Source organism: Thioalkalivibrio sp. ALgr1 (genome assembly GCF_000378285.1).
Taxonomy (GTDB): domain Bacteria; phylum Pseudomonadota; class Gammaproteobacteria; order Ectothiorhodospirales; family Ectothiorhodospiraceae; genus Thioalkalivibrio.
Window position 1 is genome coordinate 1 of sequence record NZ_KB905139.1, and the last position, 42,692, is coordinate 42,692.

The 42,692-nt window shown below is 66.6% G+C and carries 36 protein-coding genes and 2 tRNA genes; 18 read left to right on the plus strand and 20 right to left on the minus strand.

The window, feature by feature from the left end; all coding sequences use genetic code 11:
* On the plus strand, positions 1-271 hold a 271-nt coding region (locus tag F466_RS0112835), incomplete at its 5' end, for an integrase core domain-containing protein (RefSeq protein WP_018994294.1).
* 50 nt (positions 272-321) lie between these two features.
* Here the strand turns inward: F466_RS0112835 and F466_RS0112840 are convergent.
* Together F466_RS0112840 and F466_RS0112845 are read right to left on the minus strand one after the other, a co-directional pair.
* The gene (locus F466_RS0112840; protein WP_018994295.1) at positions 322-1,986 is read right to left on the minus strand and encodes an ExeM/NucH family extracellular endonuclease; all 1,665 of its coding nucleotides are present in this window, start codon (positions 1,984-1,986) and stop codon (positions 322-324) included.
* A gap of 24 nt (positions 1,987-2,010) precedes the next feature.
* Entirely contained in the window at positions 2,011-2,442 is a 432-nt protein-coding gene (locus F466_RS0112845; RefSeq protein WP_018139680.1) for an Rrf2 family transcriptional regulator, read from the minus strand.
* 258 nt (positions 2,443-2,700) lie between these two features.
* Here F466_RS0112845 and F466_RS0112850 point away from each other — a divergent pair, with 258 nt between their 5' ends.
* On the plus strand, positions 2,701-3,582 hold the full coding sequence (locus F466_RS0112850) for an undecaprenyl-diphosphate phosphatase (RefSeq protein ID WP_018139681.1): 882 nt from the start codon (positions 2,701-2,703) through the stop codon (positions 3,580-3,582).
* Between the two features lie 15 nt (positions 3,583-3,597).
* On the opposite strand, the gene F466_RS0112855 is transcribed toward F466_RS0112850, so the two are convergent.
* Positions 3,598-6,120, minus strand: coding sequence for an ABC transporter permease (locus F466_RS0112855; RefSeq protein ID WP_018994296.1), 2,523 nt, complete (start codon positions 6,118-6,120; stop codon positions 3,598-3,600).
* Complete coding sequence (locus F466_RS0112860) at positions 6,117-6,827, minus strand: ABC transporter ATP-binding protein (protein ID WP_018994297.1); 711 nt, start codon at positions 6,825-6,827, stop codon at positions 6,117-6,119. Before F466_RS0112860 ends, F466_RS0112855 begins: the two co-directional genes overlap by 4 nt.
* Here F466_RS0112860 and F466_RS0112865 point away from each other — a divergent pair.
* Entirely contained in the window at positions 6,826-7,593 is a 768-nt protein-coding gene (locus tag F466_RS0112865) for an arylesterase (RefSeq protein WP_018994298.1), read from the plus strand. The two genes, F466_RS0112860 and F466_RS0112865, sit on opposite strands and share 2 nt — an antisense overlap.
* Here F466_RS0112865 and F466_RS0112870 read toward each other — a convergent pair.
* The 5 genes from F466_RS0112870 to F466_RS0112890 form a co-directional block, all read right to left on the minus strand.
* The gene (locus tag F466_RS0112870) at positions 7,501-7,827 is read right to left on the minus strand and encodes a hypothetical protein (RefSeq protein WP_018994299.1); all 327 of its coding nucleotides are present in this window, start codon (positions 7,825-7,827) and stop codon (positions 7,501-7,503) included. The genes F466_RS0112865 and F466_RS0112870 overlap by 93 nt on opposite strands.
* Before the next feature lie 62 nt (positions 7,828-7,889).
* Positions 7,890-7,966 (minus strand) — tRNA-Arg (locus tag F466_RS0112875).
* A gap of 75 nt (positions 7,967-8,041) precedes the next feature.
* Positions 8,042-8,947: an HPP family protein gene (locus tag F466_RS0112880; protein ID WP_018994300.1), complete on the minus strand. Its 906-nt coding sequence runs from the start codon at positions 8,945-8,947 to the stop codon at positions 8,042-8,044.
* Between the two features lie 119 nt (positions 8,948-9,066).
* Complete coding sequence (locus F466_RS0112885) at positions 9,067-9,885, minus strand: OmpA family protein (RefSeq protein ID WP_018994301.1); 819 nt, start codon at positions 9,883-9,885, stop codon at positions 9,067-9,069.
* Between the two features lie 2 nt (positions 9,886-9,887).
* A complete protein-coding gene (locus tag F466_RS0112890; protein WP_018139688.1) occupies positions 9,888-10,712 on the minus strand; it encodes a motility protein A in 825 nt (274 codons plus the stop codon).
* Between the two features lie 139 nt (positions 10,713-10,851).
* Between F466_RS0112890 and F466_RS0112895 the strand changes: the two genes are divergently transcribed.
* The 4 genes from F466_RS0112895 to F466_RS0112910 all read left to right on the plus strand — a co-directional run bounded on the left by F466_RS0112895 (position 10,852) and on the right by F466_RS0112910 (position 15,974).
* Positions 10,852-11,436, plus strand: a complete 585-nt coding sequence (locus F466_RS0112895) for a LemA family protein (protein ID WP_018139689.1) — start codon at positions 10,852-10,854, stop codon at positions 11,434-11,436.
* 9 nt (positions 11,437-11,445) lie between these two features.
* Positions 11,446-13,419 (plus strand): M48 family metallopeptidase, encoded by a 1,974-nt coding sequence (locus tag F466_RS0112900; protein WP_018994302.1) that lies wholly within the window; start codon positions 11,446-11,448, stop codon positions 13,417-13,419.
* A 43-nt stretch (positions 13,420-13,462) separates the two neighbouring features.
* Positions 13,463-13,549: transfer RNA gene (locus tag F466_RS0112905), tRNA-Leu, on the plus strand.
* Between the two features lie 148 nt (positions 13,550-13,697).
* Positions 13,698-15,974 carry a diguanylate cyclase gene (locus F466_RS0112910; RefSeq protein WP_018994303.1) on the plus strand — a complete coding sequence of 759 codons (2,277 nt, stop codon included), beginning with the start codon at positions 13,698-13,700 and terminating at the stop codon, positions 15,972-15,974.
* Positions 15,975-16,000: 26 nt separating this feature from the next.
* Here the strand turns inward: F466_RS0112910 and mnmD are convergent, their stop codons facing one another.
* From mnmD to F466_RS0112930, 4 genes are all read right to left on the minus strand, one after another.
* The gene (mnmD, locus tag F466_RS0112915) at positions 16,001-17,860 is read right to left on the minus strand and encodes a tRNA (5-methylaminomethyl-2-thiouridine)(34)-methyltransferase MnmD (protein ID WP_018994304.1); all 1,860 of its coding nucleotides are present in this window, start codon (positions 17,858-17,860) and stop codon (positions 16,001-16,003) included.
* A 60-nt stretch (positions 17,861-17,920) separates the two neighbouring features.
* The gene (locus tag F466_RS0112920) at positions 17,921-19,291 is read right to left on the minus strand and encodes a peptidoglycan DD-metalloendopeptidase family protein (RefSeq protein ID WP_018993152.1); all 1,371 of its coding nucleotides are present in this window, start codon (positions 19,289-19,291) and stop codon (positions 17,921-17,923) included.
* A 264-nt stretch (positions 19,292-19,555) separates the two neighbouring features.
* Complete coding sequence (locus F466_RS0112925; RefSeq protein WP_018139694.1) at positions 19,556-20,338, minus strand: ABC transporter permease; 783 nt, start codon at positions 20,336-20,338, stop codon at positions 19,556-19,558.
* Complete coding sequence (locus tag F466_RS0112930; RefSeq protein WP_018994305.1) at positions 20,335-21,312, minus strand: ABC transporter ATP-binding protein; 978 nt, start codon at positions 21,310-21,312, stop codon at positions 20,335-20,337. The genes F466_RS0112925 and F466_RS0112930 overlap by 4 nt, the downstream gene beginning before the upstream one ends.
* An 88-nt stretch (positions 21,313-21,400) precedes the next feature.
* Between F466_RS0112930 and F466_RS0112935 the strand changes: the two genes are divergently transcribed.
* Positions 21,401-22,792 carry a M17 family metallopeptidase gene (locus F466_RS0112935; RefSeq protein ID WP_018994306.1) on the plus strand — a complete coding sequence of 464 codons (1,392 nt, stop codon included), beginning with the start codon at positions 21,401-21,403 and terminating at the stop codon, positions 22,790-22,792.
* Between the two features lie 8 nt (positions 22,793-22,800).
* On the opposite strand, the gene F466_RS0112940 is transcribed toward F466_RS0112935, so the two are convergent.
* Entirely contained in the window at positions 22,801-23,604 is an 804-nt protein-coding gene (locus tag F466_RS0112940) for a creatininase family protein (protein WP_018139697.1), read from the minus strand.
* A gap of 32 nt (positions 23,605-23,636) precedes the next feature.
* Entirely contained in the window at positions 23,637-24,425 is a 789-nt protein-coding gene (locus tag F466_RS0112945; RefSeq protein ID WP_018994307.1) for an FkbM family methyltransferase, read from the minus strand.
* Positions 24,426-24,548: 123 nt separating this feature from the next.
* Here F466_RS0112945 and F466_RS0112950 point away from each other — a divergent pair, with 123 nt between their 5' ends.
* Genes F466_RS0112950 through F466_RS0112960 form a run of 3 tightly spaced genes read left to right on the plus strand, consistent with a single transcriptional unit; the run spans position 24,549 to position 28,085 of the window.
* On the plus strand, positions 24,549-25,679 hold the full coding sequence (locus F466_RS0112950) for a ChaN family lipoprotein (RefSeq protein ID WP_018994308.1): 1,131 nt from the start codon (positions 24,549-24,551) through the stop codon (positions 25,677-25,679).
* 13 nt (positions 25,680-25,692) lie between these two features.
* Complete coding sequence (locus tag F466_RS0112955) at positions 25,693-27,669, plus strand: M1 family metallopeptidase (RefSeq protein ID WP_018994309.1); 1,977 nt, start codon at positions 25,693-25,695, stop codon at positions 27,667-27,669.
* Positions 27,666-28,085, plus strand: a complete 420-nt coding sequence (locus F466_RS0112960; RefSeq protein ID WP_018139701.1) for an HIT domain-containing protein — start codon at positions 27,666-27,668, stop codon at positions 28,083-28,085. The genes F466_RS0112955 and F466_RS0112960 overlap by 4 nt, the downstream gene beginning before the upstream one ends.
* Before the next feature lie 6 nt (positions 28,086-28,091).
* Here the strand turns inward: F466_RS0112960 and F466_RS0112965 are convergent, their stop codons facing one another.
* Positions 28,092-28,742, minus strand: coding sequence for an OmpW family protein (locus tag F466_RS0112965; protein ID WP_018139702.1), 651 nt, complete (start codon positions 28,740-28,742; stop codon positions 28,092-28,094).
* Positions 28,743-28,834: 92 nt separating this feature from the next.
* A complete protein-coding gene (locus F466_RS0112970) occupies positions 28,835-29,539 on the minus strand; it encodes an SDR family NAD(P)-dependent oxidoreductase (protein ID WP_018994310.1) in 705 nt (234 codons plus the stop codon).
* A 60-nt stretch (positions 29,540-29,599) separates the two neighbouring features.
* On the opposite strand from F466_RS0112970, the gene F466_RS0112975 reads away from it, so the two are divergent.
* The 4 genes from F466_RS0112975 to F466_RS0112990 all read left to right on the plus strand — a co-directional run bounded on the left by F466_RS0112975 (position 29,600) and on the right by F466_RS0112990 (position 33,213).
* Entirely contained in the window at positions 29,600-31,120 is a 1,521-nt protein-coding gene (locus F466_RS0112975) for a DUF1538 domain-containing protein (RefSeq protein ID WP_018139704.1), read from the plus strand.
* Positions 31,117-31,464, plus strand: a complete 348-nt coding sequence (locus F466_RS0112980) for a hypothetical protein (RefSeq protein ID WP_018139705.1) — start codon at positions 31,117-31,119, stop codon at positions 31,462-31,464. Before F466_RS0112975 ends, F466_RS0112980 begins: the two co-directional genes overlap by 4 nt.
* A 13-nt stretch (positions 31,465-31,477) precedes the next feature.
* Positions 31,478-31,870, plus strand: coding sequence for a CBS domain-containing protein (locus F466_RS0112985; protein ID WP_018139706.1), 393 nt, complete (start codon positions 31,478-31,480; stop codon positions 31,868-31,870).
* A gap of 68 nt (positions 31,871-31,938) precedes the next feature.
* On the plus strand, positions 31,939-33,213 hold the full coding sequence (locus tag F466_RS0112990; RefSeq protein ID WP_018994311.1) for a sensor domain-containing diguanylate cyclase: 1,275 nt from the start codon (positions 31,939-31,941) through the stop codon (positions 33,211-33,213).
* A 78-nt stretch (positions 33,214-33,291) separates the two neighbouring features.
* Here F466_RS0112990 and F466_RS0112995 read toward each other — a convergent pair whose 3' ends face one another.
* Complete coding sequence (locus F466_RS0112995; protein WP_018994312.1) at positions 33,292-34,053, minus strand: class I SAM-dependent methyltransferase; 762 nt, start codon at positions 34,051-34,053, stop codon at positions 33,292-33,294.
* Positions 34,054-34,236: 183 nt separating this feature from the next.
* Here F466_RS0112995 and F466_RS0113000 point away from each other — a divergent pair, with 183 nt between their 5' ends.
* Positions 34,237-35,583 (plus strand): phosphomannomutase/phosphoglucomutase, encoded by a 1,347-nt coding sequence (locus F466_RS0113000; protein WP_018994313.1) that lies wholly within the window; start codon positions 34,237-34,239, stop codon positions 35,581-35,583.
* Between the two features lie 5 nt (positions 35,584-35,588).
* Positions 35,589-37,019, plus strand: a complete 1,431-nt coding sequence (locus F466_RS0113005; protein ID WP_018994314.1) for a mannose-1-phosphate guanylyltransferase/mannose-6-phosphate isomerase — start codon at positions 35,589-35,591, stop codon at positions 37,017-37,019.
* Between the two features lie 21 nt (positions 37,020-37,040).
* Here the strand turns inward: F466_RS0113005 and F466_RS0113010 are convergent, their stop codons facing one another.
* Entirely contained in the window at positions 37,041-40,175 is a 3,135-nt protein-coding gene (locus F466_RS0113010) for an error-prone DNA polymerase (protein ID WP_018994315.1), read from the minus strand.
* A gap of 113 nt (positions 40,176-40,288) precedes the next feature.
* Between F466_RS0113010 and F466_RS0113015 the strand changes: the two genes are divergently transcribed.
* Complete coding sequence (locus F466_RS0113015) at positions 40,289-40,900, plus strand: bifunctional 2-polyprenyl-6-hydroxyphenol methylase/3-demethylubiquinol 3-O-methyltransferase UbiG (RefSeq protein WP_018994316.1); 612 nt, start codon at positions 40,289-40,291, stop codon at positions 40,898-40,900.
* Positions 40,901-41,065: 165 nt separating this feature from the next.
* Here F466_RS0113015 and F466_RS0113020 read toward each other — a convergent pair whose 3' ends face one another.
* A complete protein-coding gene (locus tag F466_RS0113020; protein WP_018994317.1) occupies positions 41,066-42,244 on the minus strand; it encodes a trypsin-like peptidase domain-containing protein in 1,179 nt (392 codons plus the stop codon).
* Positions 42,245-42,692: the final 448 nt, after the last annotated feature.

Below are 42,692 nucleotides of genomic sequence, written 5' to 3' on the forward strand. Positions count from 1 at the left end.
GGTGCAGCACGGCGCCCGGGCCAGCATGAGCCGGCGGGGTAACTGCTGGGACAATGCGGTGGCCGAACGCTTCTTCCTAAACCTGAAGATGGAGCGCGTCTGGCGACGGGACTATGCCAATCACGGCGAGGCCACCCGGGACATCACCGACTACATCGTCGGCTTCTACAACGAGCGCCGAAGGCACTCGACCCTGGGCTACCTGTCGCCCAACGCCTACGAGCGAAAATGGACAGCCGAAACACCGATCGAGGTGTCCGAAATCACTTGACCACTACAGGAGGCCGACGCAGGAGCGTCAGAACAACTCCCGACCCGTGACTAGTCGACCCGCAGGTCCAGCCAGACGGGGTCGTGGTCGGAGGCGCGCCATGGCCCGTCGGCGGGCTGGCTCCCGTCAAATCCCAGAAAGGCCGGTTCATCGGCGTTGATCGCCCAGGAGCCGGCGTCCCCGACGTGTTTAGCGATTCCCCCGGGGCCGAGCAAGTAGTCCAGTTGCCCGGACTGCCCGCGAAAGACATAGCTGTAGGCCCGATCAGGTTCGGCATGGACCAGGTCCCGTTTCCCCGCCTCGCGTAGCACACGGAGCGGGTCTTCCGCGGCGTAGGCGTTCAGGTCGCCGGCAATGATCACGGGCAGCCCGTCGCGACGCTCCTGTTCGATCCACTGTGCCAGGCGTTCGGCCTGGGCGGTGCGCCGCTCGTTCCAGCATCCCTGCCCGCGATCGACATCGCCGCTGGACGGACATCCGGATTTGGCCTTGAAGTGCACCGCCACGACCCCGAACAGGGGTTCACCTTCCGGTGTGCCGAACCATGTAAGCAGCGGTGGACGGTGATGCACACGGTCTTCGTCGGCGACGACTTCCAGTAATTTCAGCCGATCGGGGCGGTAGGTTATGCCCACCTTGATCGCGTCCGTCCCCGGCGCGGGATGCCGTACCGCCTCGTAGGCGAGGTCGCCGTGCTGATTCAGGCGCTCGATCAGGCGTTCGCGGGCGACGGGGCGGTTTTCCAGTTCGATGGCCGCAATCAGGTCGGCGTTCAGAGGGAGCAGGGCGGCATTCAGCTTGGCCTCCTGCCGCTGGCGTTCGGCGCGATTGGCCGCGCCACGCTCGCCCAGCGTGACAAAGTCATTCTCCATGTTGGCAGTAACGATGCGCAGTGCACCGCCTGTCGCCGGGTTCGGCGCCTCGGGTCGGGTGCCCCCCTCCCACTCAGGCGTTTCGGTCGGATGCAGGCGGTGGGCATCGAAGGCGTGGGTCAGGATGCCGGTCAGGCCCGTGACCTGGCTGCCGACGCGCCGCGTCCCCTGGTCGTCGAGATAGGGGATGGGGTCCGGGCGGGCGCGGTAGCTGCCATCGTCCAGCACGATGCGGCGTTCGGCATGGTCGTGGTCGTCGAACGCGCCCGTTTGCCCCGGGTGCCACAGGCGTCCGCCGGCGGCGAGTTTCAGGTTGCCGTAGCGCTCGAGTTCATGGTGGCCCGATACGGTCAGCGTCTGATCAAAGCGCACGCGCACGTCCTCGAAGTCAGACAGTCGTTCGGCGTCGCGCGGGAGCTCGAGTGTCACCGGCTCGGGCAGCCGACCGCTTCCGCAGGTCTCGATGCCGTCGATGCGGGCGAGCTGGGGACGGCCGTGGTGGTGGCCAAAGCGGCCCTGTACGCGCAACCGATCACCCGGCGTAACCGGCTCTTGGCGCGGGGCATAGACGAACAGCCCGGTTGGCCTGTCGGACTCGTCGTTCTGCAGGTAGAAGCCGCCCAGTTGATCGTCACCCATGAAGACGCCGGTCACGATGCCCTCCAGAACGACGGAGGCGTCGTCCGCCGGAGGTTCGGCCAGCAGTTCGTCGGTCGTGAGGCTGGCTCTGTCGGACGGGCAGGCGGGTGCCAGCGCAAGCGCAGGCGGTGCGGCAAGCGCAAGGGCCACAAGCAGCGGGGTTGCGGCCGATAGCGGTCGGCGGGAGGTCACGTGCCGATCCATGGCGGCGTCCTCGGGGCAGTGGGGTCAGGCGCTATAGCGTAGCAGGGACCGCAGGTGTTCGGGTGACTGGGTGACATCGCGCACCGTGTATTGATCGAGCACCGCGAGGAAGGCATCGCGGGCGTCGTCCAGTACCCCGCGCAGCTGGCAGCCGGGCAGGATCGGGCACATCGGGCTCTCGCAATCGACGACCTTGAGGTTGGGCTCCATGTCGCGTACGACGGCCCCGATATTGATCGACTCGGGTGCGCGAGCGAGCGAGATGCCGCCGCCCTTGCCGCGGCGGGTGATCAGATACCCCTTCTGGCCCAGCTGGTGAACGATCTTGACCAAGTGGTTGCGCGGAATGCCGAAGCGTTCAGAGATCTCGGTGACGGTGACGCGCTGGTCGTCGGGCTGGACCGTGAGGTACATCAGGACGCGCAGGGAGAAATCAGTGAAGCGAGTTAGTTGCATGGGGTGACTCGTTGGCGGTTTGCAGGCCAGATCGGCGCTCGCCAGGTCCCGTACGTTCTCGCGGGTCGCACGGGTTCGGTTGGTCGGCTGCCAAATATACGGCTATGTGAATGTATAACGGCAAGATAAGGGTGTACTGGCGCAAAAACAAGTACGTTGGGTATATGAAAGCGAGTGCCGGGGCGCGAACCCGGTAACACCGTTTCCCGGGCCGTTTCCGTATACTGCGCCCGCCTTTGGGACAAAACCGGAATCGGAATGACAGTTTGGGTTGCCACCCTGCTCGGCGTCGTGCAGGGCATCTTCATGTTCTTGCCGGTCAGTTCGACCGCGCACCTGGTGCTCACCCAGCACTGGCTGATTCTCAGTGGCGAGCCGCTGCCGCCGCCGGAAAGCCCGGAGATGATCCTGTTCGATCTGGTTGTGCATGTCGGCACGCTGGTATCGATTATCTACGTATTCCGCCAGAGTCTTTGGCGCCTGAGCGGCGGGATCGCCCGCGAGAGCTGGCAATGGGCGTCGGCCGGTGGCAGCGCGGGCCGAGAGATGCTGTTCCTGCGCCTCGCGCTGCTCTGCGGCTTGTCGGTTTTCGCCACCGCCGCAATCGGCTTTACGCTGAAGGCGAGCTTTGAGCACGTGTTCGCCAATCCGACGCTGATCGCCGGCACCCTCACGCTGACGGGCATCCTGCTGTGGTGGACGGATCGCCTGAGCCGACGTCCGCTGGGGCTGCGCAAGCTGGGGCCGAAGATCGCCACGGTGATTGGCGTGGCCCAGGGCTTTGCGCTGGTCCCCGGGCTGAGCCGCAGCGGGATGACCATCACCTTCGCGCTGTTCTCGGGCCTCAAGCGGCGCTGGGCAGCCGAATACAGCTTCTTCCTCGCAATCCCGACGATCCTGGCGGCCACCGCCGTTCAGTCGCTGGATGTCTGGACGAATGGCAATGGGCTGGGGGATCTGACCTGGACGCCGCTGATCGTCGGGTTCGTGGTCTCCGCGGTGGTCGGGGTGGTCTCCCTCAAGATGGTGCTGTTCTTCCTCTATCGCGCGCGCCTGAAGGTCTTTTCCTTCTATGTCTGGGCGCTGGCGGCCCTGGTGCTGTTCGGCTTCCTCGACGTGGACATCATGTACGGCCACTGATGGTCGTCGGGCGCATCACTCGGGGCCGCGCAGGACCCCGAGTGGCGCCTGGCGCAGTACGCTGCGCGTCCCCAGCCATCCGGCCAGCGCGATCCCCAGGGTCCCGCCGACGATCCCGAAGACGAAGGTCATCGGATTGATCCGGTAGTCGAACTCGAACACCTGCCAGGCCAGCAGGGCCCCCACCGCGGTGGCGATGATGGCTGCCAGCAGACCCGCCAGAAAACCCAGGCTGCCGAACTCGGCCAGCAGTGCCCGTCGGATGTGGTGCCGCCGCGCCCCCAGCGTGCGCAGCAGTGCGGTCTCGCGGCGGCGGACGTCGCGCGTGGCCTGTACCGCCGCAAACAGCACGGTCAGGCCCGCGACCAGGGTAAACAGAAAGACGTACTCGACCGCGCGGGTGGCCTGGTCCATCACGTCGCGGACCTGCTCGATGATCGCGCCGACGTCGATCGCGGAGACGGCCGGGAATTCGCGCAGCCAGCGGTTCTGCTCCGCTCCCATACCTTCCGGCACATGCAGCGCGGTGATATAGGTGCGCGGCTGCTCGCCCAGCAGGGCGGGCGGGCCGATCACAAAGAAATTGACCCGGAAGCTGTCCCAGTCGACCTCGCGTACGTTGGCGATGACCCCGCGCACGGGTTGCCCGCCCACCCGGAAGGTCAGGCTGTCGCCGATCTCCAGTCCAAAGCGTTCCATCAGCCCGGCCTCGACGGACCAGGCACCGTCGGCCGCCTCGCCGGTCGGCCCGTGGTGGAACCAGTGGCCCTCCGTCACGCGGTTGTGCTCCGGCGGTTCCTCCGCGTAGGAGAGGTTGAACTCGCGATCCACCAGGCGCCGGGTCTGGTCGTCGTCAAAGTCATCGGGCTGGACCGGCTGGTCGTTGATCGCGATCAGGCGTCCGCGAATCATCGGGTCCATCTGCGGGCGTTCGAGCCCGGAGGCCTCGATCCGGTCGGCGAACGCCTCTTCCTGTCCGGGCTGGATATTGACGAAGAACTGGTTTGGTGCATCGGCGGGGATGCTGGCATCCCAGGCCGAGAGCAGGTCCACACGCACAATCGCCAGCAGCAATAGCGCAAGGATGCCGATGCTGAAGGCAACCAGTTGCACGGCGCTCAGCCCGCCGCGGCGGGAGAGGTTGGCCAGACCAAAGCGCATGGCCATGCCCCCGTGATTGCGCAGCGGGCGCAGGGTCAGCACCAGCAGCAGGCCCAGTGCGCCGAGTACGACCAGGGCGCCCGCGGTCCCCAGCAGGACCCAGGCGGCCAGGCGCGGGTCGGCCGCCTGCCAGTACAACAGCGCACCGAAGGCCAGAAGGGCCAGCAGCCCCGACAGCCAGACGGAGGCGGGCGGGAGCCCCAGATCACGGCGCAGTACGCGCAGGGGGGACACCTGGCCGATGCGCAGCAACGCGGGCAGGGCGAAGCCGATCGCGGTAATCAGGCCCACACCGAGGCCCGCCGCTACTGGGCGTAACCCCGGGGGCGGCAGGTCGCCCGCCAGCCACTCACCGAGCAGCGCGGAGAGCACGAACTGCGCCGCGAACCCAATGGCCAGGCCCAGTGCACTGGCCAGCAGCGCAATGATCAGGACGTGGCCAAAATAAAGCCTGAGTACATGGCGTCCGCTGGCCCCCAGCGCGCGCATGACCGCGGCGGCGTCCGCACGGCGCTGGGCAAAATGATGGGCGGCCACCGCGATCGCCGCGCCGGCCAGCAGGACCGCCATCAGAGAGGCCAGCCCGAGGAAGCGCTCGGCTCGCTCGATCGCGACCTGCAACTGCGGATTGGCGTCGTCCAGCCCGCGCAGTCGCTGGCCCGGCTCCAGGCGCTCCTCGATCCAGTCGCGGTAGCTTTCGATCGGGGCCGCCGGGCCGGTCACGAAGAGCTCGTAGCGCACGCGGCTGCCGGGTCCGATCAGGCCGCTGACCTCGAGATCCTCATAGGCGAGCATCAGCCGGGGTGCGATATCCAGCAGGGCGCTGCCGCGGTCCGGCTCCCGCGTGATCTCGCCGGCCACTTGCAGTTCCAGTTCGCCGACCTCGACGGTATCGCCGACCTCCCGTTCCAGCGCCTGCAGCAGGGCGCCCTCCAGCCAGGCCGTACCGGGTTCCGGTCCCTGGGTGCGTACCTCGGGGTCCGCGTCCGGGTCGGTTCGTACGAGGGCCTCGCCCAGCAGGGGCCAGTCACGATCCACCGCGCGCAGCGCGGACAGGCGGGAGTCGTCCTCGGGGGTGAACAGCACGCTGGGCAGGGCCGCGGTGCGGGCGGTCTGCAGGCCTCGACGTTCGGCCTCCGCGAGCCAGTCCTCCGGGATCGGCTGGTCGCCGACCACGGCCATGTCACCGCCCAGCAGCAGGGTCGCCTGCTGCGCCATGCCGCGATCCACCCGATCAGTGAAGAACCCGACCGCCGCGACCGCCGCCACCGCGACGACCAGGGCTGCGGCGAGCACACGCAGTTCGGCACCGCGCCATTCGCGCCAGGTGCCACGAATCCATTCGCGCGGACCGCCGCGCCTAGAAAGCCAGGTCATGCCAGCACGCCGTCCTCGATATGAAGGATGCGATCGCATTGCTGCGCGAGATCGGCGTCGTGTGTCACCAGGATCAGCGCCGTGCGCTGGCCCTGGTCATCCGGTTCTCGGGCCAGGCTGAACAGCAGTTCTATGATGCGGCTACCGGTCTGACCGTCGAGATTGCCGGTGGGCTCGTCCGCGAACAACACGGCCGGGCGATCCACAATCGCGCGGGCGATGGCGACGCGCTGCTGTTCGCCTCCCGAGAGCTGGTGCGGGTAGTGGGCTTCGCGCTCGCTGAGCCCGACGCGCTTCAGCGCGTCGCGGGCCCAGGCGGAGATCTCGGTTTGCGAGCGCGCCTCGTGCTCGGGGTTAAGCTCCAGCGGCAGGAGCACGTTTTCGAAGGCCGTCAGTGCCGGGAGGAGTTGGAAAGACTGGAACACGAAGCCGACGCGCCCGGCGCGCAGGACTGCCCGGCCATCTTCGTCCAGCTCACTGATCGTTTGGCCGAGCAAGCGAACTTCTCCGGCACTTGGGGCGTCCAGACCTGCAAGAAGTCCGAGCAATGTGGACTTGCCGGAGCCGGAGGCGCCGAGGATGGCGACCGTCTCGCCGGCGTGCACCGCGAGCGAGACTCCGCGCAGAATATCCAGTACACCGCTGGGGCCGGCGATCCGCTGTTGCAGGTCGCGGGCTTCCAGAACCGAAGATGAGGATGCATCCATGTGGCGTTATTCCCTGGTCATGTTTGCGTGGCTCGCGTTGCTATGGAGTCCGCTTGGCCTTGCGAATTCCATCAGCTCGGAAAATTCAGGGGAAGAACCCGCGAAGGTGCTGGTGTTCGGTGATTCCCTGAGCGCGGCATTCGGGATGAACGATTCCGAAAGCTGGGTGGGGCTCCTGGAGGCGCGTCTGAGCGAGCGCAATCATCCCTGGCGTGTGGCCAATGCCTCGATCAGTGGCGAGACGACGGCCGGGGGGCGCGAACGACTGCCTGAGGTCCTCGAACGCGAGAACCCCGACCTCGTGATCCTGGCCCTGGGAGGCAATGACGGCCTGCGCGGGCTCTCGCCACGGGCCATGCGCGAGAACCTGGAGGCGATGCTGGAGGCGATCGACTCGGCGGGCGCCCAGACGCTGTTGCTCGGGATTCGCATTCCGCCCAACTACGGCCCCCAGTACAGTCAGCGCTTCGAGGCCGTCTTCGCCGATCTGGCCCGGGAGCGTGGGCTGGTGTTCGAGCCCTTCTTCCTGCACGAGGTTGCACTTCGCGACGGGATGATCATGGATGACGGGATCCACCCGACGCCCGAGGCGCAGCCCTACATGCTGGATGCCGTGTGGCCTCATTTGGAGCCCATGATGCACGGGATAGAGGCTTGTCTGGACGACGGGGTTTCAGTTTCCGAGCGCGCAGCGCAGATCGGTCAGGACGTCCTCGGGGAGGAGCTGGCGCAGCACTGGATGGATATCGCGTTCGACCTCGGATAGCAGCGGCAGGGTGCGAACCAGCGAGTGCCGCGAAAGTGGGTCGCCGTACTGATTCGTCTGAATCGGGCGGTCCAGGCCGGTCTCCATCAACGCGATACCCGGCTCGCCGCGGGGGCCCTCGTCGAGGACCTCGACCAGTTCCACCATGCGGCCATCCACTTCCCCCTGCACCCCGATCAGCGGTGCCAGGAGATCGACCAGTCGTTCGGCCTGTTCCGTGGTGAGCGTCTCCATTGGGGTACCTTACGGTGGATTTTCCGCCGACACCAGTTCGTTAAGGAAACACTAATGGAAGGTGGTGTCCCCGGCAGGATTCGAACCTGCGACCTGCCCCTTAGGAGGGGGCTGCTCTATCCAGCTGAGCTACGGAGACAGCCGCGCCGCGAGTATAAGCATGTGTCGGGATTCGCGCCAAAGCGATGTGGCGGTTCCCAGGCTGTGGCGACGGTCACCCTTGAACGTCCAGGCGATGGTGGGCCCAGGCGACAAAGTCCATCACAGGGCAGCGACCTTCCTCGGGGACGCCTGCGCCGCTAATGACGCGATACGTGATCAGGTCGCCATCTCGCGCCAGGACCTTGCGCACGCTCCAGGCGTGGTCCGCGGCGCCGTTGCTGTAGCACTGTCCGGGACGAACATCCGCAGGATCGATCGCGTCCGGGTGCGCATGGTGGCGTCGTGCCAGGAGGTACAGGCGGGCCAGGTCGTCCTCCGTCATGTCGAGATACAGATTGAGATCGCGCATCGCGTGCTCCAGGTCGGCCTGGCTGAGGCCGGCACGCTCCAATGCACCGGACGGGCCGGCGGGCGAGGGCTCGCCCAGGCGCGCCAGGGCGGCCGGGTAGCGGCGCCATGGAAACGGGTAGTTGATCACGATGGCGACCATCAACATGACGGCCACGCTGGAGAGAACGGGGTGCAGGATGAACAGCAACCCCAGCTCCTCGACCGAGGCGCCGCCCAGCACGGCATACAGCGCCGTGGCGCCCCCGGGAGGGTGCAGGCAGCGCAGGTAGTACATCGCATAGACGGTGAGGCCGACCGCGAGCGCGGCCGCGACCAGCGGGTGATCGACCAGGTGACGGACGGCGACCCCGACCATAGCCGCAATGGCATGCCCGCCGAGGACATTCCAGGGCTGCGACAGCGCGGCCCGGGGTGCGGCGAAGAGCAGGACGGCGGTAGCGCCCAGGGAGGCGAGGATGAGCCCGTTGATCCCGCTTTCGGTGACCGAGGCCGCGACCTCCAGTGACAGATACAGGCCGATCACGGCCCCGATCAGCGCGATCAGCTTGTCCTTGTGATTGGTGGTGTCGAGGAAGTCGCCGAGTAGGAGGCCGCGTCCTGTGCGCATGTCTGCCCGTTGCTCATAAGTTGAATAAAGTGCACAGCTTTAGGGGCGCAGGGCCCGTGGTCAAGTGGTGGGTTGCGTGCTGCGGGATTCCCGGGGAAGGTATGGGAATCCCTCGGGCGTCATGGATCCGCGGCGGTTGGAGACTCGAGGATCAGCGCGACGCGCCGATTCTCGGAACGGCCGCGTGCGGTGTCGTTGCTGGCCACAGGCTGGGTGTCGGCGCGGCCCACGGCGCGCAGTCGCTCGGCGTCGAGTCCCTGGTCCAGCAGGTAGCGGACCACGCCGCTGGCGCGGGCGGAGGAGAGCTCCCAGTTGGAGGGAAAGCGCTCCGTCCCAATCGGGATGTTGTCGGTGTGCCCCTCGACGGTAATCAGGCCGTCGTGCTCGTCCAGTAGGGTCTCCAGCTGCGCCAGTAGCGCCCGGCCTTCCGGTTGCAGGTCGGCCTGTCCGCTGGCGAACAGGATCTCGTCCTGGATGCGCAGCTCGGTGCGGCCGGGGTGCTCGACGACCTCGACGCCCTGAGGTGCCTGCTCGCGCATCCTGGATGCGGTCGTGGCCGCGCCCTCGGGATCGGGGTCGTCCACTTCCGGCAGCGGTTCATGGAGCCGGCCTTCGAGATCGCCCAGGTCTCCTGTTAGCGGCGCGACCAACGGGTCGAGGAGGGCCTGGTGATCGGGGTGGGCGAGCTGGATCGGTTGGGCCGCGCTGGCCAGTGGGCGGTCGTCGCGCGGGTCCATGAAGGTCAGCATGATCACGAATATGACGATGACCAGGGTGAGGACGTCGAGATAGGTGAGGATCCAGGCGTGCTCGTCGTCGCGCTGGCGCTCGCCCGGATAGGAGCCGAGAAAGGCCTGTTCCGGTCGCGTGGCCGCCTGGGCATCCATCTCGGCCTGCATGGCCGCGCGGTTGGAGGTGGAGTATCCGGGGCTGGGCATGCTCAGGTGCGTTCCTGGCGTTCGGCTTCATCCGGATCGGGTTCGCCGTTGGGCTCGGTCTGGCGGATCTCGTCGCGGTGGTTCTCCATGAACGAACGCAGGGTCTCGCGGATGTACCCCGGGGTGCGGCCCTTGCGCATCAGCATGATGCCTTCGAGCACCATGGTCATCAGCACCACGCGGCCCTCGGTGCGCCGTTCCAGCTTGATCGCGATCGGGCGGAACACGAGGTTTGCCAGCAGGATGCCGTAGAACGTGGTGATCAGGGCGATCCCGAGGTTGACCGCGATGATGGTGAAGTCATCGGTCTCGGTGGTCAGCAACAGGTTAATCAGTCCGATCAGCGTCCCCAGCATGCCGAAGGCCGGGGCATAGGTGGCCATGGTGCGAAACATCTGCGCATCGGCCTGTTCGCGGGCGCGCAGGCGGGCCATGCGCCAGTTGAGCAGGTCCTGGATGTCGTCCATCGGGGTGTCATCGATCACCAGCTGGATGCCGGTGCGCAGGAACGGATTCTGGACCTGCTCCAGGCGCTGCTGGACGCCGCGCAGGTTCTGCGAGTACCAGTAGCGCGAGACCTGAACGATCTCTTCCAGGTCGCTGGCGATGTCGTAGCGCTCCTCGCGGATGGCATGCGCCCCCGCACGGAAGACTCGCACCACCTCGTGAAAGGGATAGCTCATCAGGGTCGCGGCGATCGTGCCGCCGAGCACGATACCCAGCCCCGGCAGGTTCAGGAAGGCATGCAGGTCCTGCGAGGAAAAGGCGATCACGCTGCCGAAAACCAGCAGGCTGCCGATGATGCCGAGAAGGGTCGAGAGATTCATTCAGGAATCCGTAAGGCTCCGGGATTGATGGGGGTCAGGGTATAGCACGGCCGCGCCGGGTTCACGCAGTCCCGGGCGTTCGCCGGCGGCGTCGTTCCTGCGTACACTCGGGGCTTTGTTTGCTGAGGGAGAGGCCGGCATGGAATGGGTGCTGATCGCGATTGTGGTGCTGCTCGTGGTCTGGGCGGTCTGGACATACAACCGGCTGGTGACGGCGCGCAACCGCTACAAGAACGCGTTTGCCCAGATCGACGTCCAGCTGACCCGCCGCTACGACCTGATCCCGAACCTGGTGAAGGTCGCGGAACGCTACATGAGCCATGAGCGCGACACGCTGGAAGCAGTGATCCAGGCGCGCAATCAGGCGATGGACCGGCTGAAGCAGGTGGGCGGGGACCCCACGAACACCGAGGCCGTGCGCCAGCTGTCCGGGGCCGAGCAGGGGCTGTCCGGCGCCCTGGGACGCTTGTTCGCGCTGTCCGAGAACTATCCGGACCTGAAGGCGAACGAGAACATGATGCAGCTCTCCGAAGAGCTGACCAGCACCGAGAACCGGGTGGCCTTCGCGCGTCAGGGCTATAACGATGCGGTGATGCAGTACAACATCCTGCGCGAGATGTTCCCGAACACCCTGATCGCGAACAACTTCGCCTTCCGCCCGGCGCAATTGCTGGAGATCGAGGACCCGCAGAAGCGCGAGCCGGTCGAGGTCAACTTTTCCTAGGGACAGGGCATGAATTTCTTTGAACATCAGGACCGTGCCCAGCGGCGCACGCGGGTGCTGCTGGGCCTGTTCATGCTGGCTGTGCTGGCGATTGTGGTGGTGATGAACCTGATCGCGCTGGTGCTGTTCGGCCAGGCGCAGGCGACCGCACCGGGCGAACCCTGGCTGACCCGGGCGTTTCTCCGCGACAACCTGGACGTGGTTGGCTGGACCAGTGCGTTCACCGTGGGGCTGATCGGTCTGGGCAGTCTCTATCGCATGCTGAGCCTGCGCGATGGCGGTGGCGCGGTTGCGCGCGAGCTTGGGGGCACGCGGATTGAAGGGGACACCCGTGATCCGTTGCGCCGCCGCCTGATGAACGTGGTGGAAGAGGTCGCGATCGCCTCGGGGGTTCCGGTGCCCGAGGTCTACGTGCTGGAGCAGGAGCCGGGCATCAATGCCTTCGCGGCCGGGTATTCGCCGTCCGATGCCGCGGTCGCGGTGACGCGCGGCGCGCTGGAACACCTGAACCGGGACGAGCTGCAGGGCGTGGTCGCCCACGAGTTCGGGCACATCCTCAATGGCGATATGCGCATGAACATTCGCCTGGTGGGGATGCTGTTCGGGATTCTGGTGATGGCACTGATCGGGCAGCGTGTGCTGTTGGCGATGCGCTTTTCCCGCAACAACCGGAACGCCGGTGGGATCGTGGTCGCGGGCCTGGTGCTGATGATCGTGGGTTACATCGGTCTGTTCTTCGGGCGTTGGATCCGGGCATCGGTTTCGCGTCAGCGCGAATACCTGGCGGATGCCTCAGCCGTGCAGTTCACGCGCCAGCCGGAGGGTATTGCGGGGGCGCTGAAGAAGATCGGGGCCAGCTACTCCGGGCTCAACGCGGACAGCGAAGAGGTCGGACACATGCTGTTCGTCAATGGGGGGCTGGGCCGGATGTTTGCGACCCATCCGCCGCTGGAAGATCGTATCCGCAAGATCGAGCCGAGTTTTGATCCCTCGGAGCTGGAGGCTGTACAAAAGCGCATGCAGGACGATGCGCGGCGCCGGCGCGAGGAGCAGGAGGCCGAGGCCGCGCGCGAACAGGCCGAGCCGAAGGCCGGGGGTGGGCTGGCGTTGCACCCCGAGGCCCTGCTCGAAGCGATTGGCGACCCCGGCCTTGCGCATATCCTCGGCGCCGGCTTCCTGGTCGCCGCAGTGCCCAGCGCCCTGGAACGCTCGGTGCATTCCGATCGCTGGGCCGCCGAGGCCGTGCTGTATCTGTTGATCTCCAATGACGCGGAGGTGCGAGATGCCCAGCTGATGCGCATCCTCGAGACGCGCGGCGAGGACAGCGAGAAGCGCGTGCGCGACCTGCTGCAGGCAGTACCGGAGCTCAGTCCCGATCTGCGCATCCCGGTGCTGGAGATGGCCTTCCCCGTGCTCCGCCGTCACCCCCCACAGGAACGCGAGGTCTTGTCAGGGCTTGTAGATGAGCTGATTCAGGCCGATGGACGGGTGTCGGCCTTCGAGTACGCGCTCGGGCGCCTTGTACGGCGTCAGCTGCAGGATATCGAACGGCCGTCGCAGGCCCGTTCAGGTGGCCGCCGCCGGCTGGCCGACAACAGTGGACAGGCACGCTACGTGCTGGCGGTCCTGGCCCACCACGGGCACCCCGACGATCCCGATGCGGCCATCACGGCGTTCAATGTCGGCGTGGCGGCGCTGACCGGCATCATGCCGCTGGAGTCGGAGGCCCCGCCCGAACTCGAGCAGGCCACCACCGGCAATGCCTGGGCAGCCGTGCTGGACAAGGCCCTGGAGCGGCTCGACGACCTGCGGGTCAAGGACAAGCGGACGCTGGTAGAGGCGATGCTGGCGACGGTTCAGCGCGGCGGTGGCGTCCAGGTAGCCGAGATCGAGTTGCTGCGCGCGATGGCCGCTGCGCTGCACATCCCGTTGCCCATCGCCGAGATGGCGGATGGCTCGCAGGGGAGCGGGTCAGCGGGATAAGGCTCCACACCCGGCTGGTGTAGCCGGTATGATGCGAGTCCCCGGGGGCGTGGCGGAACGGGTAGACGCAAGGCACTTAAAATGCCTCGGCCGCAAGGCTGTGCCGGTTCGAGTCCGGCCGCCCCCACCATTATCTTTCCTTGCACTTGAAGTGCCACGGCTAATCGTCACTTCCAAAAGCATATTTCTGCGCCTCGGGTGAGCAGCGATCTCACCGTTCACAGGGGGGTGTTTTAGGCGCATAGTGGGTACTACCGCTGGTAGTGACAGGTCTGGGCATGGATGACAGCACCCACACGCGCACGGAAGCCCCGCACGACGCGCCTCGGCACAGGGGCCGGGATTCGGGGTCCACGGCGGGCCCCTTTGCCCTGGGCCTGGTGGCCGCCCTGATATTCCTTGGGCTGTTTCTGCTGATTGATCGCGCCTGGAAGATCGAGCTGGAAGATCGCCAGAGTGCCGCGGTGGCGAGCGAGCTCGCCAGTCTGCGCACGCAGGTGGAAAGCGTGATCAATGGGCTGGTGCATTCGACCATCGGGCTGGCGGCCTACGCCTATGTTCATCCGGACCTGGGGACCGACGAGTTCGAGCGCGTAGCCGAGCGCATTTACCGCGGGCATGAAGACCTCGTGATTTCCCTGACGCTGGCACGGGGGCCGATCGTCGAATTTGTCTATCCCCTTGAGGGGAACGAAGGCGTGGTCGGGCTCAACCTCGCCACTCACCCGGAACAGGCGGATTCCTTTCGCCGAGTCCTGAACGAACGAGAGGTGGTCGTAGCGGGCCCCTGGCCGCTGGTTCAGGGCGGTTATGGGCTCCTGGTGCGCGCCCCGGTCGACACGGAGCCCGTTCCAGACAGTCCTGCTCACCGTGCCGCTGACGAGCCTATGGACCAGCTGAGTATCAGCAGCATAGCGCTGGATTTTGAGGCCTTGCTCGAGCGTGCGGGCATCGGCGAACAACTGGGTACGCTGTTGCTTGCCCTGCGCGGCCGGGATGGTGTGGGTGACGCTGGCCCGTTTTTCTACAATCCTCATGACCTCGCCGAGGAGGCGCCACACCGGCATCGGATTCGTTTCCCGGGGGGCGAATGGCAACTCCTGGCCGATGTAGATCCGGCGCACAGGGATACGGATCGTCCCATGGCCTGGTGGGCATTGGGGTTCGTGGGCGCACTGGCAGTGGGCGGCTACACCTATCGTGTCGGGACGGGCATGCAGGCACGTCGACGTGACCTTGATCGCTACCGGGGCCTGGTGAATCGCTTGGAAGACCCGACGCTCGTGGTGTCCGGGCGACGTATCCTCTGGGCAAACCCGGCGTTTGTTCGAATGCTGGGACAACAACCGCCTGTGAATACGGAGCTGGCACAGTTGGACCTTGTGCACCCGGATGATCTCGACCGGCTTCCACCCAACCTCGATTTCACCGGTTCACCTCCCGAGACGCATGGACGCGAGGTACGGATATGCGTGTTTCACGGGGGATGCCGCTTTTTCCTGTTGCGCTGGGTGCCTGTGGACTGGGAGCGAGGCCGTGCGTGGCTGCTGACCTTCGTCGACGTCAACGAAAACCGATTGCTGTTCGATGCCCTGACCGCCGCGCGGGATCTGCAGGATGCGATGTTCGAGGCCATTCCGGGGTATGCCTTTGTGGTCGATTCGGAGGGCACGGTTCGACACGTGTTCGGGGAGGCTTGCCATCGACAGGAGATGGCCCCGGCCCTCCTTGGCGACACCCTGGATCAGTTGTTTCCCTCGGACGTGGCGGCGAACTTCCTTGAGATGGTGAACCGGGCGATCGATGAGGGGACGCTGCAGATGCACGAATACCGCCTGGATGTGGATCTGTTGAAGCGCCTGGGGATTCCCGAGCATGAAACCGGCGCGCGCTGGTTCGAGGCACGGATCCGGCCTCTGGCGCGCGCAATCAACGGCCTCCCCGCAGTCGTCTGGCACGCGCTTGATGTCACGGATCGGCGGGAGCTGGAGGTCAAGCTGAAGACCATGGCCTGGGAAGACCCCCTGACCGGGATGGCCAATCGGGCGGCACTGGATCGTGCGTTCCCGCGGCTGGTGGCGCGTGCCGAGCGTCAGGGGGGACGCCTCGCGCTGCTGTTCATCGATCTGGACCACTTCAAGCCGGTGAATGATCGCTATGGCCATGTCGTGGGCGATCAGCTCTTGCGCCGGGTCGCGGAAAGGCTGAAATCGCATCTGCGCCCGGACGACGTCCTCGTCCGTCTGGGCGGGGACGAGTTCATCGTCCTGACCGCGCCGCTGGAGGAGCGTGAAGAGGGCCTTCATCTGGCCCAGCGGGTGCAGCAGGATCTCGATAACGCGTTCGAGGTCCACACCGGTCCTGGCGAATTCGTGGAGCTAAAGGTCACATCCAGTATTGGTGTGGCCTTCTATCCGGATGTGGGCCGGCATCTGTCGGACCTGATGGTCGCAGCCGACCGGGCCATGTATCAGGTGAAGGCGCAGGGGCGCAATGATGTCGGCCTGGCCGGTGATGCACCCCCTAACCATGGGCGCCCCACGCCGAGGGTGTAGTCCACAACAACCGGCGAATGGGACGACTAGGCGAGCGGGCGTTGCGGGTCGAGGCGGCCAGCGGTGCTGTCCAGCAAGGGCTCTGGCAGACCCAACAGGCGGTCGGCCACCAATTCCGCGGCCAGGGGCGCGTACAACAGCCCGCGCGAGCCGTGGGCCACATTGAGCCAGACGCGGCGGCCGGGGTCGCGAAGACTCGCACCGGCCAGAGGCAAGCGATCACGTACCACAGCACGGTTACCCGCCCAGCGTTCCAGCGTCTCGACCTGGGCGGGGTCACCCAGACCGGGAACCCAGCTCAGGTGCTCGAGGTTGAGCTGGTCGTCCTCGCGGCGAGGCGTGGTGTCGGGTGCGGCTTCCACTGTATCCGGCATCTGTGTCCGCCGATACGTAGCGCCAATCCAGGCCTCGCCCGGGCCTAGCGGGATGCAGTACCCCTGGCCCGTCGTGACCTGTCCACCCCAGTCCGGGAGCGGGGCACGGATCCGGGTCATTTGCCCCGACACGGTCGATACCTGTTCCAGTTCGGGGCACAGGGCGTGTAATCCGGGAGCCGCTGTCGCGACCACTACGTGATCCCATGGGAGAGAATCGGCGCTGGACCCGGCCGGTTGGCCTTCCAGTATCAGGCCCTCTTCGGTGAGGCGCAGGCCGGCGATCCGGCGGGTCTCCACAGGCGGGAGCGACTGCGCGAGGGCCGTACAAAGCCGGGCGAGATTGAGGCCGCAGCCCCCGGGATAGTACAGACGTGGCTCCGGACCCGAATCCGGTCCGCCCTCGAGGTCGAACAAAGCCCCGGTGTGCTCCCGCCCAGCGCGCAGCAGGCGCTGCACCCGTTTCCGGCCGTGGGCGCTGACACCATGAAAGGAGACCCCTTCCGCCAGCACGGGGTCAATGCCGGTTTGCGCAGTAATCTCGCCGAGCAGGCCCCGGGTCGAGCGCATGCCGGCCAGGGCCAGATGATTCAACTCCGTGTCCCTGGGGTGGGGGTTCGGCAACAGGACCGCGGCCGGGTTTCCGGATGCGCCGCCCCCGGCGCCGGCAGGGTCGAACAGTCGAACCTCGCAGCCTCTGTTATGCAATGCGAATGCAGAGGCCAGCCCGGCAACGCCGGCACCGATGATCGCAACCCGGGGCCGCTTGAGCGCGTCGGGTACAGGTCCGCGATAGCTGCCTTCCAGGCGTTCACGCTTCTGGCCATGTCCCGGGGCACGTTGGACTTCAAAACCCACTGCCTCCAGATCCCGGCGTACCTGTCCGGCGGCGGTATAGGTGCCAAAGGTGGCACCGGGGCGCGAAAGGCGCGCGATCTGGCGAAAGACCGCCGTGTTCCACAGGCCCGGGTTCGAGCGTGGCGCGAAACCGTCCAGGAACCAGGCATCGATACCGCCGCGGATCTGCGCCAGCAGGGGAGCGGCATCGCCCAGGCCGAGCGTCAGGATTGCGCGGGCTCCGGGAAACACAATCCGGTGCAGGCCACTGATCGGTGGGGGGTACTGCGCACGGAGGGCCCGGCTATCGGCGTCGTCCAGGTCCAGGTGCCGATGGACCTCCCGCAGATCGTCGAGTGACAATGGATGGGCTTCCAGACTCAGTATCGACAGGAAGGCCCCGGGCGGCGCGTGTTGCCGCCACTGTTGCAGCGTCAGCAGGACGTTGAGGCCTGTACCAAAACCAGTTTCCCCGATGGCGACCGTTCCGCCGGCGGCAAATCGACGCGGGAGGTCGTTGGCCTCGATGAAGACCTCGAAGGCCTCGGCCCCGGGGTCGTCCGAGCCGAAATAGGCGTCCTGGTATTCGGGTGCGTACGGCCGCCCGTCGCGCCAGACGAGGCGCGCCTGCGCCAGTGGTTCACATGGAATAGCGGGAGAATGTGCGGGGGTCACAATCGAAGCGCGCCCCACCTGTAAAGGGGTGGGGCGCCGACCTTTGGCAAAAGCAATGCGTTACTGGCTCAGCAACTCGTCGTAGGGTGTGAACGCGACCTGCGTGTTGCGCACGCCGTTGTCGAGTTGCGCCAGGAGGGTCTGGCTCAAACTCTTGAACTTCTCCAGTTCCTCGCCCGCGAGCGACTCGCTTTCGGGGAGCTCCACACGCATCGGGTCGCGCGGCTGGTTGTTCACGTGGACCTCGTAGTGCAGGTGTGGCCCGGTCGAGCGGCCGGTGTTGCCGGACAGCGCGATACGGTCCCCGCGTTCCACGGTGTCTCCGACGCTGACCAGTTGCCGGTGCAGGTGGAGGTACCGGGTAGAGTAGCCCTGCCCGTGCTCGATCACGATAAAGCGGCCTGCGTAGGGATGGTTCTCCACACGGGTGACGCGGCCGTCAGCTGGCGCGTTCACCGGGGTGCCGATCGGCATGGCGAAATCCGTCCCGGAATGCGGTGCCACACGGCCCGTGACCGGATGCCGCCGACGCGGATCAAAACCGGAACTGATGCGGTAATTGCCCGAGAACGGACGACGATCAAATGGTGGCAAAAGGCTTTCGCCGTCCGGCGTGTAGAAGCGGCCATTGGAGTTGCGGGCCGCGCGTACCGTGATGCGCTGTCCCTCGTAGTCGAAGGCAAGCAGGCGGAGATTGTGCGGGGTGTCGTCACCGACCAGGGTTTCCATCTCCAGCAGCAGAGTGAACTCGTCGCCGGTACGGGCGTGTGTGCGGACCGGGAGGTAGCGGTCCAGCAGCACGGCGATGGCGCCGGCCGCGCGGGGCGAGAGGTCGGTGCGTTGTGCTAGCGCGGCGGACACATTGCCCTCAATCTCGGCACTGATCACCATGTGGCTGACTTCGCGCCCGTTCTCGACCTCACCGCGCTGGAAATCCCAGCCATCTTCCTCGCGGACCCATTCGTAGCCGCTTGCGCGGTCGGTCCAGAGACGCAGGTGGGTCAGGTAGCCGTCTTCGTCCACCTGCCACTCGATCTCCTGCCCCGGCCGTATGCGGTTGAGGATCGATGCGTTCTCGTCATCGTCCAGGAGTCGGTAGAGGGTTGCCAGCGGCAGGTCCCAGTCGCGTTGCCACAGGCTGGTCAGGCGCTCGCCGCTCTCGAGTTTGTGGTTGTTCCAGTCCGAGCGGTCCTCTTCGGCCACGCGGTCTTCGCCTTCGTCGAGGTCGAAGGTTTCGTATGAAGTGGGGTAGTCGGTCTCGTCGTCGAACCCGGAATCATTAATCAGGTCGGTTGCGTAGGCGACCTTGGTGGCTTCGGCGTCGAAGTGCGAACCGGCAGATCCGGCCGCTCCCGGTCCATGCGGCTGGGAGAGTTGCTCGGCCTGGCCGTTCTGGCTATCGGGGGAAACGGTGGGGACCATCGGCGACATCTTGCCGTTGGCCCCGGCTTGCAACGCCGCGATATCGAGCGGTTGCGAGGTTTCTGCGGGCTGAGAAGCGAGAAGAAGACTGGCGCTGATTGCAACAGCGACCCCGGCTGCGCCGAGAAGAAAGACGGGTGGGATCTTTCGTTTGACGCCCATATGGCCTCTGCCCGGAAAAGTTTCCGCTTTATACCACGTTTTTTCCGGTAATAAACCCCCTCTTGCCCACGTTGCGCGGTGTCGCAGGCAGGGTGGCGTTCTCGTGATGCATCAGGACCGGATCCCGATGCCCTTGTTCAACAGTATCAGGGCCGCCGTGTACAGGGCCGCGATGAAGGCCACAATTACGGCAAACGAGACCATGATCGGGAAGTCGCTGGACCCGAGGCTGCCGTAGCGGAAGCCGTCCACCATGTAGAGGATCGGGTTGAGCATCGATACGCCCTGCCAGAACTCCGGGAGCAGGCTGACGGAATAGAACACCCCGCCGAGATAGGTCAGGGGCGTGAGCACGAAGGTGGGCACGATCGCGATGTCGTCAAAGGTACGCGCGAACACGCCGTTGATCAGCCCGGCCAGTGCGAACAGGATCGAGGTGAGCAGGACCACGATCAGCATCACGCCTGCGTTGTGGATACTCAGAGGGCTGAAGAACAACGAGACCAGCAGCACTGCCACGCCGACGCTGAGCCCGCGGGCGACACCCCCGAATACAAAGCCCAGGATGATCACGCTGTTGGGGATCGGCGAGACCAGCATCTCCTCGATGTGGCGCTGGAACTTGGAGCCAAAAAAGGACGAGACGACGTTCGAGTAGCTGTTGGTGATTACCGCGAGCATGATCAGCCCGGGGACGATGAAGTCCATGTAGCGAAAGCCGTCCATGTCTCCGATGCGTTCGCCGATCAGCCCCCCGAAGATGATGAAGTACAGGGCGGTGGTAATCACCGGCGGCAGGATGGTCTGCACCCAGATACGCGCGAAGCGCAGCACCTCCTTGGTCACAATGGTGCGAAAGGCGACCCAGTAGTCATGCAGGTGGCGCTCGCTCATTGCGGGTTCTCCGGCTGTTCGGCGGCGCCCGTGGCCCCCTGCGTCAGGTGGCTGGGGGCGGCGTCGCTGCGGGTCATGCGCAGAAACAGCTCTTCCAGCCGGTTCGACTTGTTGCGCATGCTCTGAACCCGCAGCCCGGCATGGTCCAGGACACGGAAGAGGTCGTTCAGGTGCTGCCCGCGCTTGATGTCGGCCTCCAGGGTCAGTTCGTCGATTTGCCGCAACGGGATCTCGGAGTCGTGGGGCAGCTGCCGGACCGGCTCGCTCAGGTCCAGAACCATGGTCTCGGTCTCGAGCTTCGCGAGGAGCTGCTTCATCGTGGTGTTTTCGACGATCTGGCCGTCATCGATGATCGCGATGTTGCGGCAGAGGGACTCCGCCTCTTCCAGATAGTGCGTGGTCAGGATGATGCTGCGGCCATCGGTATTGATGCGACGGAGAAAATCCCACATCGAGCGACGCAGCTCGATGTCCACTCCGGCCGTGGGTTCGTCCAGGATCAGCAGTTTCGGTTCGTGCACCAGGGCGCGGGCGATCATCAGGCGCCGTTTCATCCCGCCGGACAGGGTGCGTGCCATGTCCTTGCGCTTCTCCCACAGCCCCAGCTCGCGCAGGTAGTGCTCGGTGCGGCGCCAGGCCTCGTGGCGCGGGATGCCGTAGTAGCCCGCCTGGTTCACCACGATCTCGCCGATCGGCTCGAAGTTGTTGAAGTTGAACTCCTGCGGGACCAGGCCGATCGAGCGCTTCACGGACTGTTGATCGCGGTCGAGGTCGTGTCCGAACACGCGCACCTCACCGGCCGTCTTGTTGATCAGCGAGGTGATGATGCCGATGGTGGTCGACTTGCCCGCCCCATTGGGCCCGAGCAGGGCGAAGAAACTCCCGGGCGCCACCTCCAGGTCGATGCCCTTGAGGGCCTCGAATCCGTTCTTGTAGGTCTTGCGCAGGCCGCGAATTTCCAGCGCTGGTGTCATGCTCACATCCTGTGACGGTGGGTGTACCGGCCGGGGCGGCCGACGGGCGTTATTATGGCCATTTTGACCGAACCGGGAGGAAAGCCGCGTGGATTCTGCCTTTGTTGAAGCCGCCGACGATGCCATCGATCTGGTACCCGTCACCACCGACACCCTGGAGTCCCGTCTCGAGGCGGCCCCGCCAACGTGGCGTGCCTGGGCCGAGGCGGGGCGCTTCGAGGGCAAGGACGGGCAGGTCCTGCGTGTTCCCGGGGATCAGGGACAGCTTGCCGCGGTCCTGGTGGGATTCGATGCCGAGACACCCCTGTGGATGCTAGCCGCGGCGGCCGAGACCCTGGCGACGGGCCACTATCGCCTGGTCACGGAGGGTCTCGACCCGACCACTCAGGAGCAGGCCGCGATCGGCTGGGGTCTGGGGTGCTACCGCTTCGACCGCTATCGGGCGGCCGAGGATCGGCCGGCGCCCAGGCTGGTCTGGCCCGAGGCGGTCGATCGCAAGCGAGTGATGGCCTATATCGATTCCATCGCCATGACCCGGGACCTGATCAACACCCCGGCCGCCGACATGATGCCAGCGAACCTCGCCCTGACGGCGCGCGAGCTGGCCGAGGCCTTTGGCTGCAGCCTGCACGTGGTCAGCGACAGCGACGCGCTGGAGAAGTCGTTCCCCTGCGTGTACGCGGTGGGCGAGGCGAGTGCGCACGGCCCGCGGGTGATCGAACTCACCTGGGGCCCCGCGGGTGCCCCGTCCGTCGTGCTGGTGGGCAAGGGCGTCTGTTTCGATTCCGGAGGCCTGAACCTGAAACCGGGCAACTCCATGCGCCAGATGAAAAAGGACATGGGCGGGGCTGCGATCGTGCTGGGGCTCGCGCGCCTGATCATGGCGACGGAACTGCCGGTTCGGCTGACAGTACTGATCGGCGCGGTCGAGAACGCGGTGGGTTCGCGTGCGTTCCGCCCCGGGGACGTGCTGACCGCGCGCAATGGCAAGACGATCGAGGTGGACAACACCGACGCGGAAGGAAGGCTGGTGCTCGCGGACCTGCTGGACCGGGCGGGCAGCTTCCACCCGGACCTGCTGGTCGACTTTGCCACCCTGACCGGCGCGGCCCGCGTCGCGGTGGGGACGGAGATCAGCGCTGTCTTTGCCAGCGATGAGAACTGGGCGAACGCGCTGGAAGCCCCGGCCAGAGCCTGGGACGACCCGGTCTGCGCGCTACCGCTGCATGCCCCGTATCGCTACATGCTGGACAGCGACGTCGCCGACATCGTCAACAGCTCGACCGGTGGCTACGCCGGCGCGATCACCGCAGGGCTGTTCCTGAAGGAGTTCGTGCCAGAAGACGTGCCGTGGCTGCACTTCGACATTATGGCGTTCAACGTGCGCGCCCGGCCGGGCCGCCCCAAGGGGGGCGAGGCGATGGGGCTGCGCGCGCTGCACGGGGCACTCGAAGAGCGCTACGCCAGCCAGAAAGCGTAAGCGGGGATTCAGCGGGCGAGGCGTTCGATCGGGAAGGCGGCGGTATCAGTGATCGCCTGGGCCAGCCCCTCGGCGTAGTGGTCGATCAGGGCCTGACCCAACTCGGGCGTGGCGCGGTCCGCGGCGCCTACGACGCCCTCTGGATTGAGGTCATCCGCCATCCAGGCGAACGCAGTCTCGCCGGTGGGACCCAGGCGTCCGGTCGTGCCCTCGAGATCCTCGCCCAGCGAACGGGCGTCCGGCGCGCGGTCCATCTGGACGAGTGTCGGTGCCAGCACACGCATCATTGCGGTCTCGCTCAGACCACCGTGCAGGCCATGTCGGCACTCGCGTTCGGGGATGTCGATGGTGTCCGGCAGGGGCTGCAGGAAGTAATGGTGCTTGGTGACCAGCAGTCCATGGTCCCGGCGCAGATCCAGTGCGGCGAGCTCCATGATCGCGGTGTTGCCCCCGTGGCTGTTGGCCAGCACCAGGCGGCGAAAGCCGGCGTGGGCGACGCCCGCGCCGATCTCGCGCAACACCGCGAGCGCCGTCTCCGGTGTGAGGCTCAGCGTCCCTGCGAAATGGGTGTGTTCGGCGCTGGTGGCGATCGCCAGCGGCGGCAGCACCAGCGGCTCGAGATCGCTCGGGAGTATCGTCGCCGCCGCGTCCAGCAGGCCCAGGCCGATGCGCAGGTCCGTTTCCAGCGGCAGGTGGGGGCCATGCTGCTCGATCGCGGCCATGGGCAGCACCACGACCGCGTCGCGACGGGCATGGTCGGCAATGGCCTCGGTGGTCAGGTCCTGCCAGCGGATCAGGGTGCGGGTGTCCATTCAGGCAGCGTTGTCCGCGAGCGCGGTCCGGGTCAAGCCCCGCGCAGCCGGGCGTAGATGTCGCCGGAACCTACACGCTCCACATGCTGTTCCAGCCAGGCGCGGATGGCATCCGCGCTCTGCCAGGTGTCGAACCGGAAGCGGCGCTGTTCACCCACGATCAGGTTGTACTCGTAGTCACCCAGGGCGGTCAGTTGCGCCAGGCACTCCTCGGTGACCTCGTCGGCGCCGGCGACGAACTCGAAGGACAACGCCGGGACGGGTTGGCTGAGTCCGCGCAGGACCTCGGCCTCCAGACCCTCGACATCGATCTTGCAGAAGGCCGGCAGGCCGTGATCGGCGATGAGCTGGTCCAGGGTGACCATCGGGACCGCGATCTGGTCGTCCCAGGTCACCTTGCGGAAGCTGCGATTGCGTTTCGCGATCTCGCTTGTGAAACGTCGCGAGACCGAGGAGACGGTCGGGGTGCTGCGACTGACCTCGAGCTGCGCGGTACCATTCTCGGGCCCCACGGCCTCGCGGCGAACGCGCACGCCGGGGAGCCTGGAGGTCGCCTTGCGCAGCAGCCGCAGGATATGGGGCTGCGGCTCGAGCGCGATCACGTGCGCCCCGAGTGCGGCGAAGGCGCGGGTGCGATCTCCGATATGGGCGCCGATGTCGAACACGAGGTCACCGGGCCGCACGAACTCGGCGTAGAGGCGGCGCAGGCCGGCCTGGCGCCCGGGTCGCCAGTAGATCGCCATCGAGCGCAGGGTGCCCAGCCATGCCTGCAGGTGCTGGGGGAGCCGGTTGCGCGCGGCGGTGTCCTCGGGCGTGTCCATGTCGGCAGGCTACCGGACGCGGAACGTGCCGGCCATCGGGGGGTCCGAGAGTAGGTCTATCACCGGGGATGGTGCCTCAGACAGGAGAATTGCATGCAAGGCAGAGTAATCCGACGGCATGGCATGGGCGTGATGCTTGCCGCGATGCTGGCCGCGCCACTGGTGCCCGGTGTGGCCAGCGCGGCGTGTCCGGCCCCGGGGCAATGGGCCACGCCGGCCGGCGAGGAGCTGGATCGCGCGGAGCTGTTCGCCGAGTTGGCGCAGGCGGATGCGGTGCTCCTGGGCGAGCGCCACGATCGCATGGATCACCATCGCTGGCAGCTGGGAACACTGGCTGCCCTGCACGGACAGCGCCCGGACATGGTCATCGGCCTCGAGATGCTGCCGCGCTCCGTGCAACCGGTGCTGGATCAGTGGGTGGCCGGCGAACTGGACGCGGATGCATTTCTGCGTGACAGCGACTGGTATACCCACTGGGGCTTCGATCCGGAGCTGTACTGGCCGATTCTGCATTTTGCCCGTGTACATGATGTCCCGCTGGTGGCGCTGAACGCCGAACGTGCACTGGTTCAGCGGCTCGGACAGGAAGGCTGGGACGCGGTCCCGGAGGACGAGCGCTACGGCGTCAGCCAGCCGGCCGATCCGCCCGAGGCCTACCGCGAGTATCTGGTGGAGGTGATGGAACGCCATCCGGCGGGCATGGAGCGCGACTCCGACCGGTTCATCGGGGCGCAGCTGGCGTGGGACCGCATGATGGCCGCCGGCATCGCCGAGGTCCTGGAGGCTTCGGACGAGCCGCCGCTGGTGGTCGGGATCATCGGTTCCGGTCACCTGCAATATGGCCATGGCGTGCCGCATCAGCTGGCCGATCTGGGCTATGAACAGGCCCCGGTCCTGCTGCCCCGCGAGTACCGGGAGGACTGTTCCGCGGCCGATCCGGGCCTGGCCCGGGCGGTATTCGGCATCACGGATGGAGATCGCTTTGACCGCGCTTCGCCGATGCTCGGCGTGCAGCTGCGCGGCGACGAGGACGGCGGCGTGACCATCCAGGGTGTGCAGTCGGGCTCCGTGGGTGAGGCCGCGGGCCTGGAGGGGGGCGACCGAGTCCTTCGTGCCGGCGACCAGCCAGTGGAGCGCCCGTCGGATCTGCAACGGATCGTCCAGCGCGTGACACCGGGCACCTGGCTGCCGCTGGAGATCGAGCGCAACGGCGAGGCCGAAGAGCGCGTAGCCCGATTCCCGTACGCCGATTAAACGAGGGGGCAATATGCGCGCGGCATGGTGGATCTCGATGGGCCTTATGGCGTTGCTGGGCTTCCCGGTCGCTTCGGCGGCCGGTAACGATTACGCCGAACCCGATTCCGACTTCCCGCTCGGCCTGAGCGTGCACCTGCACCCGGGCGAATCGACCTTCGACGGGCGTCTGGCGCTGGATCTGGAGCTCCTGGACCGGGACCCGCCGAGCCGATTGCGCCTCGATCCCGCCATGGGAGTGGATGCCGTGACCCTGGATGGTGACTCCATCGAATACGAGCTGACCGAGTCGGGCTGGCTGGAACTGGGGAGCGCGCTGTCCGATCGCGATGCCGGGCTCCTGGTGATCGCGTATGGCGCTCGGTTGTCGCGGCCTGATCAGGCGCGTCCCGGCTCGGGATTCCTGGGCGAGGAAGCCGGGTTTCTGCCAGCGGGGGCGGGCTGGTATCCCGCGCTGGAGGACGAGCCCGTGCCTATGCGGATTCAACTGACGGTGGACGGTGGCCAGAAGGCCGTGGTCTCCGGCTCGCTGATCGATGACACGCGCGAGGGCGAGCGCTATCAGGCCCGTTACGAACACCCCGCTGCGCGCCACCTGGCGCTCGCCTCCGGCATTTGGGAGTTGGGCGTGATCGAGGGCGACGGGTGGCAGGTGCGTACCCTGTTTCCGCAGTCGCTACATGAGGCCTTTGGCGAGACCTACCGCGAGAAGACCGTCGAGTACATCGAGCGTTTCGAATCCGAGATCGGGCCGTATCCGTACAGCAGCCTGACCGTGGCGGCCTCGCCGCAGCCGGTGGGGCTGGCGTTCTCCGGTTTTACGCTCTTGGGCGAACAAGTCATCCCGCTCCCGTTCATCCCGCATACCTCGCTGGGGCACGAGGTCCTGCACATGTGGTGGGGCACGGGGGTCTATGTCGATCGCTCGGGCGGCAACTGGTCGGAGGGGCTGACCACCTACATGGCGGACTACCAGTTCAAGCGCGAGGCGGGTGAGGGGCGCGAGGAGCGAGCCCAGTGGCTGCGCGACTACGCGGCACTCCCGGCGGACGAGGATCGCGCCCATGGGGAGTACCAGGGCGGCAACCAGGGCGCGTTGCGCATCGCCGGCTATCACCGGGGCGCGATGATCTGGCGGATGCTGGAGGACTGGATCGGGCGCGAGGCGTTTCTGGAAGGTGCTCGCACGCTCTACAACGACTGGAAGGGGCGTGAGGCGGACTGGGATGCGCTGATCGCGGCCTTCGATTCCGCCACCGACGAGGATCTGGAACCGTTCTTCCGCCAGTGGGTTGATCGGCGCGGTGCGCCGGCACTCGAACTGGCCGATCTTGCCGTCGAACAGGAGACGAATGGGCGGACGCTGTCGGGTACGTTGCGTCAGTCCCGTGATGACGACCCCTGGGATCTGCGTGTACCCCTCGTGGTCGAGACCGAACAGGGGGCGGAGACGTTCTGGATTGCGCTGGCCGACCGTGAAAAGGCGTTCGAGGTGGATCTGGATGCCAAGCCGCTGCGCGTCGCCGCCGATCCCGATTGGCGGCTATTTCGCCATCTGGCCGAAGGCGAATCCCCGGCGATCCTGCGCCGCGCCGCACTAGACCCGGACACACAGGTGATCGCACTGGGCTCGGCGCGGCCGGTCGAGGTGGCGCCCTGGCTGGGTCGCGCACCCGAGCAGAGCCAAAACATGGAAGGGACCCGCATCGTGCTCGGCGAGCCGGACTCGGTTCGCGACTGGCTGCGCGCCCGCGACTGGCCGGAATCGCCGGCGGCGATCGACAGCGACCTGCCAGAGTCCCCGGACGCCGCAGCCTGGGCCGTGCCCGGCGAGGATGTGATCGTGATTGCGGGCTCGGATGCGCAGCAACGCCGTGCGCTGGCGGGTGAGCTGCGCCACCGCGCGCATTACAGCTATGTCCTGCTGGAAGGCGAAGAGCGCCGCACGGGGCACTGGGCCACGCCGGGGATCTGGAAGGAACTGCAATGACGGAGGCGTTCGAGCTGGATAGGCGCCTGCACGCGGATACCTGGTTCGTCGCGGACTGGCCCCTGTCGACGCTGCTGATGATGGATCATGCGGCAATCCCGTGGTTCATCCTGGTCCCGCGCCGCGCAGGTTTACGCGAGTTGCATGACCTTGGGTCCGACGATGCGGCAATGCTGGCACGGGAGTCTTTGGTCCTGGCGCGGGCGATGCAGGCGGCCTTCGAGCCGCAGACGCTGAATGTGGCCAAGCTGGGCAATATCGTCGGGCAGCTGCACCTGCACCATATCGCCCGTCAGCCGGGCGATCCGGCCTGGCCGGGCCCGGTCTGGGGCGTCCCCGCCGAGCGGGGCCTGGAAAAGAACGAGGCCGAGGACCGCATGCAGCGGGTCCTCGGCCTCGTGGAACGACTGGGCTAGGCCGGCTTAGAAGCGGTAGCCGACGTTCATCCCGAAGGTCCACGGGTCGATCTCGACCGTCCCGATACGCTGGCCGTCGAGACGCGCGGTGCTCTCGATGTCGATCCAGCGCACCTCGGTGTTCAGGAACCAGTTGTCATCCAGCGCGATGTCGATCCCGGCTTGCAGAGCGACACCCCAGGAGTCGTCGAGCCGCAGGCGGCTGTCGGACAGTGCACCGCGGGTGGTCGTGTCAAAGAAGTGGGTGTAGTTCACGCCCGCCCCCAGGTACGGGCGGAACGCCGAGCCGGTGTTGAAGTGGTACTGCAGGCTCAGGGTCGGCGGCAGGTGTCGGGTGTAGCCGACGTTGCCCAGACCTTCCAACGCGATGTCGTGCTTGAACGGGATCCCGACCAGCAGCTCCAGACCCAGGTTGTCAGTGAGCATGTAGGTCGCAGTGCCGGTCGGGCGCGTGCTGGAACCGACGTCCACGCTCAGGTCATCTCCCGTCAGTTCGCCGTTGTCGGACTTCGGCGAGATGTAGGTCAGGCCGCCGCGCAGCAGCCAGTCGCCGGCGGAGACATCCGCGCTGGCGGCGGCCGCTTGGGCCGGGATGAGGGCCGCCGGGGCCAGCAGGCCGGCCAGGGCTAGGGCACGAAAGGTCAGGGTACGGCGCATGTTCGGTTCCTCCGACAATGTGATGGTTCAGAGGTACTATTGCCCGCCTGGTATTAGCACTTGTTGATGCAGATCACGAGCGACAATAGTTTTCAGAACGGCAGCCGCTGGCCCTCGAAGTCGTAGAAGTTCCCGGAGTCCGATGCCTCCAGACGATCCAGCACCTTCAGGAGTTCGCCGGTGGCGTATTCCGGCGCGAGCACTTCCGGGGCGCGGGCCCGATAGGGCTCCGACAGGCGGGTCGCACAGGTCCCCGGCTGCAGGGCGATCACCGCGGCCTGGCGATGGCTGAAGCGCAGCTCCAGCGCCGTCGTGCGGACAATCTGGTTGAGCGCGGCCTTGGAAGCGCGGTAGCTCACCCATCCACCCAGCTGATTGTCCTCGATGGAGCCGACTCGGGCCGATAGGGTCGCCAGGATGCCCTTGCGCTGACGCGGCAACAAAGGTGCCAGGTGTTTGAACAGCAGGGCCGGGCCGATGGCATTGATGGCAAACGAGCGCGCCATGATCGCCGGATCGAGATCGCGCAGACGCTTCTCCGGGCCGTGGCCGTCGATGGTCAGGATGCCGGTGGCGTCCAGGATTAGATCCCATTCGGGCGCTTGTTTGCGTAGCCAGCCAGCGGCGCGTTCGATGCTGGTTTCGTCGAGGAGATCGACGGGCGGTTCGCTGTGGCGGCCAAGTGCCACTACGCACCCGCAGTTCGGGTCGTTTTCAAGATGCTCAACAAACGCGGCGCCGAGCCCGCCCGTGGCACCGACGACCACGGCGCGATAGGGTATCTGCAGGGATTCCATACTGCCTGCGACCACGGCGCGGGGAATTGATTCCGGGGCCATGCCTCGGCAAGGGAGCGCATGAACTTTCTCCACACGCTGGGCCATGCGGCGCGCAATCTTGCGCCCATCGTGATCGTGGTTGCGGTGTTCCAGGCGCTGGTGCTGCGTACGGTGCCGGATGGCCTGCTGTCCATGGTGATCGGGCTGGCCATCGTGGTCTTTGGCGTGGCGCTGTTCCTGCAGGGCCTGGAGATGGGGATCTTCCCCATCGGCAAGAACCTGTCCAACGCGCTGGCCCGGCGCGGTTCGCTGCTCCTGCTGATGGCGTTCGGCTTTACCCTCGGCTTCGCTACCGTGATCGCGGAACCGGCCCTGATCGCTGTGGCGGAGCAGGCGGAGCTGATCAGCGAGGGACGGATCGAGGGCTTGGTCCTGCGCCTGATTGTCGCGTTGTCCGTGGGTGCCGTGGTGGCGCTGGGCATCCTGCGCACGGTCATGGGCCATCCGCTGCACTGGTACATTCTGAGCGGCTACGTGCTGGTGGTGCTGGTCACCTTCTTCGCCCCCGAGGAGATCGTCGGCCTGGCCTACGACTCGGGCGGGGTGACCACGAACATCGTGACCGTCCCGCTGGTCGCGGCGCTGGGCCTCGGCCTGGCGGCCTCGATCAGCGGGCGCAATCCACTGCGCGACGGCTTTGGCCTGGTGGCGCTTGCCGTGATGGTGCCAATGATCACGGTGCAGCTCTACGGAATCATTGTGTTCGCCGGCGCGGAGGTCGACGCCCCGGGCAATGGCGAGACCGCGGCCATGGATGCGGACACGGACCTTCCGGGTGCGGGCGAGGAACACTGGCTCTCCGCGATGGGGATGGACCTGCTACTGATGCTGCGCGATGTCGCACCGATCATCGCGGTGATTGTGGTATTCCAGTACTTCGTGCTGCGCAAGCGCATCCCGTATCTGCCGCGGGTGATCTTCGGCTTCGTGCTGGTCGTGCTGGGCCTGTACGCCTTCGTGGTCGGGCTCAAGCTGGGCCTGTTCCCGATCGGCGAGAGCATGGCCGAGCAGTTGATCACCAACGAACTGTTCCTGTGGGTCTACCTGTTCGCGTTTTCCATCGGATTTGCGACCACGATGGCGGAGCCCGCGCTCATCGCGATTGGCCAGAAGGCCGAGGAGGCGGCGCGCGGTTCATTACGCGGCAATGTAATCCGCATCCTGGTGGCGCTGGGGGTCGCAATCGGTATCACCATTGGCGTGCACCGCATCCTGGTGGGCGACTCCATCCATCAATACATCATGGCTGGCTACCTGCTGGTGATCGTGCTGACGATCCTCGCCCCCAAGCAGATCGTGGCGCTCGCCTTCGACTTGGGCGGGGTGACGACCTCCGAGGTGACCGTACCCCTGGTCACAGCCCTCGGGATCGGTCTGGCCACGCATCTGGAAGACCGTAATGTCCTGATCGACGGCTTCGGCCTGATCGCCTTCGCGTCGATCTTCCCCATCGTCACCGTGATGGTCTACGCCATCCTGGTGGATATCTACGAGCGCTGGACCGGCAGGGGCCGCGCACAACAGGAGGATTCGCCATGAGATTTTCGGCATTGATCGCCGTGCTTCCGGATGACCTCGAGCAGCGGGCCATCGAGACGGCCAAGGCCGCGGGCGCCGGCGGCGTCACGATCATGGATGCCCGCGGTATCGGCGCGGAGGCCCGCAAGACGTTTCTGGGCATGACCTACGAGGGCAGCCAGTCGGTGCTGATGTGGGTGCTGGAAAAGAAGGTCGCGCTGAACGTGCTCAAGGTCATCAGTCAGGAGCTGGAACTCGAAGGAGACCCGCGCGGCGTTGCATTCACCGTGGATATTGCCCACCTGGCCGGGATCGGGCGCAAGCAGATCGAGCAGTTCCAGGAACACGTTAAGGAAGAGATCTGAGGAGGACTCGAGCATGCTGGTAAGCGACATCCTGAAGCCCAATGTGATTACCGTGTCGCCGCTCGCGCCCTTGCGCGAGGCGATGCAGCTGATGCGGCGGCACAACGTGAAGTCCCTGGTGGTGGACAAGCAGCACGAGCACGACGCCTACGGGATCATCACCTACACAACAATCCTGAAGACCATCGTGGCCGAGGAGGGCGATATCGACCTCTCCAACGTCTACGATGTCTGTGCGAAGCCGGTGATCACCGTGCCGGCCGAGATGGACGTGAAGTACGTGGCGCGGCTGATGGTCAATCAGGGCATCCGGCGCCTGGTCGTGCTGCGGGGCAATACCCTGGAAGGAATCGTTACCACCAGCGATATCGTGGGCTCGATTCTCGAAATGGCGGATATGGAATGAACCTCCCCGCCGCGGGACACTCGGACCGGTAGTGCCGGTCCCAGGCTAATCCATTTCTAAGGAGTCCCGTGGCCACTGTCGCGTACATCGAGGGGTTCGAGAAACTCCGGCTGCTGGATGCAGCCATCGACCAGTCGAGCCACTCTGTTCTGATCACGGACGCGGACCTGGACGACGGGCCACGCATCGTCTACGTGAATGCCGGCTTCGAACAGATGACCGGGTACGCGGCCGACGAGGTGCTGGGCAAGACCCCGCGCCTGCTGCAGGGGCCGCGGACATCACGGGTAATCCTCGACCGCCTGCGCGCCGCGCTGGATGCGGGCGAGATGTTTGACGGCGAGGCGATCAACTATCGCAAGGATGGCAGTACCTACGTGGTGCGCTGGCATATCTCGCCCGTGTATGCCGACGATGCGCCGGAACGGATTACGCATTACGTATCACTGCAGCAGGACGTGACCGCCGAACGGGAACGCGACGAGCAGTTAAGACTGCTGTCGACCGCGCTGGAAGTGTCGGGTGATCCGGTCCTGATCACCGATCCTGAAGGTACGATTACCTACGTTAATGCCGCCTTCGAGGAGCTCATGGGCTATTCGCGCCGCGATGTCCTGGGCGCGAATCCGCGACGCTTCAGATCGGGCAGTCACGACGATGCCTTTTATCGCGGGATGTGGGAGTCGCTGGAGCGCGGCGAGACCTTCCGGGGCGAGTTCGTGAATCGGCGTCGCGATGGATCCCTGATCCATCTGGAGCAGACGATCACCCCGGTACTCGATGACCTCGGCGAGATTTCGCATTACGTCGCCCTGGGCAAGGACGTGACCGACCGGGTGCGCATGGAGGACGAGATCCGGCGTGTGGCGAATACCGACTGGCTGACCGGCGTCGCGAATCGCCTGAGCCTCGGGAACACGCTGGAGGCGGAGATCGAGCGCAGCCAGCGCTATGGTCGTCCGCTGAGCCTGATCATGTTCGATCTGGATCACTTCAAGGCGGTGAATGACCGTTACGGCCACGATGCCGGCGACGAAGTCCTTAAAGCGCTGGCGAAGACCGTGAGTGCGGAACTGCGCGACGCGGATACCCTGGGTCGTTGGGGCGGAGAAGAGTTCATCATCTTGGTGCCCGAGACCCGGCTGGTGGGTGCGACGGCCATGGCCGAAAAGCTGCGCCAGGCGGTCGCTGCGATGAGCGTGCCCGGGGTGCCGGGCGTCACCGCCAGCTTCGGGGTCGCCGAACGGGCCTCCGGTGACAGCGCCAAGCTCCTCGCGCGGCGGGCTGACGAGGCGATGTACCAGGCCAAGCGGGCAGGGCGCGATCGTGTGGTCGCGCTCTAGGTATCCGGTGACGGAGACACAAAAAAGGCCGGCGAACGCCGGCCTTTTCCTTGATGCGCTGAAGGCGCCGGTAACGGCTTACCCGCGGCGACGCAGCACCCAGATTTCCAGCAGGGCCCAGTCTTCGCCGGGATAGTTTTCCTGCTCCAGCGGCGACATACGACGGTGACGGGTTGCAGTACTGCCGACAAAGTCCAGACGATTCAGCAACAAACGCTTGGTGGCGTCCGCTTTTTCTAGTGCGAAGGGGTTGAGAAAATTCACCAGCATGTAGCCTTCGCCCTTGCCGCGCGCGAAGGCGTCCACCAGGCTCTCGATGGCCGGGGGGTCCAGATAGACCAGCGATGCGGTGGAGATGACGATGTCTGCCTCTTCCATCGACTGCTCGATCGCGTTGCGCGTGTCGGCGTCGGCCTGGTTCAGGTCAGCCTCGAAGGTCTGGTCGAACAGACCCGAGCTCTTGCCGTAGGCGAGGGCGTTGCCGGAGATGTCGATGCCGGTCGTTTTGATGGGCAGACGGCGCGGGGCAGCAACCGTCTTGCAGGCCTGCTCGTCGGCCCAGTTGGCGCGGATTGCCTCGACATCCATGCCGTGCACGGCCGCCATGGTGGTGTTACCAAAGCAGCAGCACAGATCGACGTAATTCAGGGTCTTGCCTGCGTCAGCCTGTTGCTGCGCCCAGGGGAGAATCAGCCGGTCGAAGGTTTGCCGGTTGAAGTCGTCGGAGATGTAATCGAGCGCGTCGATGATGCGCTCCTTGAACGGCACCGGGGTCTCGGCGACGTAGATATCGTCGAAATGCTGCTTCTTCTCCTCGGTCTTCACTTGCGGCTCACTCATCGGCTTCTCCTCGTTGGATAAACCCACCATGTTCAGGGGCATGAGCCGCAAGCGTCAAGTAAACCTACTGAGGTCGTTGTAACCTCCGTCGCATCATGCTGCGGCTCTGCTATGTATCATGAGGAGAAAGGAGTGCGCGCTGCCGGCGGTGCCGGGAGTCGGAGGGGGCCGGAAGGGAACTGCATGAAGATCGATTGCTTCAAGGCGTACGACGTACGCGGCCGCGTGCCGGATCAACTCAACCCCGAGGTGGCATACGCCATCGGACGCGCCTTTGCCGAAGAGGTCCGGCCCGGCCGTACGGTGGTCGGACACGATATCCGCCTCTCCAGCCCGACACTGGCCCAGGCCCTGACCGAAGGACTCACCGCCGGCGGTAGCGACGTGGCCGATATCGGTCTGTGCGGGACCGAAGAGGTCTACTTTGCGACTGCGCACTACGGGGCTGGTGGCGGGGTGATGGTTACCGCGAGCCACAACCCACTGGATTACAACGGGCTCAAGCTCGTGCGCGGCGAGTCGCGACCGATCAGCGGGGACTCCGGGCTGCAGGCGATCCAGGCATGCGCAGAGCGCGGCGACTTCCGCCCCATGCCACAAGGCCAGGTACATCCGCTGGACCATCGGCCGGACTATATCGCCCGGCTGCTCGCATCGGTCGACCGGGAGGCGCTGCCGAAGCTGCGCGTAGTCGTAAACCCGGGCAATGGCGGTGCGGGCCCGGTGCTGGAGGCACTGGAGCCTCATCTGCCGTTCGAACTGATCCGCGTGAATTTCGAGCCGGACGGACATTTCCCCAATGGCATCCCCAACCCGCTGTTGCCGGAGAACCGTGCGGCCACGGCCGACGCCGTGCGCAAGCATGGCGCGGATCTGGGTGTGGCCTGGGATGGCGACTTCGATCGCTGCTTCCTGTTCGATGCAGCGGGGAATTTCATTGAGGGCTACTACATCGTAGGGCTGCTGGCTCAGGCCTGCCTGGAAGGCGGGCAACCCGGCGAGCGGATCGTCCACGACCCGCGGCTGACCTGGAACACCATCGAGATGGTGCGAGCGGCGGGTGGCGAGCCCGTCCAGTCCAAGACCGGGCACGCATTCATGAAGGAGCGCCTGCGCCACGAGGACGCCATCTACGGCGGCGAGATGAGCGCGCATCACTACTTCCGGGACTTTTACTACTGCGATAGCGGGATGCTGCCGTGGCTGCGGGTCGCCGAGTTGATGGGGCGCCGAGGTCAGTCGCTGGGCGAAATGGTGGCCGAGCGCATGGCGCGCTACCCCTGCAGCGGCGAGCTGAACTTCGAGGTCGCGGACGTCGAAGCCGCCACGGATCGCGTTCTCGCGGCCCTTGAGGGTCAGGGTGGCGAGGAAGATCGCACCGACGGCGTCAGCCTCGAGTTCCCGGACTGGCGCTTCAACCTGCGCAGCTCCAACACCGAACCGCTGTTGCGGCTGAACGTCGAGACCCGCGCTGATCCGGCCCTGCTGGAGCGTCGCGTGGAAGAGCTTTCCCGCCTGATACGGGGATAACAACGATGGCGCCTGCCGATACCCAGAACCAGCTGCAACCGGTGATCCTGGCCGGCGGTACCGGCACGCGGCTGTGGCCGGTGTCGCGCAGCCATTACCCGAAGCAGTTCCTGCCCCTGACCGGCGACCAGACGCTGCTGCAGCAAACCGTCGCGCGCCTGGAGGGCCTGCATGCGGCGGCACCACTGGTGCTGGCCAACGTGGAGCACCGCTTCCTGGCCGCCGAGCAATTGCGCGCGATTGGTGTCGAACAGGCGCGCATCCTGCTGGAACCAGAGGGGCGCAACACGGCCCCGGCGATTGCCCTGGCGGCGCTGCAGGCCCGCGCGGAAGGCGACGACCCGTTGCTGCTGGTCCTGGCCGCGGATCACCACATCGGCGATGGCGATGCCTTCAAGGCTGCCGTGGGCCGCGCCGTGGCGCTGGCGGAGGCCGGCTATCTGGTCACCTTTGGGATCGTGCCGGTGACGCCCGAGACCGGTTATGGCTATATCCAGCAGGGCGAGTCGCTGGGCGAGGCCGGTGCGCGGGTCGCGCGTTTTGTCGAAAAGCCCGATGCTGCCACGGCGCGCGAGTACCTGAGCCAGGGGGGCTATCTCTGGAACAGCGGCATGTTCGTATTCCGTGCCTCACAGTATATGCAGGAGCTGGAGCGCTTCGAGCCCGAGATCGTTACGGCCTGTCAGGCCGCGCTGGAGGGGGCGCGCGAGGACCTCGATTTCCTGCGCGTAGCCCCGGAGGCGTTTGCCCGGGCCCCGAACATCTCGGTGGACTACGCCGTGATGGAGCGCACCGACCGCGCGGCGGTCACGCCCCTGGCCGCGGGCTGGAGCGATATCGGGTCCTGGTCCGCGCTGGCCGGGGTGCGCGGGACCGACGCGCAGGGCAATACCCTGCGTGGCGATTGCCTGCTGGAGGACAGCGAGGGCTGCGTGGTCGATGCCGACGGCCTGCTGGTTGCGGGGATCGGCCTGCGCAACCTCGCGGTGGTCGCCACCCGCGATGCGGTGCTGGTGGCGGACCGCGACCGCGTGCAGGACGTCAAGCGCATCGTCGAGCGGCTGAAGTCGGACAACCGCAGCGAGCATGTGGACCACCCGGCGGTGTATCGCCCCTGGGGCTGCTACGAGTGCGTCGACGTCGGGCGGCGCTATCAGGTCAAGCGCATTACCGTGAAACCCGGGGCGAAGCTCTCGCTGCAGATGCACCACCACCGCGCGGAACACTGGGTGGTCGTCAGCGGCACCGCGCGGGTGCGCAACGGCGAAGAGACCTATCTGGTGACGGAGAACCAGTCCACCTATGTGCCGATCGGGCAGATCCATTCGCTGGAGAACCCGGGCGCGATCCCGCTGGAGCTGATCGAAATCCAGTCCGGCAGCTATCTGGGCGAGGACGACATCGTGCGGCTGGAGGACCTCTACGGCCGCGTCTGAGCGTCGCCCGAGGCGCAATCCCTATCCGAAGTCGCGGGAGCGGGTAGTCAGCTCGCCCAGCCAGGCGCTGCGATCGATCAGGCGCTGCACGATCAGGTGCCCAACCCCCTCGCTGTACTGCCATTCCCCGTGGGCTTCCAGCAGGCGCCCGTGCAGGACCTCGGCGCGAAAGCGCTCCACCCGGTCCGGCCAGACGATCAGGTTCAGCGTGCCGCTCTCGTCCTCCAGGGTCAGGAACACTGTGCCGTTGGCCGATCCCGGCCGCTGGCGGGTGATCACAAGGCCGGCATAGCGGGCACCGGGATGCCCGGGGCACTCCAGCAGCCGGGCGGCGGTGCGTAGTCGCTTGCGTTCCAGGAACGGGCGCATCAGCGCCAGCGGGTGCGGGCCCAGGCTCAGGCCCTGGGTGGCGTAGTCCTGCACCAGGTCATCCACCGCATCCGGGCGCGGCAGCAGCGGGGTCACGTCGGCTTCGCGCACTGTGTCGGCCGGGGCGTCGGCGAACAGGGGCAGGGGTTCCTCCACCGCCTCGGTTGCCCAGCGCGCCTGGTGGCGGTTGCCGGCCAGTCCCTTCAGGGCGTCGGCGCGGGCCAGGCGGTTGGCCTGGGCACGGGTCAGGGCGGCGCGGGCGACCAGATCCGGCACGTCCGCGAACGGGCGCTCGGTGCGCGCGGCGACGACGCGCTCGGCCACGGCCTGCGCGAGCCCGCCGACCCGGTTCAGGCCCAGGCGCAGGGCCAGCGCGTCGCTCCCGGCCACCGGCTCCACCGTGCAGTCCCAGTCACTGCAGCGCACATCCACCGGGCGCACCTCCACGCCGTGGCGGCGCGCGTCGGCGACGATCTGTGCAGGGGCGTAGAAGCCCATCGGCTGGCTGTTCAGCAGCGCGCAGGCAAAGATCGCCGGTTCATGGCACTTGAGCCAGGACGAGACATAGGTGATCAGCGCAAAGCTGGCCGAGTGCGACTCGGGGAAGCCGTACTCGCCAAAGCCAAGGATCTGCTTGTACAGCTGCTCGGCGAACTTCTCCGGATAGCCGCGTTGCCGCATCCCGTCCATCAGGCGCTCGCGGTAGCGCGCGAGCTGGCCGGTACGGCGCCAGGCCCCGATCGCGCGGCGCAGCCCGTCCGCCTCGCCGGCGGAGAAGCCGGCCGCGACCATCGCCAGCTCGATCACCTGCTCCTGGAAGATCGGCACCCCCAGGGTGCGCCCCAGCACCCGCCGGATCTCGGGATTCGGATAACGCACCCGCTCCGGGTGGGCACGGCGCTTCAGATATGGGTGCACCATCTCGCCCTGGATCGGGCCGGGGCGCACGATGGCGATCTCGATCACCAGGTCGTAGAAGTTCGCCGGCTTCAGGCGCGGCAGCATGCTCATCTGCGCGCGCGACTCGATCTGGAACACGCCCAGGGTGTCGGCCTTCTGCAGCATGTGGTAGACCGCCGGATCCTCGGCGGGGATGTCGGCCAGACCCCAGTCGCGGCCCCGGTGGCGCGCCATCAGCTCCAGCGCGCGGCGCACGCAGGAGAGCATCCCCAGCGCCAGCACGTCGATCTTCAACAGCCCCACCGCGTCGAGGTCGTCCTTGTCCCACTGGATCACCGAGCGCTCCGGCATCGCCGCGTTCTCGATCGGCACCAGCTCGTCCAGCCGGCCCTCGGCGATCACGAAGCCGCCGGTGTGCTGCGACAGGTGGCGGGGGAAGCCCAGCAGCTCGGCGGTCAGCGCCTGCCACTGTCGGGCCAGGGCACCATCCGGATCCAGCCCGACCTCGCGCAGGCGCTCGGCAGGGATGCCGTCGTCCCACCAGGCGAGGTTGGCGGTCAGCGCATCCAGCCGCGCGCGCGAGATGCCCAGGGCGCGGCCGACGTCGCGCAGGGCGCTGCGCCGGCGGTAGCGGATCACCGTGCAGGCCAGCGCCGCGCGCTCGCGGCCGTAGCGCCGGTAGATGTACTGGATCACCTCCTCGCGGCGCTCGTGCTCGAAGTCGACATCGATATCCGGCGGCTCGCCACGCTCGGCGGAGATGAAGCGCTCGAACAGCATGCTGGAGCGCGAGGGGTCCACCGCCGTGATGCCGAGGGCATAACAGACCGCGGAGTTCGCCGCCGAGCCCCGCCCCTGGCACAGGATCCCGCGACCGCGGGCAAAGCGCACGATGTCGTAGACCGTCAGGAAGTAGGGCTCGTAGCCAAGCTGCGCGATGATCCCGAGCTCGCGTTCGATTTGTTCGGATACCTTCGGCGGGATGCCGTCGGGCCAGCGCCCGCGCGCGCCCTTCAGGGTCTCCTTGCGCAGGTAGGCGGCCGGGCTCGTGTCCCGGGGCAGGGGATCGGTCGGGTAGCGGTAGGTGACCGCGTCCAGCGAGAAGTCGCAGTCCTGCGCGATCCGCACACTGGCCGCGAGCCAGGCGGCGGGATACAGCGTGGCCAGGTCGTCGCGCGGGCGCAGGCAGCGCTCGCCGTTGGGGAAGCGCGCCGGGGCCGCCTCGGCAACCGTGGTGCGCAGGCGCAGCGCGGTCAGCACGTCCTGCAGGGCACGCCGGCCGCGAGAATGCATGTGCACATCGCCGCAAGCGACGATCGGGAGTCCCGTCGCGTCGGCGAGCTGCCGTGCGCGGGTCGTGAGCGTGGCATCTTGCGGCGTGCGCAGCTGGCTGACCGCCAGATGGGCCTGCCCCGGCGCGGCCCACCCGGCCAGCCAGCGGGCCGCTTCGGCGAGCGTCGGCTCCGCGATCTCGGGCTCGATACGCAGCAGGACGTGCCAGCCGGCCCGCGCCCCGGCGGGCAGGGCGTCGAGGTCCGCCTGTGTCAGGTGGTAATGCCCCTTGCCCGCCGCCCCGCGCGCCCGGGTGATCAGACGGCACAGCGCGGCGTAGCCCGCCGCATTGCGCACCAGCAGGGCCAGGGCAGGGCCGTCCGCCAGCCGGAAGGTCGCCCCCAGGATCAGGTGCAACCCGCAGTCCTTCGCCGCCGCGTGCGCGCGGACCACGCCGGCCAGCGAGGCGATATCGGTCAGCGCCAGCGCGCGATAGCCCAGCGCTCGGGCCCGCTCCATCAGCTCCTCCGGGTGCGAGGCCCCGCGCAGGAACGAGAAGTTGCTGACGCTCGTCAGCTCGGCGTACTCCGGCGGTTCGGGGGCAGTGGCATCCATATACTGTTTATATAAACAGTATTCCGGGCTGGCAAGAAACCCTGGCTTCGAGCCGGTGCGCCGGCTCCGGTATGGTAGGCCCGCTACCGGCCGATCCCAGTGACGACTCCCCTATGCGCAGCGCTATCTACAACCTGCTGATCCTCCGTCTTACTTCGCAGTGGTATGCCGAGGTCATGCGGCGGCTGCCGGACGGGGCGGCTCTGCTGGACGTAGGCATCGGCACCGCCGGCGCGCTGCTCGCCAATGCCGACACCGCAGGCGAGAAGGGCCTGGTCATCACGGGGATCGATATCGATGCCGACTACATCAAGCACGCCCGGCGAGCCCTGCGCAACTCGCCCCTGGCCGATCGTGCCGAGGCCCGGCTGGAATCCATCTACGACCACACGGGCGGCCCGTACGACGCGATCTACTTCTCCGCCAGCTTCATGCTCCTGCCGGACCCCGAGGGCGCTCTGCGTCACTGCCGCAGCCTGTTGAAGCCGGAGGGGAAGGTCTTCTTCACCCAGACCTTCCAGACCCGCCCCTCCCGCTGGATGGAGCGCTTCAAGCCCCTGCTCAAGCGCATCACCACCATCGATTTCGGTCGCGTGACCTACGAAGAAGCGTTTCGGGAACAGGTGGCGGGGGCCGGGTTTGTGATCGACGAGTTCACCACACTCGGACGCCACGGGACGCGCGCCTCCGTCCTTGCCATCGCCCGACCCGCCAGCTCCGCCTGAAAGCAAGCCGGTTCGCCGCCGAGGCTGGGACCTACCGCTGTAGGAGGCGAGCCCCCTCGCCGATCGGGCATGTCCAGCGCCCCATCGCCCAGAGGGCTGGGCTCCTGCCGGAGAGCGCACGCCAGAGGCGTCAGACCAAGGGTGCGGCGGTTCCCGCCTTCGGGCTCAATCCTCGCCCAGGGGAACGATCTCCAGTGCGACCTCCACCTCGCGCTCAGTGCCGTCGCGCCATACCCGCAGCGTCACCACGTCGCCCTCCTCGCGCCCCAGAATCACGCGCTGGATGTCGATCGGCCGCGTCACGCGCTGTCCGTCGATATGGGTGATCACGTCGATATCCACCGGGAACGCGCGCCCGTTTACCAGCACCACGTTCTCCGGCCGCCGGATGCCGGCGCGTTCGGCCGGCCCGTCGGCCGAGGTGTCGGTCACCACCACGCCATGCTCTGGCAGCCCCAGCTCCGCGCGCAGGCCGCGCGGGTAATCCACCACCCGCAGCGCCACCTCCATGCCCATGCGCGGGCGTTCCGGCAGCTGCGCCGCCGCGGCCGCCAGGCCGGAAAAACCGCCCGCGCGCAGCTCCGCCATCGCCTCGGCGACCAGGTTGCTCGGCACCGCCAGACCGATGCCCGCGAAGGTTCCGGCCGGCGCCAGGATGGCATTGTTCACCCCCACCGCCTCGCCACTGGAATCGAGCAGCGGCCCGCCGGAATTGCCGGGGTTGATCGCAGCATCGGTCTGGATGTACGGGATCTCGATCCCCACCAGCCCCGGACGCTCGCGCTCCAGCGCCGACACGATCCCGGCGGTGACCGTCGAATGCAGGCCGAACGGATTGCCGATCGCGATCGCCTTCTGGCCGACCTGCAACCGGTCGGAATCGCCCAGCGGGATCGGGCCGGGGTCGGGCGCCGCCGCCGGGTCCACTAGCTCCAGTAGCGCCAGATCCACGTCCGGGTTGGCACCGACCACCCGCACATCGTGCTCCACCTCCGGCGTCCCGAGGAACGACACCGTTAGCGTCGCCCCTGGTGCCAGATCGATGCGGTCCTCCTTCGCCTCGCCAACCGTGGCCGCGATCACGTGGAAGTTGGTGATGATCTGGCCCTCGTCGTTCACCACGAAGCCACTGCCACCGATCACCTCGGTCATCTCGTCGGGGCCCGCGTCGTCCTCTTCTGCTGTTCTCGACACCCGCACCGAAACCACGCTCGGCCCCGCCTCGCGCGCCACCGCGATCGTGTTTCGCTCGTCATCCAGGCCTTCCGTGGGCTGGCTGATGGCACAGCCTGCGGCCGATCCGACTGCCAGCAGAACAAGCACCAACCCGGCCCCATGCAGCATCCGATATGGCCCCGCCATGATGTTCCTCTCTTTTCGCCAGCATCCCCGGGTCCGCTCGGCACCGAACCCATGTCCCTTCGATCATAGACCGCGCTCCGCAGCCGACGCAGGGCGCAAGCACAGCCATGCCAAAAGGGGGGGCTGCGGCGTACGGCGATGGTGGATTCCCGGACCTGCCAAAAAGTGGATGTCCCGTTAGTCTTCCTCAGCGAAACGGCGATACCGCCTCGAAGCGCTTGCATTTGGAGCGATACACGAACGGGACTGTCGATCCTGACGGTAGATAACCTGGAGCTCCAATGCAGCCGGAAAGGCAGCGTGGAGCCGGAGGAGGGTGGGTTGCCGCATTCTCACGTCGCCGAGGCTGGGGCCTACCCACTGTAGGAGGCGAGCCCTCTCGCCGATCGGGCATGTCCAGGGCCCTATCGCCCAGAGGGCTGGGCTCCTA

Excerpts from the sequence above, each read along its gene's own strand:
- F466_RS0112840 (WP_018994295.1), bottom strand. The coding sequence starts at position 1,986 with ATGGATCGGCACGTGACCTCCCGCCGACCGCTATCGGCCGCAACCCCG.
- F466_RS0112845 (WP_018139680.1), bottom strand. The coding sequence starts at position 2,442 with ATGCAACTAACTCGCTTCACTGATTTCTCCCTGCGCGTCCTGATGTAC.
- F466_RS0112850 (WP_018139681.1), top strand. The coding sequence starts at position 2,701 with ATGACAGTTTGGGTTGCCACCCTGCTCGGCGTCGTGCAGGGCATCTTC.
- F466_RS0112855 (WP_018994296.1), bottom strand. The coding sequence starts at position 6,120 with ATGACCTGGCTTTCTAGGCGCGGCGGTCCGCGCGAATGGATTCGTGGC.
- F466_RS0112865 (WP_018994298.1), top strand. The coding sequence starts at position 6,826 with ATGTGGCGTTATTCCCTGGTCATGTTTGCGTGGCTCGCGTTGCTATGG.
- F466_RS0112860 (WP_018994297.1), bottom strand. The coding sequence starts at position 6,827 with ATGGATGCATCCTCATCTTCGGTTCTGGAAGCCCGCGACCTGCAACAG.
- F466_RS0112870 (WP_018994299.1), bottom strand. The coding sequence starts at position 7,827 with ATGGAGACGCTCACCACGGAACAGGCCGAACGACTGGTCGATCTCCTG.
- F466_RS0112880 (WP_018994300.1), bottom strand. The coding sequence starts at position 8,947 with ATGCGCACAGGACGCGGCCTCCTACTCGGCGACTTCCTCGACACCACC.
- F466_RS0112885 (WP_018994301.1), bottom strand. The coding sequence starts at position 9,885 with ATGCCCAGCCCCGGATACTCCACCTCCAACCGCGCGGCCATGCAGGCC.
- F466_RS0112890 (WP_018139688.1), bottom strand. The coding sequence starts at position 10,712 with ATGAATCTCTCGACCCTTCTCGGCATCATCGGCAGCCTGCTGGTTTTC.
- F466_RS0112895 (WP_018139689.1), top strand. The coding sequence starts at position 10,852 with ATGGAATGGGTGCTGATCGCGATTGTGGTGCTGCTCGTGGTCTGGGCG.
- F466_RS0112900 (WP_018994302.1), top strand. The coding sequence starts at position 11,446 with ATGAATTTCTTTGAACATCAGGACCGTGCCCAGCGGCGCACGCGGGTG.
- F466_RS0112910 (WP_018994303.1), top strand. The coding sequence starts at position 13,698 with ATGGATGACAGCACCCACACGCGCACGGAAGCCCCGCACGACGCGCCT.
- F466_RS0112920 (WP_018993152.1), bottom strand. The coding sequence starts at position 19,291 with ATGTCGCCGATGGTCCCCACCGTTTCCCCCGATAGCCAGAACGGCCAG.
- F466_RS0112925 (WP_018139694.1), bottom strand. The coding sequence starts at position 20,338 with ATGAGCGAGCGCCACCTGCATGACTACTGGGTCGCCTTTCGCACCATT.
- F466_RS0112930 (WP_018994305.1), bottom strand. The coding sequence starts at position 21,312 with ATGACACCAGCGCTGGAAATTCGCGGCCTGCGCAAGACCTACAAGAAC.
- F466_RS0112940 (WP_018139697.1), bottom strand. The coding sequence starts at position 23,604 with ATGGACACCCGCACCCTGATCCGCTGGCAGGACCTGACCACCGAGGCC.
- F466_RS0112945 (WP_018994307.1), bottom strand. The coding sequence starts at position 24,425 with ATGGACACGCCCGAGGACACCGCCGCGCGCAACCGGCTCCCCCAGCAC.
- F466_RS0112950 (WP_018994308.1), top strand. The coding sequence starts at position 24,549 with ATGGGCGTGATGCTTGCCGCGATGCTGGCCGCGCCACTGGTGCCCGGT.
- F466_RS0112955 (WP_018994309.1), top strand. The coding sequence starts at position 25,693 with ATGCGCGCGGCATGGTGGATCTCGATGGGCCTTATGGCGTTGCTGGGC.
- F466_RS0112960 (WP_018139701.1), top strand. The coding sequence starts at position 27,666 with ATGACGGAGGCGTTCGAGCTGGATAGGCGCCTGCACGCGGATACCTGG.
- F466_RS0112965 (WP_018139702.1), bottom strand. The coding sequence starts at position 28,742 with ATGCGCCGTACCCTGACCTTTCGTGCCCTAGCCCTGGCCGGCCTGCTG.
- F466_RS0112970 (WP_018994310.1), bottom strand. The coding sequence starts at position 29,539 with ATGGAATCCCTGCAGATACCCTATCGCGCCGTGGTCGTCGGTGCCACG.
- F466_RS0112975 (WP_018139704.1), top strand. The coding sequence starts at position 29,600 with ATGAACTTTCTCCACACGCTGGGCCATGCGGCGCGCAATCTTGCGCCC.
- F466_RS0112980 (WP_018139705.1), top strand. The coding sequence starts at position 31,117 with ATGAGATTTTCGGCATTGATCGCCGTGCTTCCGGATGACCTCGAGCAG.
- F466_RS0112985 (WP_018139706.1), top strand. The coding sequence starts at position 31,478 with ATGCTGGTAAGCGACATCCTGAAGCCCAATGTGATTACCGTGTCGCCG.
- F466_RS0112995 (WP_018994312.1), bottom strand. The coding sequence starts at position 34,053 with ATGAGTGAGCCGCAAGTGAAGACCGAGGAGAAGAAGCAGCATTTCGAC.
- F466_RS0113000 (WP_018994313.1), top strand. The coding sequence starts at position 34,237 with ATGAAGATCGATTGCTTCAAGGCGTACGACGTACGCGGCCGCGTGCCG.
- F466_RS0113005 (WP_018994314.1), top strand. The coding sequence starts at position 35,589 with ATGGCGCCTGCCGATACCCAGAACCAGCTGCAACCGGTGATCCTGGCC.
- F466_RS0113010 (WP_018994315.1), bottom strand. The coding sequence starts at position 40,175 with ATGGATGCCACTGCCCCCGAACCGCCGGAGTACGCCGAGCTGACGAGC.
- F466_RS0113015 (WP_018994316.1), top strand. The coding sequence starts at position 40,289 with ATGCGCAGCGCTATCTACAACCTGCTGATCCTCCGTCTTACTTCGCAG.
- F466_RS0113020 (WP_018994317.1), bottom strand. The coding sequence starts at position 42,244 with ATGCTGCATGGGGCCGGGTTGGTGCTTGTTCTGCTGGCAGTCGGATCG.